General features: G+C 71.9%; 52 protein-coding genes and 1 tRNA gene (2 of these 53 only partly in view). 31 read left to right on the forward strand and 22 right to left on the reverse strand.

Annotated elements, in window-relative coordinates; genetic code table 11:
- Positions 1-1481, forward strand: partial view of an ABC-F family ATP-binding cassette domain-containing protein gene (locus tag IFU40_RS04780; protein WP_055837672.1) — the 3' portion only. It extends 118 nt beyond the left edge of the window; the window shows 1481 of its 1599 coding nt (coding positions 119-1599); its start codon lies beyond the left edge, outside the window; its stop codon occupies positions 1479-1481.
- Between the two features lie 143 nt (positions 1482-1624).
- Here IFU40_RS04780 and IFU40_RS04785 read toward each other — a convergent pair whose 3' ends face one another.
- The 4 genes from IFU40_RS04785 to IFU40_RS16770 form a co-directional block, all read right to left on the reverse strand.
- The gene (locus IFU40_RS04785) at positions 1625-2479 is read right to left on the reverse strand and encodes an SURF1 family cytochrome oxidase biogenesis protein (RefSeq protein WP_191926030.1); all 855 of its coding nucleotides are present in this window, start codon (positions 2477-2479) and stop codon (positions 1625-1627) included.
- 132 nt (positions 2480-2611) lie between these two features.
- Positions 2612-2818, reverse strand: coding sequence for a hypothetical protein (locus IFU40_RS04790; protein WP_070408059.1), 207 nt, complete (start codon positions 2816-2818; stop codon positions 2612-2614).
- Positions 2815-3189 carry a DUF3099 domain-containing protein gene (locus IFU40_RS04795; RefSeq protein WP_083285659.1) on the reverse strand — a complete coding sequence of 125 codons (375 nt, stop codon included), beginning with the start codon at positions 3187-3189 and terminating at the stop codon, positions 2815-2817. The genes IFU40_RS04790 and IFU40_RS04795 overlap by 4 nt, the downstream gene beginning before the upstream one ends.
- A gap of 119 nt (positions 3190-3308) precedes the next feature.
- The gene (locus tag IFU40_RS16770; protein WP_342343482.1) at positions 3309-4025 is read right to left on the reverse strand and encodes a DUF4190 domain-containing protein; all 717 of its coding nucleotides are present in this window, start codon (positions 4023-4025) and stop codon (positions 3309-3311) included.
- A 313-nt stretch (positions 4026-4338) separates the two neighbouring features.
- Here IFU40_RS16770 and fabG point away from each other — a divergent pair, with 313 nt between their 5' ends.
- Positions 4339-5049: a 3-oxoacyl-ACP reductase FabG gene (gene fabG / locus IFU40_RS04805; protein ID WP_070408058.1), complete on the forward strand. Its 711-nt coding sequence runs from the start codon at positions 4339-4341 to the stop codon at positions 5047-5049.
- Positions 5050-5107: 58 nt separating this feature from the next.
- On the opposite strand, the gene IFU40_RS04810 is transcribed toward fabG, so the two are convergent.
- Positions 5108-5800 (reverse strand): alpha/beta fold hydrolase, encoded by a 693-nt coding sequence (locus IFU40_RS04810; protein WP_191925589.1) that lies wholly within the window; start codon positions 5798-5800, stop codon positions 5108-5110.
- A gap of 149 nt (positions 5801-5949) precedes the next feature.
- A complete protein-coding gene (serB, locus tag IFU40_RS04815) occupies positions 5950-6591 on the reverse strand; it encodes a phosphoserine phosphatase SerB (protein ID WP_191925590.1) in 642 nt (213 codons plus the stop codon).
- Positions 6592-6712: 121 nt separating this feature from the next.
- Here serB and IFU40_RS04820 point away from each other — a divergent pair, with 121 nt between their 5' ends.
- On the forward strand, positions 6713-7186 hold the full coding sequence (locus IFU40_RS04820; RefSeq protein WP_070408055.1) for an S-ribosylhomocysteine lyase: 474 nt from the start codon (positions 6713-6715) through the stop codon (positions 7184-7186).
- Between the two features lie 155 nt (positions 7187-7341).
- On the opposite strand, the gene glgC is transcribed toward IFU40_RS04820, so the two are convergent.
- Complete coding sequence (gene glgC, locus IFU40_RS04825) at positions 7342-8586, reverse strand: glucose-1-phosphate adenylyltransferase (protein WP_055837638.1); 1245 nt, start codon at positions 8584-8586, stop codon at positions 7342-7344.
- A 76-nt stretch (positions 8587-8662) separates the two neighbouring features.
- Here glgC and glgA point away from each other — a divergent pair, with 76 nt between their 5' ends.
- From glgA to IFU40_RS04840, 3 genes are all read left to right on the forward strand, one after another.
- Positions 8663-9853 carry a glycogen synthase gene (glgA, locus tag IFU40_RS04830; protein WP_055837635.1) on the forward strand — a complete coding sequence of 397 codons (1191 nt, stop codon included), beginning with the start codon at positions 8663-8665 and terminating at the stop codon, positions 9851-9853.
- Between the two features lie 121 nt (positions 9854-9974).
- A complete protein-coding gene (locus IFU40_RS04835; protein WP_055940109.1) occupies positions 9975-10757 on the forward strand; it encodes an ABC transporter ATP-binding protein in 783 nt (260 codons plus the stop codon).
- A 112-nt stretch (positions 10758-10869) separates the two neighbouring features.
- A complete protein-coding gene (locus IFU40_RS04840; RefSeq protein WP_055837630.1) occupies positions 10870-11121 on the forward strand; it encodes a type B 50S ribosomal protein L31 in 252 nt (83 codons plus the stop codon).
- A 793-nt stretch (positions 11122-11914) separates the two neighbouring features.
- Here IFU40_RS04840 and IFU40_RS04850 read toward each other — a convergent pair.
- The 3 genes from IFU40_RS04850 to IFU40_RS04860 all read right to left on the reverse strand — a co-directional run bounded on the left by IFU40_RS04850 (position 11915) and on the right by IFU40_RS04860 (position 15726).
- Positions 11915-12721 (reverse strand): carbon-nitrogen hydrolase family protein, encoded by an 807-nt coding sequence (locus IFU40_RS04850; protein WP_191925591.1) that lies wholly within the window; start codon positions 12719-12721, stop codon positions 11915-11917.
- 283 nt (positions 12722-13004) lie between these two features.
- Positions 13005-14555, reverse strand: a complete 1551-nt coding sequence (locus IFU40_RS04855; RefSeq protein ID WP_191925592.1) for an HNH endonuclease signature motif containing protein — start codon at positions 14553-14555, stop codon at positions 13005-13007.
- Positions 14556-14991: 436 nt separating this feature from the next.
- A complete protein-coding gene (locus tag IFU40_RS04860) occupies positions 14992-15726 on the reverse strand; it encodes an exonuclease domain-containing protein (RefSeq protein WP_191925593.1) in 735 nt (244 codons plus the stop codon).
- 141 nt (positions 15727-15867) lie between these two features.
- Between IFU40_RS04860 and IFU40_RS04865 the strand changes: the two genes are divergently transcribed.
- Complete coding sequence (locus tag IFU40_RS04865) at positions 15868-16740, forward strand: alpha/beta fold hydrolase (protein ID WP_191925594.1); 873 nt, start codon at positions 15868-15870, stop codon at positions 16738-16740.
- A 114-nt stretch (positions 16741-16854) separates the two neighbouring features.
- Here the strand turns inward: IFU40_RS04865 and IFU40_RS04870 are convergent, their stop codons facing one another.
- Entirely contained in the window at positions 16855-17415 is a 561-nt protein-coding gene (locus tag IFU40_RS04870) for a CGNR zinc finger domain-containing protein (protein WP_070408052.1), read from the reverse strand.
- A gap of 72 nt (positions 17416-17487) precedes the next feature.
- Here IFU40_RS04870 and IFU40_RS04875 point away from each other — a divergent pair, with 72 nt between their 5' ends.
- Positions 17488-18480, forward strand: a complete 993-nt coding sequence (locus IFU40_RS04875) for an EamA family transporter (RefSeq protein WP_070408051.1) — start codon at positions 17488-17490, stop codon at positions 18478-18480.
- Positions 18481-18538: 58 nt separating this feature from the next.
- On the opposite strand, the gene IFU40_RS04880 is transcribed toward IFU40_RS04875, so the two are convergent.
- Complete coding sequence (locus IFU40_RS04880) at positions 18539-19012, reverse strand: Lrp/AsnC family transcriptional regulator (RefSeq protein WP_055837611.1); 474 nt, start codon at positions 19010-19012, stop codon at positions 18539-18541.
- A 176-nt stretch (positions 19013-19188) separates the two neighbouring features.
- Here IFU40_RS04880 and pdhA point away from each other — a divergent pair, with 176 nt between their 5' ends.
- The 3 genes from pdhA to IFU40_RS04895 are packed head-to-tail and all read left to right on the forward strand — an operon-like array spanning position 19189 to position 22759.
- A complete protein-coding gene (gene pdhA / locus IFU40_RS04885) occupies positions 19189-20316 on the forward strand; it encodes a pyruvate dehydrogenase (acetyl-transferring) E1 component subunit alpha (RefSeq protein ID WP_191925595.1) in 1128 nt (375 codons plus the stop codon).
- Positions 20313-21359 carry an alpha-ketoacid dehydrogenase subunit beta gene (locus IFU40_RS04890; protein ID WP_191925596.1) on the forward strand — a complete coding sequence of 349 codons (1047 nt, stop codon included), beginning with the start codon at positions 20313-20315 and terminating at the stop codon, positions 21357-21359. Before pdhA ends, IFU40_RS04890 begins: the two co-directional genes overlap by 4 nt.
- Positions 21356-22759 carry a dihydrolipoamide acetyltransferase family protein gene (locus IFU40_RS04895; protein ID WP_191925597.1) on the forward strand — a complete coding sequence of 468 codons (1404 nt, stop codon included), beginning with the start codon at positions 21356-21358 and terminating at the stop codon, positions 22757-22759. The genes IFU40_RS04890 and IFU40_RS04895 overlap by 4 nt, the downstream gene beginning before the upstream one ends.
- Before the next feature lie 459 nt (positions 22760-23218).
- Here the strand turns inward: IFU40_RS04895 and IFU40_RS16775 are convergent, their stop codons facing one another.
- Positions 23219-24013 (reverse strand): TetR/AcrR family transcriptional regulator, encoded by a 795-nt coding sequence (locus IFU40_RS16775; RefSeq protein WP_274605324.1) that lies wholly within the window; start codon positions 24011-24013, stop codon positions 23219-23221.
- A 125-nt stretch (positions 24014-24138) separates the two neighbouring features.
- On the opposite strand from IFU40_RS16775, the gene IFU40_RS04905 reads away from it, so the two are divergent.
- The 5 genes from IFU40_RS04905 (at position 24139) to IFU40_RS04925 (ending at position 30544) form a co-directional block, all read left to right on the forward strand.
- The gene (locus IFU40_RS04905; protein ID WP_191925598.1) at positions 24139-25746 is read left to right on the forward strand and encodes a carboxyl transferase domain-containing protein; all 1608 of its coding nucleotides are present in this window, start codon (positions 24139-24141) and stop codon (positions 25744-25746) included.
- 5 nt (positions 25747-25751) lie between these two features.
- A complete protein-coding gene (locus tag IFU40_RS04910) occupies positions 25752-27989 on the forward strand; it encodes an acetyl/propionyl/methylcrotonyl-CoA carboxylase subunit alpha (protein ID WP_342343483.1) in 2238 nt (745 codons plus the stop codon).
- On the forward strand, positions 27986-29161 hold the full coding sequence (locus IFU40_RS04915; protein ID WP_191925599.1) for an acyl-CoA dehydrogenase family protein: 1176 nt from the start codon (positions 27986-27988) through the stop codon (positions 29159-29161). Before IFU40_RS04910 ends, IFU40_RS04915 begins: the two co-directional genes overlap by 4 nt.
- The gene (locus IFU40_RS04920) at positions 29158-29625 is read left to right on the forward strand and encodes a MaoC family dehydratase (protein WP_191925600.1); all 468 of its coding nucleotides are present in this window, start codon (positions 29158-29160) and stop codon (positions 29623-29625) included. Before IFU40_RS04915 ends, IFU40_RS04920 begins: the two co-directional genes overlap by 4 nt.
- A gap of 106 nt (positions 29626-29731) precedes the next feature.
- The gene (locus IFU40_RS04925) at positions 29732-30544 is read left to right on the forward strand and encodes an HpcH/HpaI aldolase/citrate lyase family protein (protein ID WP_342343485.1); all 813 of its coding nucleotides are present in this window, start codon (positions 29732-29734) and stop codon (positions 30542-30544) included.
- A gap of 39 nt (positions 30545-30583) precedes the next feature.
- On the opposite strand, the gene IFU40_RS04930 is transcribed toward IFU40_RS04925, so the two are convergent.
- The 3 genes from IFU40_RS04930 to IFU40_RS04940 form a co-directional block, all read right to left on the reverse strand.
- Positions 30584-31171, reverse strand: coding sequence for a histidine phosphatase family protein (locus IFU40_RS04930; protein ID WP_191925602.1), 588 nt, complete (start codon positions 31169-31171; stop codon positions 30584-30586).
- 279 nt (positions 31172-31450) lie between these two features.
- Positions 31451-32299 carry a Sir2 family NAD-dependent protein deacetylase gene (locus IFU40_RS04935; protein WP_055837586.1) on the reverse strand — a complete coding sequence of 283 codons (849 nt, stop codon included), beginning with the start codon at positions 32297-32299 and terminating at the stop codon, positions 31451-31453.
- Positions 32300-32385: 86 nt separating this feature from the next.
- Positions 32386-32556, reverse strand: a complete 171-nt coding sequence (locus IFU40_RS04940; RefSeq protein WP_156458872.1) for a hypothetical protein — start codon at positions 32554-32556, stop codon at positions 32386-32388.
- A 96-nt stretch (positions 32557-32652) separates the two neighbouring features.
- On the opposite strand from IFU40_RS04940, the gene IFU40_RS04945 reads away from it, so the two are divergent.
- Positions 32653-33855 (forward strand): amidohydrolase family protein, encoded by a 1203-nt coding sequence (locus IFU40_RS04945; RefSeq protein WP_249404100.1) that lies wholly within the window; start codon positions 32653-32655, stop codon positions 33853-33855.
- A gap of 687 nt (positions 33856-34542) precedes the next feature.
- Positions 34543-35349: a TrmH family RNA methyltransferase gene (locus tag IFU40_RS04950; RefSeq protein ID WP_191926034.1), complete on the forward strand. Its 807-nt coding sequence runs from the start codon at positions 34543-34545 to the stop codon at positions 35347-35349.
- Here the strand turns inward: IFU40_RS04950 and IFU40_RS04955 are convergent.
- The 3 genes from IFU40_RS04955 to IFU40_RS04965 all read right to left on the reverse strand — a co-directional run bounded on the left by IFU40_RS04955 (position 35346) and on the right by IFU40_RS04965 (position 37265).
- A complete protein-coding gene (locus tag IFU40_RS04955) occupies positions 35346-35648 on the reverse strand; it encodes a putative quinol monooxygenase (RefSeq protein ID WP_070408042.1) in 303 nt (100 codons plus the stop codon). The two genes, IFU40_RS04950 and IFU40_RS04955, sit on opposite strands and share 4 nt — an antisense overlap.
- A gap of 67 nt (positions 35649-35715) precedes the next feature.
- Positions 35716-36408, reverse strand: coding sequence for a hypothetical protein (locus tag IFU40_RS04960; protein WP_206754869.1), 693 nt, complete (start codon positions 36406-36408; stop codon positions 35716-35718).
- A complete protein-coding gene (locus tag IFU40_RS04965; protein WP_055837571.1) occupies positions 36405-37265 on the reverse strand; it encodes an SGNH/GDSL hydrolase family protein in 861 nt (286 codons plus the stop codon). The genes IFU40_RS04960 and IFU40_RS04965 overlap by 4 nt, the downstream gene beginning before the upstream one ends.
- Before the next feature lie 369 nt (positions 37266-37634).
- On the opposite strand from IFU40_RS04965, the gene IFU40_RS04970 reads away from it, so the two are divergent.
- Both IFU40_RS04970 and IFU40_RS04975 read left to right on the forward strand, forming a co-directional pair.
- On the forward strand, positions 37635-39848 hold the full coding sequence (locus IFU40_RS04970; RefSeq protein ID WP_249404101.1) for a DEAD/DEAH box helicase: 2214 nt from the start codon (positions 37635-37637) through the stop codon (positions 39846-39848).
- Positions 39849-40082: 234 nt separating this feature from the next.
- On the forward strand, positions 40083-41204 hold the full coding sequence (locus IFU40_RS04975) for a VIT1/CCC1 transporter family protein (protein ID WP_194716881.1): 1122 nt from the start codon (positions 40083-40085) through the stop codon (positions 41202-41204).
- Between the two features lie 145 nt (positions 41205-41349).
- On the opposite strand, the gene IFU40_RS04980 is transcribed toward IFU40_RS04975, so the two are convergent.
- A complete protein-coding gene (locus tag IFU40_RS04980; RefSeq protein ID WP_191925604.1) occupies positions 41350-42393 on the reverse strand; it encodes an isopenicillin N synthase family dioxygenase in 1044 nt (347 codons plus the stop codon).
- A gap of 157 nt (positions 42394-42550) precedes the next feature.
- Positions 42551-42636: transfer RNA gene (locus IFU40_RS04985), tRNA-Leu, on the reverse strand.
- 140 nt (positions 42637-42776) lie between these two features.
- On the opposite strand from IFU40_RS04985, the gene IFU40_RS04990 reads away from it, so the two are divergent.
- Positions 42777-44078 carry a M20/M25/M40 family metallo-hydrolase gene (locus tag IFU40_RS04990; RefSeq protein ID WP_191925605.1) on the forward strand — a complete coding sequence of 434 codons (1302 nt, stop codon included), beginning with the start codon at positions 42777-42779 and terminating at the stop codon, positions 44076-44078.
- Positions 44079-44086: 8 nt separating this feature from the next.
- A complete protein-coding gene (locus IFU40_RS04995; protein ID WP_191925606.1) occupies positions 44087-44932 on the forward strand; it encodes an undecaprenyl-diphosphate phosphatase in 846 nt (281 codons plus the stop codon).
- 71 nt (positions 44933-45003) lie between these two features.
- Here the strand turns inward: IFU40_RS04995 and IFU40_RS05000 are convergent, their stop codons facing one another.
- Positions 45004-45870: a PAC2 family protein gene (locus IFU40_RS05000; RefSeq protein WP_055837557.1), complete on the reverse strand. Its 867-nt coding sequence runs from the start codon at positions 45868-45870 to the stop codon at positions 45004-45006.
- A gap of 108 nt (positions 45871-45978) precedes the next feature.
- Here IFU40_RS05000 and IFU40_RS05005 point away from each other — a divergent pair, with 108 nt between their 5' ends.
- From IFU40_RS05005 to lnt, 9 genes are all read left to right on the forward strand, one after another.
- Entirely contained in the window at positions 45979-46674 is a 696-nt protein-coding gene (locus IFU40_RS05005) for an HAD family hydrolase (RefSeq protein WP_191925607.1), read from the forward strand.
- The gene (locus tag IFU40_RS05010; protein ID WP_070408036.1) at positions 46671-47687 is read left to right on the forward strand and encodes a tRNA (adenine-N1)-methyltransferase; all 1017 of its coding nucleotides are present in this window, start codon (positions 46671-46673) and stop codon (positions 47685-47687) included. The genes IFU40_RS05005 and IFU40_RS05010 overlap by 4 nt, the downstream gene beginning before the upstream one ends.
- A 9-nt stretch (positions 47688-47696) precedes the next feature.
- A complete protein-coding gene (locus IFU40_RS05015) occupies positions 47697-48644 on the forward strand; it encodes an FKBP-type peptidyl-prolyl cis-trans isomerase (RefSeq protein WP_191925608.1) in 948 nt (315 codons plus the stop codon).
- A gap of 26 nt (positions 48645-48670) precedes the next feature.
- Positions 48671-49663 carry a WYL domain-containing protein gene (locus tag IFU40_RS05020; protein ID WP_191925609.1) on the forward strand — a complete coding sequence of 331 codons (993 nt, stop codon included), beginning with the start codon at positions 48671-48673 and terminating at the stop codon, positions 49661-49663.
- The gene (locus tag IFU40_RS05025; RefSeq protein ID WP_191925610.1) at positions 49660-50634 is read left to right on the forward strand and encodes a WYL domain-containing protein; all 975 of its coding nucleotides are present in this window, start codon (positions 49660-49662) and stop codon (positions 50632-50634) included. The genes IFU40_RS05020 and IFU40_RS05025 overlap by 4 nt, the downstream gene beginning before the upstream one ends.
- Before the next feature lie 164 nt (positions 50635-50798).
- Complete coding sequence (gene tatA / locus IFU40_RS05030; RefSeq protein ID WP_191925611.1) at positions 50799-51053, forward strand: Sec-independent protein translocase subunit TatA; 255 nt, start codon at positions 50799-50801, stop codon at positions 51051-51053.
- Between the two features lie 63 nt (positions 51054-51116).
- The gene (gene tatC / locus IFU40_RS05035) at positions 51117-51878 is read left to right on the forward strand and encodes a twin-arginine translocase subunit TatC (protein WP_055837953.1); all 762 of its coding nucleotides are present in this window, start codon (positions 51117-51119) and stop codon (positions 51876-51878) included.
- Positions 51875-54358, forward strand: a complete 2484-nt coding sequence (locus tag IFU40_RS05040; RefSeq protein ID WP_055940146.1) for a DEAD/DEAH box helicase — start codon at positions 51875-51877, stop codon at positions 54356-54358. The genes tatC and IFU40_RS05040 overlap by 4 nt, the downstream gene beginning before the upstream one ends.
- A protein-coding gene (gene lnt, locus IFU40_RS05045) for an apolipoprotein N-acyltransferase (RefSeq protein WP_342343487.1) crosses the window boundary here: on the forward strand, positions 54355-55738 show its 5' portion. It continues 212 nt past the right edge of the window; 1384 of the gene's 1596 nt are visible here — the first part of the coding sequence; the start codon lies at positions 54355-54357; the stop codon falls past the right edge of the window. Before IFU40_RS05040 ends, lnt begins: the two co-directional genes overlap by 4 nt.

Below are 55738 nucleotides of genomic sequence, written 5' to 3' on the forward strand. Positions count from 1 at the left end.
AGACGACCCTGACCAAGGTGCTCGCGGGCGACCTGCTCCCCGCGAACGGCGGCGTCGACCGCGTGGGCGAACTGGGTTACCTGCCGCAGGACCCCCGCTCGGGCGACCCCGAGATGCTGGCCCGCACGCGCATCCTCGACGCCCGCGGCCTCGGCTCGCTGGCGCTCGGCATGCACGAGGCCTCGATGGCGATGGGCGACGACGACCCCGCCGTGGCCGCGAAGGCCATGAAGAAGTACGGCACCCTCACCGAGCAGTTCGAGGCGCAGGGCGGGTACGCAGCCGAGGCCGAGGCGGCATCCATCGCCCACAACCTCTCTCTTCCCGACCGCATCCTCGAGCAGCCGCTGAAGACCCTCTCGGGAGGACAGCGTCGCCGCATCGAGCTCGCGCGCATCCTGTTCTCGGACGCCCAGACGATGATCCTCGACGAGCCGACCAACCACCTCGACGCCGACAGCGTCGTGTGGCTGCGCGAGTTCCTCAAGGGGTACAAGGGCGGGCTCATCGTGATCTCGCACGACGTGGAGCTGGTCGGCGAGACGGTGAACCGCGTGTTCTACCTCGACGCGAACCGTCAGGTCATCGACGTCTACAACATGAACTGGAAGAACTACCTGCGCCAGCGGGTGGCCGACGAGGAGCGCCGCAAGAAGGAGCGCGTCAACGTCGAGAAGAAGGCCACCGCTCTGCAGCTGCAGGCGGCGCGCTTCGGCGCGAAGGCCTCGAAGGCCGCGGCCGCGCACCAGATGGTCGCGCGCGCCGAGAAGATGCTGTCGGGACTCGACGAGGTGCGCGCCGAAGAGCGCGTGGCGAAGCTCCGCTTCCCCAAGCCCGCGCCCTGCGGAAAGACCCCGCTCATGGCATCAGGACTGTCGAAGTCGTACGGCTCGCTCGAGATCTTCACCGACGTCGACCTCGCGATCGACCGCGGCTCCCGCGTGGTCATCCTGGGCTTGAACGGTGCGGGGAAGACGACGCTGCTGCGTATCCTCGCCGGTGTCGACCAGCCCGACACCGGTCAGCTCGAGCCCGGGCACGGCCTGAAGGTCGGCTATTACGCCCAGGAGCACGAGAACCTCGACGTGAATCGTTCGGTGCTCGAGAACATGATGTCGTCGGCGCCGCACATCACCGCGACCGAGGCCCGCAAGGTGCTGGGCTCGTTCCTGTTCGTCGGCGACGACGTGCTGAAGCCCGCCGGGGTGCTCTCGGGCGGCGAGAAGACCCGTCTGTCGCTCGCGACCCTCGTGGTGTCGTCGGCGAACATGCTGCTGCTCGACGAGCCCACGAACAACCTCGACCCGGCCTCGCGCGAAGAAATTCTCGGGGCGCTCTCGCACTACGAGGGTGCCGTCGTGCTCGTCTCGCACGACGAGGGGGCCGTCGAGGCGCTGAACCCCGAGCGCGTGCTGATCCTGCCCGACGGCGTCGAAGACATCTGGGGTCGCGACTACGCGGACCTGATCACGCTGGCCTGATCACGCTGGTCTGATCGCGCCGGTCTGATCGCGCTGGTCTGATCACGCTGGCCTGAGCGCGGTCGTCACGAACGCGCCCGTTGCTGACGGCGTCCTCGATTGCGGAGCTGACTGCGCGCGGCGGCGGTCGAGGCCCGTCGCGCTCACCTCGCGTCGAGCAGGGCGTCCTCGTCGTCGGCATCGCGGTCGCGGGGGAGCTTGCGCGAGCGGTGCAGGGCGACCGGGTCGACGCGGCGGCGGCCCTCGTCGGCGCGCACGGGCGCGGCGGCGGGAACGACGTCGTCATCGTCGTCTTCGGCGTCCTCGCGGCGCAGGCGCCGTTCGCTCACGATCACGTAGGTGATGAACCCGAAGCCCATGAGGGCGAAGAGGATCCACTGGATCGCGTACGACAGGTAGGGGCCGGGATCGTTGCTCGGGGGGTCGACCGTCAGCGGCGCGGTCGCCGGGGCGGGGGTCTCGGACATCAGCAGTCCGTACGCGCCGGGCTCGAGGGGACCCGTCTGCTCGGCCACGAGACCGAGGTTGATGGTGGGAACCTGGCCGGCTTCCGCGGTGCGGCCCGACGTGGGGGCGGCCTCGCCCGGACGGAGGCGGACCTCGACGGTCACCTCGCCGGACGGCGGGTCGGGGATGTCGTCGGGGAGCGACTGGCTGTTGCCGGGCGGGAGCCATCCGCGGTCGACGAGCAGCGTGCGTCCGTCGTCGAGGCGGAAGGGCACGAGCTGCTCGTAGGCGGCGGAGCCGCCGTGGGCGCGGTTGCGCACGAGGAGCTGTTCGTCGGCGAGGTACCGGCCCTCGAGGCGCACGGGCCGCCACTCGTCGGAGGGGGTGAGCTCCGCGCCGGGCGCGAGCAGATCGCCCAGGGCGACCGGGGTGGCGTCGTAGTTGTTCGCCACGAGCTCCAGCTGTTCGCTGCGCTCGGCATTGCGCGAGAACTGCCAGTTCGACAGGAAGGCGCACGCGATCGCGAACAGGATCGCCACGCCGACGTACATGGCCCAGCGCGCGGCGGCGGGGGTCTCGCGGGCGCTCACGCCGCACCGTCCCTCTGCCGCGTCTCGCGCGCGCTCACCTGCAAGCTTTCGGCCACGCCTTCCAGCGTACGTCGATCGGCGGCGTGCGCGAGTTCATCCCGCGTCTCGCGCGAGGGCGGCGACGTCGACCGGAAAGTCCCGGGCGTGGAGGAACTCGCGGAGATAGGCCACGTGGGCGTCGCAGGCGACCCAGGTCTTCCTGCGGTCAGCGGCGTGGATGCGGGGATTGCGCCAGCCGATGACCCAGACGGCGGTGTCACGGCATCCGGCCCGCGAGCACTCGGCGGCGGCCTCGGTCACGACCGGTCGTCGCGCGGCGGGGCGAGACGCGGGCTCTCGGCGATGCGGATGACGAGCGGCTCGTCGGCGGCGGGAGCCGGCGTCGGCGCGGCCGCCCGCGGTGCGTCGATGGCGCGTTCGGGGTTGATCGCGGTGCTCGGTGCGGCGTCCTGGCCGACGTTCGCCACGATCACGGCGAGGTAGGGCAGGAAGATCGCCCCCGCGGCGAACACGAAGGTGTACCAGCCGTAGGGAGTGATGACCGCCATCGCGATGAAGCAGGCGATACGGATCCCCATCATCACCATGTACTTGGTGAAACGGGAGTCGGCGTCGTCCCGGGGTGCCTTCGGGAGCGACGTCGCGGATTGGGCACGGGACGGTGTCTTCACAGTGAGACCACAGTACGCCCGTCACGAACGCACGGGGTGGGCGGACGCCACGTCTGTTCGACGTCGTGACAAGCGCGTCGCCCCCTCCCCGTGCGGTCGGCGCGGGAGGTGCCGCGGCCTCAGGAGTATCGCGACCCGGGTGCGCTCGCGAGCGCTCCGATGAAGATCGCGAACGCGATGATGGCCAGCACGCCGAGGGCGAGCGTGGCGTAACCGATGATCACGCCGGCAAGGGCGAGGCCGCGGCCCTTCTCTCCCCGGGACTTGATCTGCGAGAGCGAGATGTGCCCCATCACCACCCCGGCGATCTGGCCGATGACCGGCAGCACGAACACCCCGGCCAGCGACGCGATGAACGAGACGATCGCGAGGGTGTTGGTGCGCGCTGCGGCGTAGCCGTAGCCGTAGGCGGGCGCACCGTAGGCCGCGGTCGCCTGGTCGTACGCGGGTGCACCGGAGGGGGAGTCGTATGCCGGGGCGCCGTAGGCGGGGGCCCCGTAGGCCGGTGCGCCGTAGGTGGATGCCGCGTCGCCCGCCACGTCATAAGGCGGGGTGGCGGGGGCACCGTACGCCGGGGCGGCCGGGGCGGAGCCGTACGGCGCGTCGGGAGCGGCACCGGGGGCCGGAGCCGGGGTGGCCGGGGCCTCGGAGGCCAAACCGGATGCCGACGGGGCACCGTCGCTCGGCGCGGCGTTGCCGCCGTCGAACGGGCTCGCACCGGGAGAGGGGTCGCCCGTCGGGGGAGCGTACGGCGATACCGGCAGCCCGGAGGCGTCGGCGCTGGCGTCGGACGAACCGGCGGGCTGGTTCGGGTCGGTCGTGCGGTCGTCGCTCACGGGGTCCCTTTCATCGTGCGTCGCTCCAGAGTTCCAGCGCCGCTCGGGCCGTGTCAAACCTCGGGGCTCGCGGGAGGCGGGCGGTGGTGTGGTGGGGGCGCGCGGAGAGGTGGCGTCGGGTTCCCCCGCGCCCGTCGTCGTGGGGGCCATGCTCCGCGCCCGGCACCCGCGCTCCGCGCCTCATGCCTGCGCCCTGCGCCTCACGCCTGCGCCCTGCGCCTCACGCCCGCACCCACCCCCGCGCTCCGCGGCCCGGACGTCGGCTCGGTAGGCTGAGTCGGTTCCGTCCCTCGCAAACGCAGGAGTCTCACCCATGTCTCAGGACCGCGTCGTCGTCGTCACCGGTGGAAACCGGGGCATCGGTCGTGCCATCGCCGAGCGGTTCGTCGCGGAGGGATGGCGTGTCGCCGTCACCGCGCGTTCGGGCGAGGGCCCCGAGGGCACTCTCACGGTGCGCGCCGACGTCACCGACGCCGCCGCCGTGGACGCCGCCTTCTCGCAGGTGGAGGCCGAGCTCGGACCGATCGCCGTGGTCGTGGCCAACGCCGGCGTCACGAAGGACACTCTGCTGCTGCGCATGACCGAGGACGATTTCGACAGCGTCGTGAACACGAACCTCGGGGGAGCGTTCCGCGTGGTCAAGCGTGCCTCGAAGGGCATGCTGAAGGCACGGTGGGGCCGCGTCATCCTCATCTCCAGCGTCGTGGGACTGTACGGTTCGGCGGGTCAGATCAACTACGCGGCGTCGAAGAGCGCGCTCGTCGGTTTCGCCCGCTCACTCACGCGCGAGCTCGGGGCGCGCGGGATCACCGCGAACGTCGTCGCTCCGGGCTTCATCGAGACCGACATGACGGCCGAGCTTCCGGCCGACACGCAGGCCGACTACAAGAAGAGCATCCCCGCGGGGCGCTTCGCCTCTCCCGACGAGGTCGCCGGTGTCGTCACCTGGCTCGCCGGCGATGACGCCGCCTACATCTCGGGCGCCGTGATCCCGGTCGACGGCGGCCTCGGCATGGGGCACTGACGAGGGCGGACCCTCGTCGCTCTGAGGACACCGTCCCGCGTCGGTACCGGCCGGCTCGTCAGCCGATCGCCGCGTCGATCGCGCTCGCCAGCGCATGCGGCTGAGCGAACTGCGGCCAGTGACCGCCGGGCAGCTCGACGATCTCGAGGTCGTCGATCGCGTTCATCTCGGCTGCCCACGGAGGTGACCCGGCGAGCGTCGCGCGCAGGTCATCGGCCGACAGGGTGCACGTCACGACGGTGACCGGGATGCCGTGACGGCGGTCGTCGTGGAGCGAGATCGGGTCGGTGGGGATACGCGCCGGAACGGAAAGCATCTCGTCGTCGGCTCGCCGGCGCGCGTCGGCGTCGAGGTCGGCGACCTCGACCTCGTCGAACGAGGCCCAGCCGGGGAAGGGCACGACGCCGTCGACGACTGCGAACTCCCAGATCCCTGCGCCGTCGGTGGGAGCGAACGTGTCGACGAGGATGACGCGAGCGACGCGCTCGGGGCGTGCGTCGGCCGCGCCCCAGATGACGTTGCCTCCTCCGGAGTGCCCGACGAGGACGACCGGCTCGTCGCCCTGATCGATCACGCGGGTGACGTCGGCGATCCAGTCGGCGATACCGAGGTGCGCGGAACCGCTCGCGGCGATGCCCACGCCCGGCAGGGTGAGAGCTCGCGGACGGTGACCGAAGTGGGTGAGGTGGTTGGCGACCGTGTCCCAGGACGACGCGGTGAGCCAGAGCCCGGGAACGAGGACGATCTCCATGCCTCGAGGGTAGGACGCCCCACCGACATCGGCCAGGGGCGACCGGACGCGGGGCGCGGTGAGCCGGAGCCCGGTGCCGTCGAGGGGCTCGCTCACCTCGTCGATCGCCCGCAGGCAGGATCACGCGGGCGGGTGTGAGCCCCGTTGCGTCAGCGCGGCAGCAGCGCGATGACCTGGGCCAGGTCGACGTCGCCGATCACGAGGTCGGCGCGCTCGCGCACGGCGGGCTTGGCGTTGAACGCCAGACCCAGGCCCGCGGTCGCCATCATCTCGAGGTCGTTCGCGCCGTCGCCGATCGCGAAGGTGAGCGAGAGGGGCACGCCGTGTTCCGCCGCCCAGGCGCGCAGCGTCTCGGCCTTCGCCGTGGCATCCACGATCGCGCCGTCGACCTCGCCGGTGAGCGCGCCGTCGGCGGTGACGAGCCGGTTGGCGCGCCAGACGTCGACTCCCAGGTCGGGGGCGACGGTGTCGAGCACCTCGTGGAACCCGCCCGACACGACGCCGACGACCCCACCGCGCTCGTGCACGGCGGCGATGAGTTCGCGCACGCCGGGCGTGGGTTCGATGCGGGCGATCGCCCGGGCGAAGGCCTCGGTCGGCACGCCCGTGAGGGCGGTGACCCGCGAGCGCAGGCTCGTGGCGAAGTCGACCTCGCCGCGCATCGCGGCCTCGGTCGCCGCAGCCACCTCGGCGCCTCGGCCGGCTTCGTCGGCGAGGAGTTCGATGACCTCGTTGCGGATCAGGGTGGAGTCGGCATCGAGCACGACGAGGAATCGGGCGGGCGCAGGCACGCGCTCGACCCTAGCGGGTCGGACCGCGGGTCCCGCGTCGCGCGGCGTCACGCGCGGTGCCGTCACCGGCATCGCCGCGTAGGCTTTCGCGGTACCCCGAACCCCTCAGAAGGGACCCTCCATGGCCGATGTCGAGAGCTTCACCCTGGATCACACCGCCGTGCTGGCGCCCTACGTGCGCCTGATCGGCACGGAGTCGGGCCCGCGCGGCGACGTCATCTCCAACTTCGATCTGCGCCTCGTGCAGCCGAACGAGCAGGAGATCCCCACGGCCGGGCTCCACACGATCGAGCACCTGCTCGCGAGCCTCGTGCGCGACCGCATCGAGGGTCTCATCGACATCTCGCCGTTCGGATGCCGCACCGGCTTCCACGTCATCATGTGGGGCGAGCCGGCGGTCGCCGACCTCGTCGACGCCATCACGGGCTCGCTGCGCGCGATCGCCGACGACGTGCAGTGGGATGACGTGCCCGGCACCGACGCGTTCAGCTGCGGCAACTACCGCGATCACAGCCTGCACAGCGCCCGCGAGTGGTCGAAGGTCGTGCTCGAGAAGGGCATCAGCCGCGACGCGTTCGCGCGCGTGGGCGTCTGATCTGACGTCGGTGCGGAGGCGGTGATCAGCCGCGACGCGTTCGCGCGCGTGGGCGTCTGAGCGTCGCCCCATAAGAACGCGGAAGGGGCGGTGACCATCGCGGTCACCGCCCCTTCCGGCATCCAGGATCCCGGCATCCGGGGTCTGGATCGCGCTCACGCGTGGACGTGCACGTCCTTGCCGACGACGGTGATGCCCGTCTCGGTGACGGTGAAGCCGCGGGCCAGGTCGCGTTCGCGGTCGACACCGATGGTGGCGCCCGGTTCGAGCACGACGTTCTTGTCGAGGATCGCGCGGTGGATGCGGGCTCCCGCGCCGACCTGCACGCTGTCGAACAGCACCGAGTCGGTGATGGTCGAGCCGCCACCCGCCAGGGCCCAGGGGCCGACGACGCTGCGCTCGAGGTGGGTGCCCGAGAGCACCGAACCGAGCGAGACGATCGAGTCGATCGCGTTGCCGATGCGTCCGACCGAGTCGCGCACGAACTTCGCCGGCGGGGCGTTGAACGTCTGGGAGTAGATCGGCCAGTCGGTGTTGTACAGGTTGAAGATCGGCAGGGTCGAGATCAGGTCCATGTGGGCGTCGTAGAACGACTCGATCGTGCCCACGTCGCGCCAGTACGAGCGGTCGCGCGGCGTGGAGCCCGGAACGTCGTTGCGCTGGAAGTCGTAGACGGCCGCTTCGCCGCGGTCGACGAACCAGGGCACGATGTCGCCGCCCATGTCGTGCGCCGAGGTCGGCAGCTCACCGTCGTGCGTGACGGCTTCGACGAGCGCATCGGCGTCGAAGATGTAGTTGCCCATCGACGCGAGCACCTCGTGCGGGGCGTCGGCGAGACCGGTGGGGTTCTGCGGCTTCTCGAGGAACGCGCGGATCTTCGTGGGGTCGGTCGGATCGGTGTCGATCACGCCGAACTGGTTCGCGAGCCCGATGGGCTGACGGATGCCGGCCACCGTGGCGCGCGCGTCGGAGGCGATGTGCGCGTCGAGCATCTGCTTGAAGTCCATGCGGTACACGTGGTCGGCACCGATGACGGCCACGATGTCGGGCTTCTCGTCGCGGATGAGGTTCATCGACTGCAGGATCGCGTCGGCCGAACCCGAGAACCATCGCTTGCCGAGACGCTGCTGCGCCGGCACCGACGCCACGTAGGCGTTCAGCATCGGCGACATGCGCCAGGTCTGCGAGATGTGGCGGTCGAGGCTGTGCGACTTGTACTGCGTGAGCACGACCAGCTGACGCAACCCCGAGTTGATGAGGTTGGAGATGGCGAAGTCGATCAGGCGGTACTGACCACCGAACGGCACGGCGGGTTTCGCGCGGTCGGCCGTGAGGGGCATGAGACGCTTTCCCTCGCCGCCGGCGAGGATGATTCCGAAGACCTTCGGCGCTGCAGGCATGGCACCACACTAGGGGTCGAAAACTCCCGCGACTACACGCGGCGCGTCGCTTGACGGGTGTACTACCGTTCGTGTCATGCGCGTCGACATCGTGACCAAGGAATACCCGCCGGAGATCTACGGCGGTGCGGGTGTCCACGCCACCGAACTGGTGCGCGCGCTGCGTGCCGAGGGCACCGAGGTGCAGGTCCGCGCCTTCGGTGCGGCGCGCGACGAGGACGACACGACGTCGTACGGCGTCCCGGCGGAGCTCTCCTCCGCGAACGGCGCGATCCAGACGCTCGGCACCGACCTCGAGATCGTCTCCGACATCGCCGGCGCCGACGTCGTGCACTCCCACACCTGGTACGCGAACTTCGCCGGACACCTCGCGTCGCTTCTGCACGGCATCCCGCACATCGTCACCGCGCACAGCCTCGAGCCGCTGCGCCCGTGGAAGGCCGAGCAGCTCGGCGGCGGCTACGCCGTGTCGAGCTACATCGAGAAGACCGCGTACGAGGGGGCCGCTGCGGTTGTCGCGGTGAGCTCGGGCATGCGCGACGACATCCTTCGCAGCTACCCCGCTCTCGACCCCGCCAAGGTGCGCGTGATCTACAACGGCATCGACACCGAGTCGTGGCATCCGGTGTCGGACGACGCGTTCCTTTCGTCGGTCGGCATCGACCCCGCGCGGCCCTCGGTCGTGTTCGTCGGGCGCATCACCCGTCAGAAGGGGCTGCCCTACTTGCTGCGCGCGGCGGAGCAGCTGCCCCCCGAGGTGCAGCTGGTGCTGTGCGCGGGGGCGCCCGACACCCCGCAGATCATGGCCGAGGTGCAGGAGCTCGTGCGTGGACTGCAGGCCACGCGCGACGGCGTCGTCTGGATCGACCGACTGCTGCCGCGGGGCGAGCTGTGCGCGATCCTCACCTCGGCGACGACGTTCGTGTGCCCCTCGGTCTACGAGCCGCTGGGCATCGTCAACCTCGAGGCCATGGCGTGCGGTGCCGCGGTCGTCGGCACGGCGACAGGGGGAATCCCCGAGGTCGTCGTCGACGGCGTCACCGGCCGTCTCGTGCCGATCGAGCAGGTGCAGGACGGCACGGGCACTCCCGTCGACCCCGAGCGCTTCGTCGACGACCTGGCCCGCGTGCTCACCGAGGTGGTGACGGATGCCGAGACCGCCCGCGCCTACGGACAGGCCGGTCGCCAGCGCGCCATCGACGACTTCAGCTGGGCGGCGATCGCCGAGACCACGGCGGCGCTGTACGCGGAGGTGGCGGGGAAGTAGCGGGCGGCGCCGTCGGGTGCGCGCGGTACGCCGAGGTCTCGGGCCTCGCGGTGCCGCGGCGCCTCACCGCGCGAGCCGCGTCGCACCCGGCCCGGCGGGTCGGGGCCAGTAGGCTAACCCCATGCCGCAGGTGCTCGAATTCTCCGATGTCGTCGTCCGCCGCAACGGTCGGGACATCGTGTCCCACCTCGACTGGACGGTCTCGGATGACGAGCGCTGGGTCGTCCTCGGACCGAACGGCGCCGGCAAGACCACGGTGCTGCAGCTCGCCGACACGCTCCTGCATCCCACCTCGGGCTCCGTCACGATCCTCGGCGAGCAGCTAGGGCGCACCGACGTGTTCGAGCTGCGTCCGCGCATCGGTTTCGCCTCGTCGGCGATGGCCCGCCGCGTTCCGCCCGAGGAGAGCGTGCTCGACGTGGTGCTCACCGCCGCGTTCTCGGTCGTGGGGCGCTGGCGTGAGGACTACGACGACATCGACGAGCGACGCGCGCTGCGGGTGCTCGCCGAGTGGAAGCTCGACCACCTCGCCGACCGCACGTTCGGCACGCTCAGCGACGGCGAGCAGAAGCGCGTGCAGATCGCCCGCGCCGTCATGACCGACCCCGAACTGCTGCTGCTCGACGAGCCCACGGCCAGCCTCGACCTCGGCGCGCGCGAGGAACTGCTCGCGCTGCTGTCGGGATACGCGCAGGCGCCCACGACGCCCGCGATGGTCATGGTGACGCACCACGTCGAGGAGATCCCCGTCGGCTTCACGCACGTGCTGCTGTTGCGCGACGGCGAGGTCGTGGCATCCGGACCCCTCGATGAGGCCCTCACCGCCGAGAACCTCTCGTCGACGTTCGGGCTGAACATCACGCTGACGCACGAAGCCGGCCGCTACGCGGCGCGCGCGGTCTGAGCGCGACCGGCGTTCGCGCGCGGGCCTGGTAGACTCTTCCGTTGGTGCCTACGGCGCCGCCGACTTTGACGTCCTGGCAGAATCCAGGGCACCACTTCTCAAAGGACCTCCCATGCAGACTGACATCCACCCCACGTACAAGGCCGTCGTCTTCCGCGACCTCGGTTCGGGCGACACCTTCCTGACCCGTTCGACGGTCTCGAGCGACAAGACGATCGAGCTCGACGGCGTGGAGTACCCCGTCATCGACGTGGAAATCTCGTCGGCCTCGCACCCCTTCTACACGGGTAAGCAGCGCATCATGGACTCGGCCGGTCGCGTCGAGAAGTTCAACCAGCGCTTCAAGAACTTCGGCGGTCGTTGATCCCCACGGATCCGTCGCGAAAGCCCCTCGTCCTTCGGGACGGGGGGCTTTTTTCGTTCTCGTCAGCGCGGCGCGGCGGGGGAGGTGTGCGGTGGGAGCGAGGGGGCGTGTAGTGCGAGCGTGGATCCGTTGGGTGCGAGCGAGGAGTCCCGCGGTGCGAGCTCGGGCTTGTCCGACAGTGCTCTAGCGTTGAGGTGTGGCTGGTGTAGGAGAGGTGGCGGTGGAAGAGCTGCCCGGGTTCGTGGCCCTCGAGTGGCGCGAGTTTCGCTACGTGCAGGTTGCCGAAGCAGCGGCGTCTTCGCGGGGATGGTTCCATGACCTCCTCGATGTCGCTGAGACTCTGCCACTGCCTGCCGAAGGTGGTTGCGTCGAGGAGCGGGTACTCGTTCGCACTCCGGATGGCTTGGTGTTCGCCGGACTCTCTTATCGGGGCGACATCGAAGGGTGGCGGCGGTACGTTGAGGCGATCGCGCGTCATCGGCACTGTGTGATTGCCTTGATCGAAGGCAACGAGTTGGCCTGTAGTGACGGTCGTCGGTATCGACTCGCGGACTGTATCCGGCGGTTTGCATAGTCGCCAGCGCCGGTCTGCCGGGGCTGTTGCGGCGTTCGCTTCGGTCTACTGGACTCCGGTCAGATGGCTGGTCCAGGCGATGACTGCGTTGAGGACGGCGACGGAGCGCGCGGGCCACGCGAAGCTGCTGCATCAGTGGCAGGAACATTGCCATCCGGTGACGCCAGGTCCACGCCGTCTGCCAGGGTCCAGACGCCCCGAACCTTCGTCAGACATGCCCTAGCCGCGCGGCACGAGCGAGCCTGACCGTTCGTACCCTCCCAGGTCGGCGCGCCGGTCGGTCCACATCCGCTGGTCGCCGCGGACGGCATCCACGAGGGCGGGATCGATGTCGGCGATGGCCACCCCCTCGCGTTCGGTGACGTCGGCGATGCGGCGGCCGAGGGGGTCGAAGATCGCCGAGCCGCCGATGAAGTCGCTCGGGGCGCCGACGAGACCGCTGTAGACGACGTAGATGCCGTTGTCGAGAGCGCGTGCGGCCAGGTGCAGGTCGCGACGGCGTTCGCCACCGGGGAAGTACGCTCCGCTGTTGAGGTAGACGGTGGCCCCTGCGGCGGCCGCGGCGGCAGCGTGCTCGGGGAAGTTCGCGTCGTAGCAGACCGACAGGGCGAGCTCGACGCCGCCGACGTCGAAGGAGTATCCACGTGTTCCCGGGGTGAAGATCGCCCTCTCGGGTGCGTGCAGGTGCTGCTTGGCGTAGGCGGGGTGAGGGGCCCAACCGGGGGCGATCAGCAGGTCGGTGAGAGTGCGGTGCTCGCCGACCTGGAGCGCGGTGTTCACGACGGCGATGACACCGGTCTCCTCGACGGCGCTCTGCAGCGGGTGCAGCCAGGCGAGGTCGTCGAGGTGCGGCAGGACGCCCGCGAAGACGGTCTCGTCGTACCCGGTGAGGAACGCCTCGGGGAAGACGACGACGTCGGCTCCCTGGGCGGAGCCCTCGGCGACGAAGCGGGCGGCACGAGCGACGTTGCGCTCGAGCGCGCCGGGAACGGCCTCAGCCTGGACGGTGGCGATGCGGCAGGTCACGGGGACAGTCTGGCAGGGAGGTGCGGGGGACTCGCGGCTATACAGGCGGGGCGGGGGTGGTGTGCGTGACTGGCGGCCTTGCGGGCGGGGCTGGGGTGGTGTGGGGGACTGGCGGCCGTGCGGGCGGGGCGGGGGTGGTGTGTGCGACTGGCGGCCTCGCGGGCGGGTCGGGCGTGATGCGCGTGACTTACGGTTTCGCGGGAGGGCGGGGGTGGTGTGCGCGACTCGCAGCCTCGGGGGCGGGGTCGGCGGGGTCGGGGGTGATGCGCGATAGGCGCCGTTCCTAGAACGGCGGGGGATCGGTGCCGTAGGTGCCGCCGAGGGGAGACGTCCAGGCCGTGGGGCCGCCGGTCGTGTGCGCGATGTCCCATCGCGACTCGTGGCGTAGGCGATGGTGATGTCGGCACTTCGGGTCGAGGTTGTCGTCGTCGGTGGTTCCGCCGTCGGCCCAGGCAGTGAGATGGTCGATGTCGCAGTCTCGGGCCGCTCGGCCGCAGCCGGGGAAGACGCAGGTGGGCGAGGTGACGCCGAGCCACCGCCGCAGCGCGGCGGGAACGCGATAGGTCTTGCGGTCGAGAACCAGCGGCGCCCCGGTGACGGGGTGGGTGAGGAGCCGGATCCACGAGGTGGCGGTGCCGGCCAGCCGCCGGGCCGTGTCGAGGTCGATGGGGCCGTAGCCCTCCAGCGTCGCGGGCTCGGTGTCGGCGCCGAGAAGGGTGAGAGCGGGAATGGTGACGACGACGGTCGCCGGGGGAGCCGCGCGGAAAGTGCGCGGTGCTGTCCCTGACGTCGGCGCGCCGGCCGGGCGCGCCTCGGCGGCCGTCGTCGCACCCTCAGCGGGAACGGGCGCCTCATCGCTCGTCATCGTGACGAGGTCGGCGAACGCATCCGCTCGCAACTGCGCCAGCGTGCGGTCTTCGTCGTCGCGCGAGCGGAGGTGACGGGCCGCCTGATCGAGCGTGGACATCACGGCTCTCGCCCGATCGGCGGGCAGGAGCGCGTGCAGCGTGGCCATGCCGTCGAGCTCGGGCGTCATCCATACGGCACGGTCGTCTGCGGCGCGACGGTGCCGGGTTTCGAGGGACTCGGCGTGGACGCGCTCGCGCACCGCCCTCGCCGCGACGAAGAACTTCGCGGGCGGGAGGATCAGCGCCCGGGCGCACGCCTCATCGTCGAAGCGATGGAAGGCCGCCGTATCGCCCGCGGGGAGGGTCGACGCCAGGCGAGCCGCGTCGACGGCGTGCTTCTCGGATATGCGACCGTCGCCGAACGCCGCCCAGAGCTGCGGACAACCGCCGACAAGCGTGCGTGCGTGGGCGGCGCGCGTTCGCACGGTCTGCTCCGAGAGGTGCAGCCGCACCGCGATCTCGGCGACGGCGGCGCGTTCCGCGAGGTCGACGCGGTCGCGCCGCACGGCTCGGGGCGTCCGCCCGCGGGCGTCGATCCAGGCGCGGTCGAGCGTGGGGTCGGGCCCGACCCAGGGCGCCGGGTCGAACGCCGCGTCGTCGAGGACCGTGAGAATCAGCCGGTACTCCTCGGCGGTCGCCCGCTGGCGCTCGCTCACGACGGTCTCGAGATGCCCCAGCCGCGCGTCGAGGTCGGAGGCCGCATCGGCCGCGCCGTGACCCCGATCGTGCGGGCTGTGGATCTCGAGGGGCGCGTCTTCATCGGTGGGTTCTGGCGCGGCATCCGTCCACCACTCGACGTCGCCGCACTCGCGCAGCGCTGCCCACTCGGCATCCAGGTCGAGGTCGTCGTCGGTCGGCCACGGCACCCCGTCGCACGCCCGGAACACCGGCGTCGGCCGGTGAGCGGGACGTGCGGTTCGGGTCATGGGAGAACGGTATCGGGGACCTCCGACATTGGCCCGGGGACGGGCGCCGGGGAGGGGGATGGATGCGGGAGCACCGCTCGCCCGGTCCGGCGGCCACCCGGGCGATGCCGGGGAGCGGGCAGAAGTCGGCTCAGGCGGAGCGGCGAGCGGGATGGATGCCGGAAGGCCCCGGAGCATCCAGGCTCGAGGTCACAGGATCGGCCAGGCCCATCGAGCGGAGCAGCCGTAGATCAGCGGACCGGCCGTGCCCCGCCGCTCGGCGCAGCTGCAGATCTACGGATCGGCCATGCCCCGTCGCGAAGAGAGCCGCACACCAACGGATCGGCCCGGCCCCACCGAGCGGAGCAGCCGCAGATCAGCTGACCGGCTGTGCAGCGTCGCGAAGAAAGCCACACCTCAGGGATCGGCCGCGCCCCGCCGCGAAGAGAACCTCACCTCAGCGGATCGGCCAGGCCCCATCGAGCGGCGCAGCCGTGGCATCCAGCCGACCGATCTTCACGAAGTACTCGCTGAGGCTCGCCGCTTGCGCGCGGGCCCAGGCGATCTGGCGGGTGTGCAGTTCGTCGAGGGTGGGTGGCATCCAGGGGCCGAACTTCTCGGCGAGGGCCAGGGCGAGACGGCCCGCGGCGACCGCGTCGGCGCAGGCCTCGTGGGCGGATTCGAGCGGTACGGCGTAGTGCTCGGCGACGACCGACAGCGTGCGCTTGCCGCGCCGGTACCGGTCGTACGTCTTGTCGACGACGAGCGGGTCGATCACGGGCGCGGGGGAGTGGATGGGCTCGACACCGTGACGCAGGGCCTCGTACTTGAGCATCGAGAAATCGAACGGGGCGTTGTAGGCGACGACGGGGACGCCGGCGGCGAACAGCGCGCCGAGCGCTTCGACGACCTCGGCCACCACGCGCGGGGCGGGCTCTCCCTCGGCGCGCGCGTGCGCGGTGGTCACGCCGTGGATCGCGGCCGCACCCGCGGGGATCTCGATGCCGGGATCGGCCAGCCAATCGCGGGCGTCGACCACCTGTCCGTCGGCGTCGAGCACGCCGACGTGCGCGGTGACGATGCGGTCGTTCACGACGTCGACACCGGTGGTCTCGAGGTCGAAGACGCCGACGACACGCGTCCACTCGGGAGTCTGGAAGAGCGGGAGCGGCTCGGCCTGCCACAGGGTCATGCGCCCACGGTAGAGCGGGGCTCCGACATGGCCGCCGAGGCGCGCAGGCCCGAAAGCGAAGAGGCCGGGGTCACGGGGTCCGGCGCCCGCGCCCGCTCCGCCCGGCACGGCGATGTCGGACCCTGCTCGTAGACTTCACGGATGCCGAACCCCTATGCCGCGCAGCTCGCCGAGATCCCCGTCGTGCGGCGCGAGGTCGCCCTGCTCGGCGGAACCACGGCGTACTGGGTCTACGGCGACGACACCGCGACGACGACGATCGTGGCGGTGCACGGGTTCCGCGGCGAGCATCACGGGCTCGATCCGGTCGTGGCGCATCTTCGCGGCATCCGGGTCATCTCGCCCGATCTCCCCGGCTTCGGTGAGACCGCCCCTCTCGTCGGGCACGCGCACGACCTCGACACGTACGCCGAGTGGCTGCGGCAGTTCGTCGAATCCGTCGCTCCGGATGCCGTCGTGCTCGGCCACTCGTTCGGATCCATCGTGGCGTCGGCCGCGGTCGCCGGTGGGCTCTCCACCCCGAAATTGATCCTGGTGAACCCGATCGGGGCGCCCGCGCTCGAGGGGCCGCGGGGGGTCCTCACGCGTCTCGCCGTCTTCTACTACCTCGCCGGGGCGAAGCTGCCGCGCCCGGTGGGCGAGGGGCTGCTGCGCAACGGGATCATCGTGCGCGTGATGAGCAACGCCATGGCGAAGACGCGCGACCCCGCGCTGCGTCGCTTCGTGCACGAGCAGCACGACGAGTACTTCTCGCGATTCGCCGATCGCGACGTGCTGCACGAGGCCTTCGTGACGAGCGTGTCGCACGACGTGCGGGCCTTCGCGCCGCGCATCGCCCAGCCGACGCTGCTCATCGCCGCCGAGAAAGACGACATCACGCCGATCGAGGCCGAGCGGCACCTCGCGACGCTCTTTCCGAACGCCGAGCTGGTCGAGATCCCCGAGGTCGGGCACCTCATCCATTACGAGACGCCCCGGGCGGCGGCATCCGCGATTCGGGAGTTCCTCGCCTAGGGCGGAGATTCTGCGGTCCGGCGGGCTCTTTGTGGAGGGGGCCGCGGGTTGTCAGGCCGGCGGGTCGGCCCTGCGCTTCGGTGAGCACCTCGTCGACGAGGTACCCGCGGGGCGTCAGACCGGCGCGTCGGCCTTGCGCTTGCGGTACGCGTTGACGTTCATGCGGTTGCCGCAGTTGCCCGCGTCGCAATAGCGCTTCGATCCGTTCTTCGAGAAGTCGACGTACACGCCGTTGCAGTCGTCGGCGTCGCACACCCGCACGCGCCCGTACTCATCCGCGCGGATCACATCGACGAACGCGAGCGCCGTCTCGACGAGGATGCGCGTGGCCAGCGGATCGGCCGGGTCGCTCGCGTGGATGTGCCAATCGAGCCCGTCGTGCCGAACGAGCTGAGGAAGGGCGCGGCCGTCGGCGAGCATCGCGTTCACAAGGGGCACCGCCCCGTCGCGGTCGACGCTCCAGAGGGGCAGCAGGCGTCCACGGATGCCGCGGACGGCGGCGAGCTCGCCCGCGTCGCGGGTGCGGGATCCGGTGTACCCGTGCCGCTCGATGAAGGCCTCGAGGTCGGACACGTCGGTGAGCGTGTCGGCACCGCTGGTGTCGGTCTGCGGCAGGGTGTTGACGAGTTCCACGGCGGCGCGCAGCACGAGCTCCGTGTCACGAATGAAGATCATGTTGACTCCTGACATGTCGAGGTCGTACTGTCACGAGTGTAAACGTTCTTCACTCCTGACAGCAGGCATCGCATGACCACGTCGTCCGTCACCCTCCCGCGCCCCACCCATCGCGGATCCAGCGCCGTCACCGGCCTCGCGATCGCGGTCGCCTCGGCCCTCGCCTTCTCCTCCAGCGGCCCGTTCGTCAAACCGCTGCTCGACGGCGGGTGGTCGCTCGGCGCGGTGCTGCTCGTGCGCATGGGCGTCGCCGCCCTGCTGCTCTCGCCGGCGCTCCTGCTCGCGATCCGACGGCAACGCGGGTTCCTGCGCCGTCACGGCCTGCTGATCGTCTCGTTCGGTCTCACCGCCGTCGCCGGGTGTCAGCTGTTCTACTTCGCCGCCATGCAGCGCATGCCCGTCGCCGTGGCACTGCTCATCCAGTACATCGCCCCCGTGCTGATCGTCATCGCCGTCTGGGTGCGCACGCGCCGTGCGCCGTCGAGAGCGGTGCTGATCGGCTCGGTCGTCGCGATGGCCGGCCTCGTGCTCGTCGTCGACATCAGCGGAGCCCGATTCGACCTGCTCGGCACGATCTTCGCGCTATGCGCGGCCGTCTGCGCGGCGGCGTACTTCGTCATCGCCGGACGCGCGGGCGACGACCTCCCCCCGCTCGCCCTCGCCGCGGGCGGCCTGCTCACGGGCACGCTGCTCATGGGCGTGCTCGTCGGCACCGGGGTGCTGCCGTTCGCCGCGCCCTCGATCACGGTGACGCTGGCGGGGCTGGAGCTCCCCGGCATCCTGCCCCTGCTGTGGGTCGGCGCGGTCGCCACGACCGTGGGGTACGCGCTCGGGGTGATCGCGGTGCCGCTCATCGGGTCGAGGCTGGCGTCGTTCGTCGGGCTCAGCGAGGTGCTCTTCGCCCTGGGCTTCGCGTGGCTGCTGCTCGGTGAGACGCCCGCCCCGATCCAGTTCGTCGGCGGAGCGTTGATCCTGGTCGGGGTCGTGCTCGTGCGATTGGATGCCGCGAGTCCGGCCGAGCGGAGCGCCGAGACGGCGAGCATCCCGGTGGTGCCGTCGCCGTAGGGCGGTGCGGCGGTGTGAGGCCGGTGCGTGAGCGCAGTCTGAGCCGCCCGCCCCTGACCTAGATGTCCTCGCGCGCCAGCTGCATGAGCGGACCCACGCGGTAGCCGATGACCTCGCCCATCACGAGCGAGGTCTCGGTGCGCTCGACGCCCTCGATCGCGAGGATCCGCGCGTCGGTGTCGAAGAGGTGCTGCGTGTCGCGGCAGGCGACGCGCACGAGAAGGTCGACCTGGCCGCTGAGGCCGTGGGCCTGCAGCACCTCGGGCACCTTCGCGAGCTCCGCGCGGATCGCCGGTAACTCGGCCTGGCGCACCGTCACCTGCAGGAACGCCTCGATCGGGAAGCCCAGGGCCTCGGCCGACAGCGTGCGCTCGTACGACAGGAACACCCCGCCGCGTTCGAGGCGGCTCATGCGCGCCTGCACGGTGTTGCGCGAGAGGCCGAGCTTCTCGGCGAGTGCCACGACGGTGGCCCGCGGATCGGCGGCGAGGGCGCGGAGGAGGTCGAGGTCGACCGCGTCGAGCTTGCTCATGCTGCGAAACATTAGCAGCGGCGCGACCGTTCGCAATGGGCAGTGTGCTCAATATGACGGCGAGGTCTTGAGCGGGGTGCATTCCGCGCGTACGGTCGGCCTCGTCGGCGACGCTGCCGGCACCCGGACCGCCGACGCTCCCACGAGGGGCCCCGGCCGCACCTGGAGGGATGACGATGACGTACACCCAGACGCAGGATTCTTCGATCGGAAGAGCGCGCCACCACGACGATGAGGACGCCCTGCGGCTCCTGGAATCGGATGGGACCCGCGTCGCCGAGCCGACGCTCGATCCCTGGGTGAGCGACCTGTCTCCGCACGAGCTGCGCGCCCTCCACCGCGACATGGTCCTCACCCGCCGCCTCGATGCCGAGGGCGTCGCCCTGCAACGCCAGGGGCAGCTGGCGCTCTGGGCCCCGTGTCGCGGACAGGAGGCCACGCAGGTCGGAACCGCGCACGCCCTCGCCCCGGGCGACTTCGTCTTCCCGAGCTACCGCGAGCACGGTGTGCTGCTCGGCCGCGGCGCCCAGCCCGCCGACTACGTGCTCGCCTGGCGCGGCGAGGAGCACTCGGCCTACGACCACACGACCATCAACGCCGCCCCGCCCCAGATCATCATCGGAGCCCAGTCGCTGCACGCGACCGGGTGGGCGATGGGTGCGCAGCGCGACGGCTCCACCGACGTCGCCGTCGCGTATTACGGCGACGGGGCCACGAGCCAGGGCGACGTGAACGAGGCCATGGTGTTCGCCTCGTCGTTCCGCGCCCCCGTGGTGTTCGTCTGCTCGAACAACCAATGGGCGATCTCCGAGCCCGTCACCGTGCAGTCCGAGTTCCCCCTCGCGGGCCGGGCGCCGGGGTTCGGCATCCCGAGCCTGCGCATCGACGGAAACGACGCGCTCGCCTGCGTCGCGGCGATGCGGTGGGCGCTCGACCGCGCGCGCCGCGGGGAGGGACCCTCGTTCATCGAAGCCGTGACCTACCGCATGGGCCCGCACACCACCAGCGACGACCCCACCCGGTACCGCGAGCCAGGCGAGGTGGAGGCCTGGGCGGAGCGCGACCCCATCGCCCGGCTCGAGGCGTACCTGCGCGCCGAGGGGATGCTCGACGACGGCGGCCTCGCCGAGGTCGCCCGTGCCGCCGACGCCCTCGCCGCCGAGGTGCGCGCCGCGTGCATCGGAGCCAGCACCCGGGCACCCGAGACGATCTTCGACCACGTCTACGCCGAGCCGCACGCGGGGCTCGCGCAACAGAAGGCCGACTACGCGCAGTACCTCGCCGGATTCGAGGTGTCGCGATGACCGCCCTCACCCTCGGTGCCGCCATCAACGCCGGCCTGTCCGAAGCTCTCGAGAGCGATGACAAGGTGCTGCTCATGGGCGAGGACATCGGCAAGCTCGGCGGGGTCTTCCGCGTGACCGACGGCCTGCAGAAGCGTTTCGGCGCGCAGCGCGTCGTCGACACCCCGCTGGCCGAAGCGGGCATCGTCGGTACCGCCGTCGGACTCGCCCTACGCGGCTACCGGCCCGTCGTCGAGATCCAGTTCGACGGTTTCGTCTACCCCGCGTTCGACCAGATCGTCTGCCAGGTCGCCAAGCTGCACTACCGCAGCAACGGGCGGATCCGGATGCCGCTCGTCATCCGCATCCCGTGGGCAGGCGGCGTGGGCGCCGCCGAGCACCACTCCGAGTCTCCCGAGGCGTACTTCGTGCACACCGCGGGGCTTCGCGTCGTGGCCGCCAGCAACCCGCAGGACGCCTACGTGATGCTGCAGCAGGCCGTGGCATCCGATGATCCGGTCATCTTCTTCGAACCCAAGCGTCTCTACCACTCCAAGGGCGAGGTCGACCTGGACGCCGACCTCTCGGACGCCCCGCCCATGCACCTCGCCCGCATCGCCCGCGAGGGCACCGACGCGACGATCGTCACCTACGGCGCGCAGGTGCGGACGGCACTCGATGCCGCGCTCGCCGCGGAAGACGAGGGGATCTCGCTCGAGGTCGTCGACCTGCGTTCCCTGTCGCCCCTCGATCTGAACACGATCGCGGCGTCGGTGCGCAAGACCGGCCGGGTCGTCGTCACCCACGAAGCCGCCCGCGAGGCAGGTCTCGGTGCGGAGCTGGTGGCGAGCATCACCGAGCAGTGCTTCGAGTACCTCGAGGCGCCGCCGATGCGGGTCACGGGCCACGACATCCCCTACCCGCCGTCGAAGCTCGAGAAGCACCACGTACCCGACCTCGACCGCATCCTGCACGCGGTGGACCGGGTGCTCGATCGCGGGACGGGTGCGGTCGCAGCTGCCGCGACCCCCGCCGGAGTCCGCGTCGACGGGGGTGTCCGATGATCGCCGAGTTCCTGCTGCCCGACCTCGGTGAGGGACTGCCCGAGGCCGAGATCGTGCAATGGCACGTGGCGGAGGGCGACGACGTCACCCTCAACCAGACCATCGCCGAGGTCGAGACGGCCAAGGCCATCGTCGAGATCCCCTCGCCGTACGCGGGCACCGTGCAGGGACTGCACGCCGCCGCCGGCGACGTCGTGGCCGTGGGGGCGCCGCTGGTGTCCTTCGCCGTGGCGGGGGCCGACGATGAGCCCGACGCCCCCGCCGCCGCCGAGGGCCGGGCCGTCGAGACCGTCGTTGAGGCGCCCGTCGAGGCTCCCGCCGACGACATCGCCGCCCGCGCGACCCCGAACCTGGTGGGCTACGGCGCGGCTCCGTCGTCGGGCGGTCGCCCCCGGCGGCGAGCGCGCGGCGTCACCGCGACCCTCGACGCCGACGCCGCCGTCGACACCGCGGTGCGCGAAGCCGCCCCGCACGACGTGCTGCGCACGGGCCCCATCGATCTGCCGATGGAGCGTCCGCGCTCGACACCGCCGGTGCGCAAGCTCGCGAAAGACCTGGGCGTCGATCTGGTGCTCGTCGCCGCCGCTCACCCCGGTGAAGCGGTCACGCGCACGCACGTCGAGGAGTACGCCGCACGAGCGGACTCCTCCCTCGCCTCCACTCCCACGTCGACGGTCCCCCCGGCCTCGTCTCCCGGCGCGCGCGAGACCCGCACGCCGATCCGCGGAGTGCGCAAGCACACCGCCGCGGCGATGGTGCGCAGCGCCTTCACCGCTCCGCACGCGACGACCTTCCTCACGGTCGACGTCACCGCGACGACCGAGTTGCTGGCATCCCTGAAACACGATCGCGCCCTCGACGGTCACCGCATCGGAGTGCTCGCGATCGTCGCGAAGGCCGTATGCCTCGCCCTCGGGCGCACGCCCGCGCTGAACGCGCGATGGGACGAGGCGGCGGGTGAGATCGTCGAGCACCACTACGTCGGCCTCGGCATCGCCGCCGCGACCGAGCGCGGGCTGGTGGTGCCGGTGATCCCGGATGCCGACGGCCTCGACCTCGTCGACCTCGCCGACGCGATTGCGGAACTCGCCGCCACCGCGCGGGCCGGGCGCACCTCGCCGACGGCGATGACGGGAGGCACGTTCTCGATCACCAACGTGGGCGTGTTCGGCGTGGATGCCGGCACCCCGATCCTCAACCCGGGCGAGGCCGGGATCCTCGCCGTCGGGGCCGTCCGCCGCACGCCGTGGGAGCACCGCGGCGAGATCGCGCTGCGCGACGTGCTGACGCTCAGCCTGTCCTTCGACCACCGTCTCGTCGACGGCGCCGAGGCGGCGCGCTTCCTCACCGACGTCGCCGGCGTGCTGCGCGAACCCGGAAGGGCGATGCTGCTGCGGTGAGCCCGGGCTGAGGGCTGGGGTGGCGGGCGCGTCGAGTGTCCAGGACACGCCGGGGAGGGGCTCCGGCCTGCGGCGTGTCCTGGACACTCGTGCGCGGGTGTGGTTCGGATTCGCGGCCGTGCGGCGTCGTGAGGCGGGTCGAGTGACCCGGGCAGGCGGCGCAGGGTTCGACGCCGAGTGGCGTCGTGACACAGGTTGAGTGTCCAGGACATGCCGCGTGAGGGCTCCGGCGTGCGGCGTGTCTTGGACACTCGACAGGGGGCGAGGCGACGAGGCGGGTTCGACGCCGGGCGGCGTCGTGACACGCGTTGAGTGTCCAGGACATGCCGCGTGAGGGCTCCGGCGTGCGGCGTGTCTTGGACACTCGACAGGGTGGAGGCGGCGGGCGGGTGACGAGGCGCGGGGCGACGCGCGGCACCGCGCGAGGGCGCGCTAGGTCGCCAACGCCGCGAGCGGGCGTCAGGCCGTCAACGCCGCGATGGCCATGCGCGTCAGCGTGGGGCGCACGCGAGCGGCCGCCACCCCGCGCACACTGTGCGGGGTCGAGTTGATCAGACCGAAGCAGGCCAGGGCGCGGACGCGGCGTTCGGCGGGGGTCTCGGCATCCGGGTCCGCGGCGGCGAGAGCCGCGGTCCACACCGAGACGTACGCGTTCTGCAGGTCGCGGACCGTACGGCGGTCGGCGGGCGAGAGGCGGTCGAGGTCGCGGTCCTGCACGCGGATCACCTCGGCCTCGGCGAGCGCGAACGCGACGTGGAAGTCGACGAGGGCGCGCAGCAGCGGTGCGCCCGGATTCCGCTCTGACGGGGAGTTCCCGGATGCCGAGCGTGCACGGCTGCGGGGATCCTCGGCGACACGCCGGTCGAGGGGGCCGTCGCCCGGTGTGTCGTGAGGGGTCTCCGCCGTTGTGCTCGGGGTCACGGGGTCCGACACCGCCGCGGTGACCACACGCCCGCCGTGGAGGAGCCGCTCGCTGACGTCGACGAGGATCGCGCCGAGCAGCGCCTGCTTGCCGGAGACGTGGCGGTACACCGCGGGGCCGCTGACCCCGACGGCGGCGCCGATGTCTTCGAGGGTCACGCCGTCGAAGCCGCGCTCGGCGAAGAGACGGGCGGCGGCCGCGAGCAGCGCCGCTCGGCGATCGGCCTTGGCGCGGTCGCGCGCGGTGCCCGGGCGCGCTTCGCCGGCGTCGGCCGAGGGCTCGTCGCGCGCCTCGCCGGCGTCGGCCGGCGGCTTACCGTTCGCTCTTGTCATCGGCATCCCGTCGGGCTAGCCTGAAATCTCAGTTAGCCAACATTAACTGAAACCCCTCCCCGGGGAACGACCCCCCGCCGGGAACGACGATGCCGTCGATGATGCGGCATCGAGACGGAGCCGCCATGAGCACAGCACCGGTTATCGATTCACCCTCGCCCGAGGCGACGAGCGACGCCGCGCCCACGCAGCGCTCCTTGGCCGCCGAGCTCCGCGACACCCTCGCCCGGGCCGCGCGCGGGGGATCGGATGCCGCTCGCGAACGCCACACCGCGCGGGGCAAGCTCCTCGCCCGGGACCGCATCGACCGCCTTCTCGACGAGGGCAGCCCCTTCCTCGAGGTCGCGCCTCTGGCCGCCCACGGGCTCTACGACGGCGGCGCTCCCGGGGCGGGCATGGTGGCGGGCATCGGTCTCGTGCACGGTCGCCACGTGATGGTGCTGGCCAACGACGCCACCGTGAAGGGCGGCGCTTACTTCCCCCTCACGGTCAAGAAGCACCTGCGCGCCCAGGAGATCGCGCGTGAGAACCGTCTGCCCTGCATCGCCCTCGTGGACTCGGGCGGGGCGTTCCTGCCGATGCAGGACGAGGTCTTCCCCGATCGCGAGCACTTCGGTCGCATCTTCCGCAATCAGGCGCAGCTCTCGGCCCTCGGCATCCCGCAGATCGCCGCGGTCCTGGGCTCGTGCACCGCGGGAGGCGCGTACGTGCCCGCGATGAGCGAAGAGAGCGTGATCGTGCGCAACCAGGGCACGGTGTTCCTCGGCGGACCGCCCCTGGTGAAGGCCGCGATCGGCGAAGACGTCACCGCCGAGCAGCTCGGCGGGGGAGACCTGCACGCGCGCCGCTCCGGAGTGGTCGACCACCTCGCCGACGACGACGCGCACGCGCTCGAGATCGTGCGCGACATCATCGCCACCCTGCCGCCGACTCCCGCGCCGGTGTGGGAGGTGCTGCCCGCGGTCGCCCCCCGACGCCCGGCGGAAGATCTGTACGACCTCGTCCCCGTCGACGTGTCGCACCCCGTCGACATGCGCGCGATCATCGACACCCTCGTCGACGCGGACTCCCTGCACGAGTTCAAGGCGCTTTACGGCGAGACCGTCATCACCGCCTTCGCGCGCCTGCACGGCCACCCGGTCGGCATCATCGCGAACGACGGGGTGCTGTTCAGCGAATCCGCGCTCAAGGCGGCGCACTTCATCGAGCTCGCCGACCAGCGCGGCATCCCCCTGCTGTTCCTGCAGAACATCACCGGGTTCATGGTGGGCCGCGACGCCGAGGCCGGTGGCATCGCCAAAGACGGCGCCAAGATGGTCACCGCCGTCGCCACTACGCGGGTGCCCAAGCTCACCGTGCTCGTGGGCGGCTCGTACGGCGCGGGCAACTACGCGATGTGCGGGCGCGCGTACGATCCGCGGTTCCTGTGGACCTGGCCCGCGAGCCGCATCTCGGTCATGGGCGGCGCGCAAGCGGCATCCGTGCTCTCGACCGTCACGCGCGATCAGCGCGCCGCCCGCGGCGAGGAGTGGACGGATGCCGACGACCAGGCGTTCCAGAAGCCGATCCGCGAGCGCTACGACGAACAGGGCAGCCCGTATTACGCCACCGCCCGCCTCTGGGACGACGGTGTGATCGACCCCGCCGACACCCGCACGATGCTCGGGCTCGCGCTCGACGTCGTCAGCCGGGTGCCGCTGGCCGACCGGGGCTTCGGCCTCTTCCGGATGTGATCCCCGTGCCCACGATCCCCGTCGCCGACCCGCGCCCGTTCTCCTCTGTGCTCGTCGCCAACCGGGGAGAGATCGCACGCCGGGTGTTCCGCACGCTCCGGCGTCTCGGCATCCGCTCCGTGGCCGTGTACACCGACGCGGATGCCGACGCCCCCCACGCCCGCGAGGCGGACAACGCGGTGCGCGTGCCCTCGTATCTCGACGTCGACGCGGTCGTCGCGGCGGCCGTCGCCGGCGGCGCCGAGGCCGTGCACCCGGGCTACGGCTTCCTCAGCGAGAACGCCGGTTTCGCTCGCGCGTGCGCCGCGGCCGGGGTGGTCTTCGTCGGCCCGGGCGTCGAGGCGCTCGAGGTCATGGGCGACAAGATCCGCGCGAAGGAATACGTCGCCGCCCACGGAGTGCCGACCGTGCCGGGTTTCCCGGCGACCGGGCTCACCGACGCCGAGATCGCCGTCGAAGCCGATCGTGCCGGGTACCCCCTGCTGGTGAAGCCCTCCGCCGGCGGGGGAGGCAAGGGGATGACGGTGGCCACCCGACCCGACGACCTCGTCGACGCCCTCGCCACGGCCCGCCGGGTGGCGGCATCGGCCTTCGGCGACGACACCCTGCTCCTCGAACGCCTCCTCGAACGCCCCCGGCACATCGAGGTGCAGGTGCTCGCCGACCGGCACGGCACGACGTTGTCGCTCGGCGAGCGCGAGTGCACCCTGCAGCGCCGGCACCAGAAGGTCATCGAGGAGGCACCCTCGCCGGTCGTCGACGCCGAGACCCGCCGGCGTCTGGGCGAGGCAGCCGTGGCCGCTGCCCGCAGCGTCGGATACCTCGGCGCCGGCACCGTGGAGTTCCTCGTCTCGGGTGACCGGCTCGACGAGCCCTTCTTCATCGAGATGAACACGCGCCTGCAGGTCGAGCACCCCGTCACCGAGCTCGTCACCGGCATCGACCTCGTCGAGCAGCAGCTGCGGGTCGCGGCGGGGTTCGCGCTCGATCTGCCCGAGGTGCGCCTCGACGGGCACGCGATCGAAGCCCGGGTCTATGCCGAGACGCCTTCTCGCGGGTACCTTCCCGCCACCGGCACCGTGACCCACTGGCACGCCGGAGACGCGCGCGTCGACAGTGCCGTCGAGACGGGATCGGTGGTCAGCGCGCTCTACGACCCCATGATCGCGAAGGTCATCGCGCACGGCCCCGACCGCGCCACCGCGCTCGCCCGCCTCGACGCCGCCCTCGCCGACACCGTCGTGCTGGGCGTCGACACGAACATCGCCGACCTGCGGGCGCTTCTGGCCGATCCCGCGGTGCGGGCCGGTGAGCTCGATACCGGGCTGCTGGATCGGCGCGGAACGCCCGAGGCTCCCCACCCCTCGACCGCCGCGCTCGCCGCGGTCGCCGACCGCGTCGCGAATGAACAGGGCCCGGATGCCGGCACCCCGACCCTCGGCTCCGTCTGGCGCCGCGTCGGACCGTGGCGTGCCGGGGGAGCGGCCGCCCCGCGGATCATTCACTTCGAGGACGACGCCGGTCGCGTGCACGACGTCGCGCCCGGGGTCATCCACCTCGGCGACGACCTGGGGCGCGCGCACGATGTGGCTCCCGGCCCGGTTCAGGCCGCCGTCGTGACCGGTGGGCCCACCGAGTACTGGGTGCACGCCGACGGTGGGGCGCACCGGCTGCGTGTCGTCTCGCGGCGGGCGGCCGCCGAACGGCGCCGGGCGGCCGCGGGTCGGGCGCCGGGAACGATCGACCCCGACCTCGTCGCCCCGCTTCCGGGCACCGTCGTCGCCGTGCACACCGCCGATGGCGACGCGGTCGCGGCGGGGGACCGGCTCGTCACCATCGAGGCGATGAAGATGGAGCACACAGTGACCGCTTCCCACGCCGGCACCGTGCGGCTGCGCACGTCCGCGGGCGCGCAGGTCGCCCGCGATGCGGTGGTCGCGACCGTGACGCCGGCTGCCCCCGCGGGAGAGGCGTCGACCGGCTCACCGACCGGAGTTGATCAGGTCGCTGAGCCCATCGACGCCCCCGCGGGGCGCGAATCCTCGCGCACAACCTCGGCGATGCGCACAACCTCCGTCGCCGATGCGGCGAGTGCGGCGGAGGAGGCGCGCATCGCGGAGGATGCGCACGCCGGCGCCGACGCCGCGTCCGCGCCGGCGGAACTCCGCGATTCCGCCGCCACCGTGGCATCCTCCGTCCCCGCTTCCCCCATCCCCACTTCCCACAAGGAGACCCTCCCGTGAGCATCGACAGCCAGCAGGCCTTCACCGACGACGAGCGCGACCTCAGCGCCATGGTGCGCGAGTTCGCCGACGAGGTGATCGCGCCCCGCTCGTACGAGGCCGACCGTGCGCACGAACTGCCCCTCGACCTGGTCGCGCAAATGGGCGAGCTCGGCCTGTTCGGACTGCCGTTCCCCGAGGAGGTCGGCGGGCAGGGCGGCGACTACGCGAGCCTGTGCGTCGCGATCGAGGCGATCGCGCGCGTCGACCAGTCCATGGCGATCACCCTCGAAGCGGGAGTGGGGCTCGGCGCCATGCCGATCTACCGCTACGGCACCGAGGCGCAGAAGGCCGAGTACCTCCCCGACCTCGTCGCCGGTCGCGCGCTCGCCGGCTTCGGGTTGACCGAAGCCGAAGCGGGAAGCGACGCCGGCGCCACCCGCACCACCGCCCGGCTCGAGGGCGACGAGTGGGTGATCGACGGGTCGAAGCAGTTCATCACCAACTCGGGCACCGACATCACCCGGTTCGTGACCGTCACCGCGGTGACCGGTCGCACGGGCGATCGCCCCGAGATCTCGACGATCATCGTGCCGAACGGCACCCCCGGCTTCACCGTGGGCCCGGCCTACGACAAGGTCGGCTGGAACGCCTCCGACACCCACCCGCTGAACTTCGACGGCGTGCGCGTGCCCGCGGCCAACCTGCTGGGCGAGCGCGGACAGGGGTTCAAGAACTTCCTCCGCACGCTCGACGAGGGTCGCGTGGCGATCGCCGCCCTCGCGACCGGAGCCGCCGAGGGCTGCCTCGAAGCGGCGGTCGACTACGCCCGTACCCGCACCGTTTTCGGCGAGACGCTCTCGACGCGTCAGAGCATGCAGTTCCTGCTCGCGCGCATGCACGCCCGCGTGCACACCGCCCGGCTGGCCTGGGTGCACGCGGCGCGGCTGTGCGACGCCGGAAAGCCGTTCTCGGTCGACGCCGCGGTCGCGAAGATGACCGCGAGCGATGCGGCGATGGCGAACGCGCGCGATGCGACGCAGGTGTTCGGCGGCAACGGGTTCATCAACGAGTACGCCGTCGCCCGGCACTACCGCGACTCGAAGATCCTCGAGATCGGCGAGGGCACGACCGAGGTGCAGCTCATGGTGATCTCGCGCGCGCTGGGACTCACCGGTACCGTGGCGGCATGATCGAGCAGCGCGGCCTGTATCTGGAGGAGTTCGTCGTCGGCGAGAGGTACGCGCACCGCCCCGGTCGCACCGTCACCGACGCTGACAACGTGCTGTTCACCACCCTCACGATGAACACGCAGGCCCTGCATCTGGATGCCGCCTACGCGGCGACCCAGCCCTTCGGGCGGCCGCTCGTGAACTCGATGTGGACGCTGTCGACACTCGTGGGACTGTCGGTCGCGCAGCTGACGCAGGGCACCCTCGTCGCCCAACTGGGGCTGACCGACGTGAGCTTTCCCGCCCCGCTGTTCGTCGGCGACACCCTCGGCGCCGAGACCGAGGTCGTGTCGGTGCGCGCCTCGAGCTCACGCCCCGGTCAGGGGATCGTGGTGATGGCGCACACCGGTCGATCGCAGAACGACGAGGTGGTCGTCACGGCGACGCGGATCGTGCTGGTGTGGGCGCAGGAGGGGCGGGCGTGAGCGGGCCGGCGCTGCGCTGTGTCTCATGTCGGGGGGGCTGTTGCGTGAGCGGGTCGTTCGAGCTCGGCCCCTCGCTGCTCGCTGCGTCACGGCAGGGGAGCGTTGCGTGAGCGGGTCGTTCGAGCTGGGCCCGTCGCTGCTCTTCGTTCCCGGAGACCGGCCCGAGCGGCTCGCCAAAGCCCTCGAGCGGGCGGATGCCGCGATCCTCGACCTCGAAGACGCCGTGGCCCCGGATGCCAAGGCCGCCGCCCGTGAAGCGCTGATCGCCGCCGATCCCGATCCCGACCGGGTCGTGGTGCGGGTGAACGCCCCCGTGACCGCCGACTTCGTGCTCGACCTCGCCGCGCTGGCGCAGACCCGCGTGCGCACGGTGATGGTCGCCAAGGCCGAGGACTCGGCATCCCTCGATCCTCTGGTGTCGTACGAGGTCATCGCCCTCTGCGAGACGGCGCGCGGCGTCGTCGCGGCCGAACAGCTCGCCGCGTGCACGCAGGTGGTGGCGTTGATGTGGGGCGCGGAAGACCTCGTCGCGAGCCTCGGCGGCACCTCCAGCCGCGGGGACGACGGCGGGTATCGCGACGTCGCCCGTCTCGCGCGCGCCCGGGTGCTTCTCGCCGCGGGAGCGTTCGGCAAGCGGGCGATCGACGCCGTGCACGTCGACATCGCCGACCTCGAGGGTCTCTCGGTCGAGGCGCGGGATGCCGCGGCATCCGGGTTCGCGGCCACCGCGTGCATCCACCCGGGACAGGTCGCGGCGATCCGCGAGGCCTACGCCCCCCGCCCGGAGCAGGTGGAGTGGGCGCACACCGTGCTCGCGGCCGCCGAGGGCGAGCGCGGGGTGTTCCGGTTCGAGGGGCGCATGATCGACGAGCCGATCCTGCGGCACGCGCGGTCGCTCGTTGAGCGCGCGAGGCGCTGAGGCGGGGAACCCGGTCTCAGCGACCCCGGCCCGGGCGTCTCAACTCGCGACGCCGGCGTACGCCAGCATCTCCCACGAGTCTCCGTCGAGGCGGAACGTCGTCGCCGAGCAGTTCGGCAGTCGCTCGCCCTCGCGGGGGAACGCGCCGTCGGTGGCGTAGAGGATGACCTCGCGGATGAGCGCACCGTGCGCGACCGCGATGACGTCGGCACCCTCGGGAGCGGAGGCCAGCGCCTCGGCGAGCGCGGCGAGCGCGCGCTCGCGCACCACCGGCCAGGTCTCGGCGCCGGGGACGTCGGCCGCGTGCCACGCGCCATAGGCCCGGGCGAACGACGGGGCATCCATCCCCTCGGCCTCTCCGTACGACCGCTCCTGCAGCCCGGGGAGTCGCAGCGCCACGGTGGTGCCGAGTGCTGCGGCGATGACGTCGGCGGTCTCGGCCGCGCGGGACAGGTCGCTCGAGACCACCACCGCGTCGCGCCCGGCGTACTCGGCGGCGAGACGCTCGGCGAGCTCGCGCGCCTGGGCGCGACCGGTGTCGTTCAGGGCGATGTCGGTCGAGCCCTGGATGCGGCCCCCGGAGTTCCAGTCGGTCTCACCGTGTCGCACGAGGGTCAGGATCGTCACCGTTCGAGCCTAACCGAGCGCGGCATCCGCCGGTCCGGCCCTCCGGGCGGCAGGTTGCGCAGCTCGCGCGGCTCGCGCGGGTGGTGCGGGTGGGTCGCGCGAGGTGGTGCGGAGCGGAGGACGTGGGGGGAGGGGAGGATGCCGGGGCGGATTGCGGTCCTCCGCTCGTCCCAGATCCTCCACCCGTCACGCTCCACCGCGCGACGGACCGGGCATCGCCACTCACAGCGCCCGCCGCGGGTGATCTCGACCCGCGAACGTCGGTTCCGCGGACAGGCGTTAGAGAAGCGCGGGCAGCCGCTCGGCGAGTGCGCGCAGCACGTGGGTGGTGCTCCCGTCGATCTTCACCGCGGCGCGCTGGTCGGCGCGGGTCTCGCCGCGGTTGACGATCACGACCGGCAGGCGCTTGCGTCGCGCCCGCTCGACCAGACGGATGCCGGAGTTGACCACCAGCGACGAGCCGGCGATCACCAGGGCCCCGCTGGTGTGCACGAGCTGCTCCGCCTCGCGGAACCTCTCGACCGGGATGTACTCGCCGAAGAACACCACGTCGGGCTTGAGCGTGCCACCGCACACCGAGCACACCGGCACCACGAACCCGTCGGCCGAAGCGGGGGTGACGTCGCCGTCGGGGCCGAGCTCGACGTTCTCGGGCAGGCTGATCCACGGGTTGTCGGCTTCGACGCGCTCGGCGAGGTCGCGACGGTCGAACACCTGACCGCAGTGCAGGCAGCCGACCCGGCGCATCGTGCCGTGCAGTTCGACGACGCGTCCACTGCCCGCGCGCACGTGCAGCCCGTCGACGTTCTGCGTCACGACGCCGTTCGCCACTCCCGCACGTTCGAGGTCGGCGAGCGCGCGGTGCCCGTCATTGGGTTCGGCGGCGGCGAAGACCTTCCAGCCCAGGTGACTGCCCACCCAGTACCGGCGTCGCGCCTCGGCGTTCGAGAGGAACTGTTGCGCCGTCATGGGCGTCCGCGTCGGAGCCCCCTTGCCGCGGTAGTCGGGAATCCCCGAGTCCGTCGACACGCCGGCACCGGTCAACACCGCGATGCGGCGGCCCGCGAGCACCTCGACGGCTCGATCGATGGATGCCAGGAACTCGGCATCCTCCGTCGTGTCGGTCATGCGCACCTCCGTCGTACCGAGTCTAGGACGGGCACCGACACCGGTCGCGCGCGGGCGGCGGCGCAGGCGGCCGGCGCGGGAGGCCCCTACTTGCGCCGCTGCCAGGGGTAGGGCTTCTTCGGCTCCGTGCGCGCGATCCGCGCCTGCAGCAGGGCCGGCCCGAAGATGACGGCGAGCACGACGGCGAGAACGATCAGGCCGATGAGGCCGAGGACACCGTACGACCACACGTCGGCGAGGAAGCTCTGCAGATCCATACGGTGATCGTCGCACAGCCCCGGCCAGCGGGGCGCGCGAGCGGTCGCCGCGCGCGGCGCCGCCGACGGGGCCGAGGCGCTGGGGATACTGGGACCATGACCCCCCTTCCCCCTCCGGCCATGCTCGACATCACCTCGCTCCGGCGCGTCCGGCCCTGGGGCGGTGACCTCGTCGACATCGCGATGGCCGACGGGAAGATCACCGGGATCATCCCGGCGGGCACGGCCCCCATCGGCGTGCGGGAGTTCGACGGACGCGGTCTCCTCGCCCTCCCCGGCATCGTGAACGCGCACGCGCACGTCGACAAGTCGTGGTGGGGGCTTCCCTGGCAGTCCTACGGCGGCGAGGCGTCCACCGAGGGGCGCATCCGCCACGAACGCTCCGAGCGCGACCGCCTCGGCATCCCGTCGCTCGAGCGCTCCGCCCACGTGCTGCGCGAATTCGTGCGCCACGGCACCACCGCGATCCGCACCCACGTCGACGTCGACGGCGGAGTCGGCCTGCGCGGAATCGAGGCCGTGGAAGAAGCGGCCGCGGCGTACGAAGGCGCGCTCGACGTGCGGATCGTCGCCTTCCCCCAAGACGGGGTCCTGCGCCGCCCCGGGGTCCTCGACCTGCTGCGCGAGGCCGCCGCCCGACCCGGCGTGGAGGGGATCGGCGGACTCGACCCGGCGACCATCGACCGCGACCCCGTCGGGCAGATCGACGCGATCACCGCGCTCGCCGCCGACACCGGCGTCGGCATCGACATCCACCTGCACGACCCCACCGACCTCGGCGCCTTCCAGATCGAGCTGCTCGTGGACCGTGCCGCCCGGCTCGGGCTGCAGGGGCGGGTGAACATCGCCCACGGGTTCGCCGTCGCGCAGATCGAGCCCGCGCGCCGCCGCGACCTGCTCGCCGCGATGGCCGAGGTCGGTGTCACCATGACCACGGTCGCCCCGCTCCGCCTGCCGCAGCTGCCGCTCGCCGAGCTCGACGAGGCCGGGGTGCGCTTCGCGTTCGGCACCGACGGCATCCGTGATCTGTGGAGCCCCTACGGCACCGGCGACACCCTCGGGATCGCCTGGCAGTACGCCCGCGCGGCGGGCCTCGTACGCGACGACGATCTGCTGCGCGTCGTGCAGCTCGCCACGACCGACGCGGCCTGGTCGGTCGGCCGGGAGACCCACGACCTCATCGAGGGTGCCCGCGCCGACATCGTGCTGCTCGATGCCGAGAACCCCCTCGACGCGCTGGTGCGCCTGCCCGAGCGGATGCTGGTCGTCGGCGGCGGGCGGGTGCTGCACGTGGCGTGAGGGTGCGCGGCGCCTGGTGCTGGTCCCGGTTCGCGCCGCCCGGCGCCCGGCCCCGGCTCGCGCCTCGCGCCTCGTCCCGGCTCGCGCCAGGCCCGGCCCCGGCTCGGTCCCGGCCCTCACGCTCACGCTGAAGCCGTTGAGTGTCCAAGACGCGCCGTGCCAGCGGGCAGGGACGCGGCGTGTGTTGGACACTCGACGCGCGCCGGCCCCCACGGGGCGCCGGCGAGGCGCGAGCCCGGGCATGGGCGCGGCCTAGTCCCGGGCATGGGCGCGGCCTAGTCCCGGGCCCGGGCCCGGGCCTGGGCGTGGGCGTGGGCGTGGGCGTGGGCGCAGGCGCAGGCGTGGACCCGGGCGCGAACGCCGGTGCGAACTGCGGGAGTGACGCGCGGGGCCGAAGCTGCTGAGTGTCCAAGACGCGCCGTGCCAGCGGGCCCGGACGCGGCGTGTTCCGGACACTCGACGTGCTCCGAGGGCGCACGGGGCGCGGCCTGGGCGTAAGCGTGGGTGCGGAGCGTGGGCTTGGGCGCAAGCGTGGGTGCGGAGCGTGGGCTTGGGCGCGGCGTGGGCGTGGGCGCAGACGTGGGGGCGGGTGCGGCCTGGATGTGGGCGGCCTGGGCGTGGACGTGGGACCGAGCGTGGGCGTGGGCGTGGGCGCAGCTTGCGGCACGCGGCTGGCACGATGGGACGATGCCCGTCATCCCGCTCGACTCCGCCGACGACCCCCGACTCGCCGACTACCGCGATCTCACCGACGTGTCGCTGCGCCGGGTGTCGGAACCCGCGGGAGGGCTCTACATCGCCGAGTCGTCGAAGGTGCTCGACCGGGCCCTCCGCGCCGGGCACCGCCCCCGCTCGGTCCTGGTACAGCAGAAGTTCCTCGCCGACGCCCTCGCCCTCGTCGGTGAGGATGCCGAGGTGTACGTCGTCACGTCCGAGACCGCCGAGCAGATCACCGGGTATGCCGTGCACCGGGGGTTGCTGGCATCCATGCACCGCCCGGTGCCGGCATCCGTCGCTGACGTCGTCCGCGACGCGCGGCTTGTCGTCGTGCTCGAAGACATCGTCGACCACACCAACATCGGTGCCGCGTTCCGCTCGGCGGCGGCCCTGGGCGCGGATGCCGTGCTGGTGACGCCGCGGTGCGCCGACCCGCTGTACCGACGCAGCGTGCGCGTAAGCATGGGCACGGTGTTCCAGGTGCCGTGGACCCGCCTGCCCGAGTGGTCGGAGGCGACACCGCTGCTGCACGACGCGGGGCTCCACCTCGCCGCCCTCGCGCTGTCGGACGACGCCGTCAGCCTCGACACCTTCTCGGCCGCGGGACACGAACGCGTCGCGCTGCTGCTCGGCGCCGAGGGCGACGGTCTGAGTCGTACCGCGCTCGCCGCGGCCGACACGGTCGTGACGATCCCGATGGCCGGGGGAGTGGACTCCCTCAACGTCGCCGCGGCGAGCGCCGTCGCGCTGTGGGAACTGGGGCGCGGGCGGCGCTAGTCGCGCAGAGGCGACCCCGACACCTCGAACCGGAAGCCGCCGAACTCCCCGTTCAACAGCGGCCTGGCCTCGGCGATCGCGGCAACGACGTCGGGGTGCCGCAGCGAGGCCTTATGCGCCTCGGTGTCGCGCCACACCTCGACGACGAACACGGTGTCGGGCTCGTCGTCGGTCGTGCCCACCTCGTACAGCTCGCAGCCCAGCTCGCGCAGCGCGTCGTTGCGACGAGTCAGGATGCCGACGAGCTCATCGCGTCGGCCGGGTTCGGTGCCGAGCGTGCCGGCGTTCACGAAGGTCATGCCTGAAGGCTAGCGAGGGGCTCGGACATCGCCGCGAGCCGCCGCGGCGCCGGGGCGCGCAGAAGGGTCAGAGCCCCGGCGGCTGCTCGCCGAGCGACCCCTCACGGATCCACCGCTCCGACTCGGCCGCGGCGCGCACGCGCGGGTCGGGGTCGGCTTCGAGGGCCGTGAGCACGTCGTCGGGGAGGTCATCCTCGCCCGTGAGGTACCAGCGATCGATGACGGAGCCCTCGCGCAGCACGCGCCGCGCGCGGTCGTCATCGCGCGGCAGGCCGTCCGACGGAGTGTCGGCGCGTTCGATCGCGAGGTGCAGGTGGGTGGGGAGCGTGTCCCGACCCGCCGGCGTCTCACCCGCGGTGAAGAGGGTGACGACGACGTCGGCTCCCGTCCACTCCAGCGCGTCGACGGACTCGGCGTCCCATCGCTCGTCGTCTACCGACCACGTCGACCAGTCCGGCCCCTCGGAGTCGAACACCCAGCGGTGCGGCACGGCCTTCATCGCCGACGCGACCGCGAGCGCGGCGCCCCTCACCCGGCTCACCTCGCCGTCGAGGAACACCGACACGTGGGGCGCCCGGGCCGAAGACAGCACGTCCCAGCCGTCGGCGCCGAAGCGCCCGCTCTCGACCTCGGGTGTCCAGCCGGCCTCGACGAGTCCCGCGGCCAGCGACTCGGCATCGCGCAGGAGCACGTCGGCGTCGGCGGCGTCCAGCAGCGCGGTGACGGCGTCGGGCAGGTCGTCGTGGTCCACGCCGCTCACACCTGCGTCCCGCGTGGGCCCGCGGCATCCGGACCCGGCGCGAGGGTCACGACGGGCAGCGGCTCCGGACGCTTGGCGTGCACGTCGTCGCCCGACGACTGGTGCCGCAGGCGCCGCAGGACCCACGGCATGAGGTACGACCGCGCCCAGACCAGGTCGCGCTCGCGCGCGGCGCGCCACGTGCGCACCGGAAGCGTCTCGGGCTGCATCGGCTGCAGATCGTTGGGAACGTTGAGCGCCCGCAGCACCATGCGCGCCACCTCGTGATGGCCGAGCGCGTTGTAGTGCAGGCGGTCGTCGTCGAAGAAGCGCATGTCCTGCACCCCCTTGAGCCCCCACTGGTCGGCGACGACGCAGTCGTGGGCGTCGGCGATCGCGCGGATGTTCTCGTTGTAGATCGCGACCTTGCCCCGGATGCCGCGGAACACGGGCGTGAACTCGGTGTCGATCGCCGTGAACACCACGACGGTGGCGCCGTCGCGGCGCAGGCGCCTGACGGCGTCTTCGAACTGGCGCGAGACGGCGTCGGGATCGGTTCCGGGGCGGATGACGTCGTTGCCGCCGGCCGAGAAGGTGATGAGATCGGGCTTGAGGGCGAGGGCCGGCTCGATCTGGTCGGCGACGATCTGCGCGATGAGCTTTCCGCGCACGGCGAGGTTGGCGTAGGCGAAGTCGTCGACCTGCGAGGCCAGCACGGCCGCGACGCGGTCGGCCCAGCCGCGGTGATCGCCGTCGGGGAGCGGGTCGCCGATCCCCTCGGTGAACGAGTCGCCCAGGGCGACGTAGCGGCGCCACGGGTGGGGGCCGGGGTTGTCGGATGCGGACGGGATGCGGGGCGAGTGCGGATCTGTCGTCATCGGTACCTCCTCGGTCCAGGCTAACCCCGACCCCCGACACGGCGGGAGGTGCCGGACGGCCGGGGCGGCGCACGCGGCAGCGGGTCGGCCGCCGCTCGCCGCGCCGCCCGCTGCGCCGCCCGCTGCGCCGCCCTCCGCGCCGCCCGCCCCGCCGCGCCGCGCCCTCCGCGCTGCCCGCCGCGCCGCGACGCCCCGCCGCGCAGACGGCCGTGTGGACGCGCGCGGCCGCACGACACGCTCCGGCCCGACGTCCGCTCGGATGGGGCGCGGTGAGAGCCCGGCGAAGGCGGGATCTGTCCACAGTCCGGTGCGACACCGCGCGGAGGTGACCTATCGTTGATGTTCGCGCTCGCGAGGGATGGAGGTTCGATGCTGGAAGAAGAAGCCCGCCCTCCGCACCCCCCTCACGCAGACTCCTCTCCGGCGGGCGCCGGCGCGATCCGCATCGCGAGCCCCGGCCCTGTCGCGAGCACGGCGCGCATCGCCAGCCCGGGCGCGATCGCCAGTCCCGGACGCTTCCCGCTCGACGATCCCCCCGCGCCGCCTCGCGAGGCGGCGGCGACGCCGCTCGCCCCCGCCGACGCCCCGCGCACCACCGAGCCCCACCCGGCATCCGCCCCCGCCGGCCCGGCATCCGCCCCCGCCGATCCGGCCCACGCCCCCACCCCCGTCGACCCCGCCCAGGCCACCGCTCCCGTCGTCGACCACCCCGTGCCCGGCGACGTCCCCCTCTCCGTCGACGAGGCCCCCGACGGCACCGAGCCGCACTTCGGCTCCTTCGCGGCCGAGCACCTCTCGCCGGCGTTCCCGCAGCGCGCGCCGTGGGGAACCGCCCAGCGCCTCCGCGCGTGGCAGGCCGAGGCGCTCGACCTCTACTTCGGCCTCGACGGACCCGACGGCGAGGGCAAGGGGCCCCGCGACTTCCTCGCCGCCGCCACCCCCGGCGCCGGAAAGACCACGTTCGCCCTGCGCCTGGCCAGTGAGCTCATGCGCCGCCGCGTCATCGACCGCATCGTCGTGGTGGCCCCCACCGAGCACCTCAAGACCCAGTGGGCCGAGGCGGCCGCGCGGGTCGGCATCCGTCTCGATCCGTTCTTCTCGAACCGTCACGCCACGCCCTCGCGGCAGTACCACGGCGTCGCCGTGACCTACGCGCAGGTGGCGGTCAAGGCCGAGGTGCATCACCGCCTGACGATGGACGCCCGCACCCTCGTCGTGCTCGACGAGGTGCACCACGGTGGCGACGCCCTCAGCTGGGGCGACGCGCTGCGCGAGGCCTACAGTCGCGCCACCCGTCGTCTGCTGCTGTCGGGGACGCCGTTCCGCAGCGACACCGCGCCCATCCCGTTCGTGGAGTACCACCCGAACGCCAAGGGCATCCGCCTCTCGCGCACCGACTACGCCTACGGCTACCGACGTGCGCTCGACGACGGGGTCGTCCGCCCCGTCTTCTTCCTCGTATACGCCGGTCAGATGCGCTGGCGCACCAAGGCCGGCGAAGAGATGGAAGCCCAGCTCGGGCAGGACAACACCAAAGACATCACCTCGCAGGCCTGGCGCACCGCTCTCGATCCGAACGGCGACTGGATCCCCGCGGTCCTCCGCTCCGCCGACCGCCGCCTCACCGAGGTGCGCGAGACGGTCCCGGATGCCGGAGGCCTGGTCATCGCGACCGATCAGACCGCGGCGCGCGCCTACGCCGCCATCCTCGAGGACATCAGCGGCGAGAAGGTCACCGTCGTGCTGTCCGACGAGGCCGAGGCCTCGGGTCGCATCGAGACGTTCTCGAAGGGCACGAGCCGGTGGATGGTCGCCGTGCGCATGGTGTCGGAGGGCGTCGACGTGCCGCGTCTCGCGGTCGGCGTGTACGCCACGAGCGCCTCGACCCCGCTGTTCTTCGCCCAGGCCATCGGCCGTTTCGTGCGCGCCCGCCGGCGGGGCGAGACCGCGAGCGTCTTCCTGCCGAACGTTCCGCAGTTGCTCGCCCTCGCCGGTGAGATGGAGGCGCAGCGCGACCACGCCCTCGACCGCGACAGCGACGCGGAAGACCAGTGGAACGCCGAAGAAGACATGATGGACGCCGCCGAGCGCGAGGACAAAGCGTCCGACGCGCTCGAGCAGGAGTTCGAATACCAGGCACTCGGCTCCCTCGCCCACTTCGACCGGGTGCTGTTCGACGGGCAGGAGTTCGGTCAGCTCGCGGTTCCCGGGACCGTCGAAGAAGAGGAGTTCCTCGGCATCCCGGGTCTGCTGGAGCCCGAGCAGGTGCACGAGGTGCTGATGTCGCGCGCGACCCGGCAGTCGCGCCACCGCTCCACTCGCGAGGCGAGCGAGAAGGAGAACGGCGTCGAGCCGCCGTCGGTCGACGAGGGCGGCCTGCCCGCCCCGCTGCACCGCACGCTGAAAGAGCAGCGCCAGCTGCTGAACACCATGGTGGGTCTGTACGCCCGCCAGAGCGGCGAGGCCCACGGCCTCGTGCACGCCGAGCTCCGGCGCATCTGCGGCGGTCCCGCCGTCTCGCACGCGACCGTCGCGCAGCTGCAGGCGCGCATCGACGTGCTGCGCAGGCGCGTGCATTCCTGAACCCCGCTGGGTGACCTGGCCCCCGCGGACGTGGTCCATCTGCATGACAGGTGGGGCAGGAGTTCATGGTCGGTGCCACCTCGGGCTCTCACCGCGCGGTCGGTCATGCAGATGTGCCGTCACCTCGCGTTTCGCGACCCCGAAATGCTGGCACCGTCGCCGTGGCATCCGCGTGTTCCCGGGCTTCGGAGGCCCGAAATGCTGTCAGTGTCGGCCGACGCGCCCGGGGGAGCGATGGGCGCTCATTACGGTGGTGGGCGACCCGAAGGAGCCCGAGTGACGACCCTCGCCACCCCGACCGCCCGTGATCGCCGCCGCTGGGCGCGCTATCTCGTCGACGAACGCGCCGAGGCGCGCGTCTACCGCGAGCTCGCCTCGCGGCGCACCGGCGAGGAGCGCGACATCCTGCTCGCCCTCGCCGAGGCCGAGGGGCGCCACGAGCAGCACTGGCTCGACCTGCTGGGCGAGACTCCGCCGCGCCTGCCGCGGCCCGGGATCGGTACCCGGTCCCTCTCGTGGATGGCCCGCCGCTTCGGCTCGATCTTCGTGCTCGCCCTCGCCCAGAACGCCGAGGCCCGCTCGCCGTACTCCGACGAGCCGTACGCGACTCCCGCGATGGCCGCCGACGAGCGCGTGCACCACGAGGTCGTGCGCGGTCTCGCCGCCCGCGGCCGCCGTCGCCTGTCGGGAACCTTCCGCGCTGCCGTGTTCGGGGCCAACGACGGCCTCGTCTCGAACCTGGCCCTCGTGATGGGCGTGGGGGCCACCGGCGTCGCCCCGAGCTTCGTGCTGTTCAGCGGCATCGCGGGTCTGCTCGCCGGAGCGCTGTCGATGGGCGCGGGGGAGTTCGTCTCGGTGCGTTCGCAGCGCGAGCTGCTGGAAGCCACCGAAGAGAGCGACTTCGCCGACTCCGCGCTTCCCCACCTCGACCTGGATGCCAACGAGCTCGCCCTCGTGTACCGCACGCGCGGCATGGACCCCGAGGCCGCCCTCGACAAGGCCCGCGAGGCCGTGACCGCCGCGCGAGCGGGAACGGCGCCCGCCGCCGCGGCTCCGGGGGAGTCCGCGCACGACGTCGTCGGCAGCGCCTGGGGTGCCTCGATCTCGAGCTTCCTGTTCTTCGCCTCGGGCGCGATCATCCCGGTGCTGCCGTGGATCCTCGGCATGACGGGTCTCGGTGCCGTCCTCCTCGCCCTCGCCCTCGTCGGCATTGCGCTCATGGCGACCGGGGCAATGGTGGGGCTTCTGTCGGGGGCGTCGCCGCTGAAGCGGGGCCTGCGCCAGCTGGCGATCGGCTTCGGCGCCGCCGCCGTGACCTACGTGCTGGGTCTGGTGTTCGGCGTCTCCGCGGCGTGACTCCGAGGCCTCTGGAGACGCCGCGCGAGACACACCGATTCGCGCGAGACACGGCGCGACACCGCGCGTCTCGCGAGAGCGAGCGTCTCTCGGCTGCGATGCCCGGGCGGCTGGGGGCGGCGCCGCATGCCGAGGCGATGCCGCGTCAGCCGCGGCTCGCCGCCACGCGCGCGGCCTCGCGGATCGCCGTCACGTTGCGCCGGCCCGCCCGCGAGCCGGCGAGCTTGGCGGCGATGTGCTCGCGCACCGTCACGGGGTCGTAGAGCGCGGGCGCGTCGGGCGAGACGAAGTGCGGCAGGGGAGCGATCACCGCGTCGGCGTTGCCGTCGTGGAAGAACGCCGCCGATCGCCGGCGTTCGATCGTCCCGTCGATGACGGGCGGTTTCACCCGGTGCAGCGTCGACATCCACCGGTCGTTGGTGAGCCGTGCCGCCACGTCGCCCAGGTTGACCAGCAACGCGCCGTCGGCGGGCGAGACGTCGTTCCACGACCCGTCCGACCCCAGCACCTGCAGCCCCTTCACCTGATCGGCCCAGAGCACGGTCACGAGCCCGAAGTCGGTGTGCTCGCCCATGCCCGTGAGCTCGCCGTCGAGCTCGATCGTGCCGGGCGGCAGGGCGTAGTTGTTCATGCGGAGCACGTCGATCGAGTGGCCGGTGAGGTCGTCGAAGAAGTCCTCCGGCACCCGCAGCGCCGCGGCGAACACGCGCGTGAGCGTGTGGGCGACCCGGCGTGCCTCGTCGTAATAGGTGCGGACCGCGGGCTCGAAGACGGTCGTGTCGGTGGGCCACGTGTTCGCGGCATAGTCCTCGGGGGTCGCCGTCGACCCCGGATACTCGGCGGCCGACGTTCCCACGTTGAACGCCTCGAAGAAGTCGTTCATGCGCGTGACCGGGTCGACGCCGAGGCTGTAGCTCAGCGACTCGCTCTTCGGCGGGCTGTACCCCCGGTTCTCGCTCGCCGGTCGCACGTACGTCTTCTTCGTCTCGAGAGGCAGGGCGAAGAATTCGTCGAGTCCGTCGGCGAGGTCTGCGACCGCGACATCCGGGATGCCGTGCCCCACGATCTGCATGAACCCGACGGTGCGGCACGCGTGATCGACGGCGGCGACCACCGCCGCCCGGGCATCGGGCGAGCCGCGGCCCACCCAGGCGGAGATGTCGATCGTCGGCACGCGGAACGGGGGCATGCCTCGACGCTAAGCGGGCCGTGTCACGCCGGTGTTTCTGGGGCGTCACGTTCGCGCGGAACAGGCGCGGCGGGGGAGGGTTCCGAGGACACCGACGCCGGGCCGCGAGGGGAACAGAAAAGGCCCCGGGGATGAACCCGGGGCCTTCGTCGTTCTGTGCGCGAGGGGGGACTTGAACCCCCACGCCCGTTAAAGGGCACTAGCACCTCAAGCTAGCGCGTCTACCTATTCCGCCACCCGCGCATTGGGTGTTTCGTCGCTTTCGCAACGAGGAACGACATTACCATGCTCCCGACCCCGCCTCGAACCGGGGCGACGCCCCGGGCGCGTCTCACGATGACACGCGACGGGAGGGGTCGCGCTCCCCGGGTACCGTAGAGCGCATGTCCGAGCTCGAAACCGACGTGCCCGAGGTCGCCCGCATCGCGTCCGACCTGATCCGGTTCGACACCTCGAACTACGGCGGGGGTCGTGCCGAGGGGGAGCGCGAGGCCGCCGAGTACGTCGGTGCCTACCTCGAAGCGCTGGGTCTCGACGTCGAGTACTACGAGCCGGTCGAGCGCCGCACCAACGTCTGCGCGCGCATCCCGGGCCGCAACCGCGACAAGCCCGCCCTGATCCTGCACGGCCACCTCGACGTCGTGCCGGCCGTCGCCGCCGACTGGAGCGTCGACCCGTTCGCGGGCGAGATCCGCGACGGGGTGCTCTGGGGCCGCGGCGCCGTCGACATGAAGGACATGGATGCCATGATCCTCACCGCCGTCGCCGACGTGCTGCGCGCGGGGGACCAGCCCGAGCGCGACATCATCGTGACGTTCTTCGCCGACGAGGAGAACGGGGGCGTCGAGGGCTCGGCGCGCGTGGTGAAGGACCGCCCCGAGTGGTTCGCCGGCGCGACCGAGGCCATCAGCGAGGTCGGCGGCTACTCGATCGCCGTCGGCGACCGCCGGGCGTACCTGTTGCAGGTGGGCGAGAAGGGCCTCATCTGGATCAAGCTCGTCGCCCGCGGCCGCGCCGGCCACGGCAGCGGTCTGCATTCCGACAACGCCGTGACGGCCCTCGCCGAGGCCGTGGCGGCCCTCGGGCGCACGCAATGGCCCATCCGGCTCACCGACACCACCACGCAGCTGCTCGCGGGACTCGCCGAGATCACGGGTGACGACGCGGGCGATCCCGATGCTCTCGCCCTGCGCACCGGCGCCGCATCCAGCTTCATCCGCTCCACGCTTCGCACCACCACGAACCCCACGGGTCTCACCGCCGGGTACAAGCACAACGTGATCCCCGACCGCGCCGAGGCCCTCATCGACGTCCGCGTGCTGCCGGGCACCGAAGAGGCCGCCCTCGCCGACATCCGCCGCATCGTCGGCCCGCACGTCGACATCGAGATCGTGCACCAGGACATCGGCCTCGAGGTGCCGTTCTCGGGCGACCTCGTCGACGCCATGATCGAACAGCTCGGTCGTCACGACCCGGGCGTGCCGGTCGTTCCCTACCTGATGGGCGGAGGCACCGACAACAAGGCGCTGTCGACCCTCGGCATCGCCGGCTACGGATTCGCACCGCTGCGACTCCCCGCCGATCTCGACTTCACCGGGATGTTCCACGGTGTCGACGAGCGCGTCCCCGTCGACGCGCTCGAGTTCGGTCGACGAGTTCTCGCCGACCTCCTCCGGACGTACTGAAGGACCGCATGCATATTCTCGAGGTCATCATCCTCGGGCTCGTTCAGGGCCTGACCGAGTTCCTCCCCATCTCCTCCAGCGCGCACCTGCGCATCGTGGGCGAGTTCCTGCCGTCGCGCGTCGACCCGGGCGCGACCTTCACCGCGATCACGCAGATCGGCACCGAGCTCGCCGTCCTGATCTACTTCCGCAAGAAGATCGGTCGGGTGCTCTCACGCTGGTTCGGCTCGCTGACCGGCCGGGTTCCGCGCAGCGACCCCGACGCCCGCATGGGCTGGCTCGTGATCATCGGCACCATCCCGATCGCGGCGGCGGGCTTCCTGCTGCAGAGCCTCATCCGCGACAACTTCCGGAGCCTGTGGATCACCGCGATCGTGCTGATCGTGTTCGGCGTCCTGCTCGGTCTCGCCGACCACTACGGCAAGCGCCGCCGCGAGCTCGACGACCTGACCTATCCGCACGGCATCGCGTACGGCTTCGCGCAGGCGCTCGCGCTCGTCCCCGGCGTCTCGCGCTCGGGCGCGACCACGACGCTCGGTCGCGCCCTCGGCTACAAGCGCACCGCCGTGGCCGAGTACTCGTTCCTGCTCGCCGTGCCCGCCGTCTTCGCCAGTGGCTTCTACGAGCTGTACAAGAGCTTCGACGAGGGCACCGGTCCCTACAGCCTCGGTGAGACGGCCCTGGCCACGGTCATCGCGTTCGTCGTCGGCTACGTCGTCATCGCGTTCCTCATGCGCTACCTGCAGCGCGGCAGCTTCCTGCCGTTCGTGATCTACCGGGTCGCCCTCGGCGTCCTGGTCATGGTGCTGCTGGCGCTCGGCGTGCTGCCGGCGTACTCGGCGATCACCGGCTGACGGGCCGCGCCCCGACGGGCCGGAATGACGAAAGGCGCCGTCCCCTCGGGGGCGGCGCCTTCGTTCTGTGTTCAGCGACGCGGCGGGTCGTCTCGACCGGGCTTCGTGGGGCCGTCGCCGCCATGGCGGAGGTAGCGCTCGAACTCCTGCGCGATCGCGTCGCCCGATGCCTCGGGGGAGTCCCACGTGTCGCGGGTCTGCTCGAGCTGGCGGATGTAGTCGCTCATCTCATCGTCGTCGGCGGCGGCCGCGTCGATCGAGGCGACCCAGGCGCGCGCCTCGGTCTCGAGGTCGCCGCGGGGCACCGCGATGCCGCTGATGGTCTCGAGGCGTTCGAGCAGCGCCAGCGTGGCCTTGGGCGAGGGGGTGTGCCCGGCGACGTAGTGGGGGACGCTCGCCCAGAGGCTCGCGGTGGGGATGCCGACGGCCTCGGCGGCGTGGCCGATCGCGCTCAGGATGCCGACCGGCCCCTCGTACAGGCTCTTCTCGAGGCCGAGCGACTGGCGGACGTTGTCGTTGTCGCTGCCGGCGAACACCGAGATGGGCCGCGTGTGGGGCACGTCCGACATCATCGAGCCGAGGGCCACGAAGCCGGTGACGTCCTCGCGCAGGGCGACGTCGATGAACTCGGCCGCGAAGGCCTGCCACGCGCGGGCGGGCTCGACGCCGACGAGCAGCCAGATCTCGGCCTCGTCGGAGCGCTCGACGGGCCGCAGCAGCGTCGCCTCGGGCCAGGTGAGCGTGCGCCGCCCCTCGGCATCCAATCCGATCTGCGGTCGCGTGTACTGGTAGTCGAAGTACAGCTCCGGGTCGACCGTGTGCACGACCTCGTACTCGACGTCGGCGCGCAGCATGGCGGCCGCCGCCGACGCGGCTTCTCCGGCGTCGTTCCAGCCGTCGAATGCGGCGACGATGATCCGGCGACCCAGTGCGTCCACACAACCTCCTCTGCCCCGTCGGGGCTGGGTTCCAGGATAGGCGCACGCGCGCGGCGACGGCCGGACGTGCGGCGCGGGGCCGCGCGGGGCGCTGGATACGATGGAACGATGACTTCCCCCGCGCGTCCCGCGCCGTCCGCGGTCCTCTGGGACATGGACGGCACCCTCGTCGACACCGAGCCGTACTGGATGGCCGCCGAGACCCCGCTCGTGGAGCGCTTCGGCGGCACGTGGTCGCACGAGCAGGCGCTGGGCATGGTCGGCCTCGCGCTCGAGGACTCCGCCCGTCTTCTTCAGAACGCCGGCGTGCCGTGGGGCGTCGACGAGATCATCTCGTACCTCACCGACGAGGTGCTGCGGCAGCTCGCCGTCACGGGGGTGCCGTTCCGCCCGGGCGCGCGCGAGCTGCTCGCCGATCTTCGCGCCGAGGGCGTCCAGACGGCGCTCGTGACGATGTCGATGCGGCGCATGGCGCTCTCGGTCGTCGATCTGATCGACTTCCCCGCCTTCGACATCGTCGTCGCCGGCGACGACGTCGAGCGCCCCAAGCCCCACCCCGACCCGTACCTGCAGGCCGCCGCAGCGCTCGGCGTCGACATCGTCGACACCGTCGCCATCGAAGACTCCCCGAACGGCCTGCGCTCGGCCATCGCCAGCGGCGCCGTGTCGCTCGGCGTCCCTCTCATGGTGCCGCTCGAGGGCGTCGGAGCGCACGCGCTCTGGCCGAGCCTCGAGGGCCGCACCACCGCCCACCTGCGCGCGCTCCACGCCGCGCACGCCCCGACCCGCCAGGAGAACCGATGAGCGAGACCCCCCACCTGAGCGGTCCGTTCCGCATCGGCGATCGTGTGCAGTTGACCGGCCCGAAGGGCCGCATGCACACGATCACGCTGCGCGAGGCGGGCGAGCTGCACACCCACAACGGCGTGCTCAAGCACGAGCTGCTCGTCGGTCAGCCCGACGGCAGCGTGGTCACCAACAGCTCCGACCACGACTACCTGGCCGTGCGCCCGCTGCTGCGCGACTTCGTGATGTCGATGCCGCGTGGCGCGGCGATCGTCTACCCGAAGGACGCGGCGCAGATCCTCGCGCAGGCCGATATCTTCCCCGGCGCCACCGTCGTCGAGGCCGGCGTCGGCTCCGGCGCCCTGTCGCTGTGGCTGCTGCGCGCGATCGGGCCCGCGGGTCGGCTGCTGTCGTTCGAGCGTCGTGAGGAGTTCGCCGACGTCGCCCGCGCGAACGTGGCGACCTTCCACGGCGAGCTCCCCCCGACGTGGGACGTCATCGTCGGGGACCTCGTCGAGAGCCTTCCGGATGCCGTGGCCCCGGCATCCGTCGACCGCATCGTGCTCGACATGCTCGCGCCCTGGGAGTGCATCGACGCCGCCGCCGACGCCCTCACCCCCGGCGGTGTGGTGCTGTGCTACATCGCCACCGCGACGCAGCTGAGCCGTGTTGCCGAGTACATCCGTGCCACGGGTCTGTTCACCGAACCGGATGCCAGCGAGACGATGGTGCGCGGGTGGCACGTCGAGGGCCTCGCCGTGCGCCCCGACCACCGCATGATCGCGCACACGGGGTTCCTCATCACGGCCCGCCGTCTCGCGCCGGGCGCCGTCCCGCCCGAGGTCAAGCGCCGCGCGTCGAAGTCGAGCTACGGCGATGAAGACGTGGAGCTGTGGACCCCGGGAGCCGTCGGCGACCGCGAGATCACTGACAAGAATCTGCGCAAGCGCGTGCGCGAAGCGCAGAAGTCCGCCGAGGGTGTGCGGCAGTCCGTCGCGGGCGCGGCGGAGGAGTCGGGCCCGAGCGCCTAAACTGATCCGGTGCGCAGACTTCCCGCTCTCGTGGCCGTGACCGCTCTGGCCGGATTCGGCCTCGTCGGATGCTCGGCGACCGCCGCGTCCTCCTGCCCGACCCCCACCGACAGCTCGATCGCCTCGGTGGTCGAGGCGACCGGTGACTTCGGTACGACACCCACGGTGACCGTGCGATCGCCGTTCATCCCGTCGCAGGCGGGCACGCAGACGCTCATCGAGGGGAACGGCACGCGCATCACGACCGACGATCAGCTCTCGCTGATCGACGTCACGGTGCTCGACGCCGCCACCGGCGAGCAGGTGGGGGCGACGAAGTACAGCTCCGACCTCACCACCGCCACCCCGATCACGCGCCTCACGCAGGCGGTGCCCGCCGTCGCCCCGCTGCTGAAGTGCGTGACCGAGGGCTCGCGCGTCGCGGTCGCCCTCCCGGGCGATGAGGTCGGTGCGCAGGGCGCCCAGGGCTTCGGTCTGGGCGAGGGCGACGGCGCGATCTTCGTGTTCGACGTGCGCAAGGTGTTCCTGCCCGCCGCCGACGGCGCCGACCAGTACAACGCCGAGTCCGGCATGCCCTCGGTCGTGCGCGCGCCCGACGGGCAGCCCGGCATCGTGACCCCCGCGGGCGACGCCCCGACCGAGGTTCGTTCGCAGACCATCATGAAGGGCGACGGCGACGCGCTGACCGCCGACTCCTCGGTGGTCATCCACGTGCAGGGCGTGGCGTGGGGCGCCAAGACGACGTTCGCCTCCACCTGGAAGAACGGCGCGCCCGGCCAGGCCAAGGTGTCGGCTCTGCCGCCGGCTCTCGCCTCGGCCCTCGAGGGGCAGACCGTCGGTTCGCAGGTTCTCGTCGTCGTCCCCGCCGACCAGACCGAGCAGGACCAGCAGATCCTCCAGGCTCCGGCCGACACCGCCCTGGTGTACGTCGTGGACATCCTCGGCACCGTCGGCTGACCCGCCCCGACGCCTAGGATGGGCGGGTGCCCGCCACCCCGTCCAGAAGTGCTCCCGAGGAGCGCCTGGTGAACCTCGTCGTCGCCCTCATGGCGACCGAGCAGGGGCTGACCAAAGACACCATCCTCTCCTCGGTTGCGGGCTACCGCGAGCAGCTCGAGGCGGGCGCGTCGAAGGATGCGCTCGAGAAGATGTTCGAACGCGACAAAGAGAACCTCCGCGGGCTCGGTGTGCCGATCGAGACGATCGGCAACCGCTCCGACCCCGACGATCTGCGTGAGGCGCGCTATCGCGTGCCGACCGCCGAGTACGAGCTGCCCGACGACATCTCGTTCAGCCCGGCCGAGGTGGCGCTGTTGAACATCGCCGGAGGCGTGTGGGGGAGCGAGTCGCTCTCGGTCGACGCCCGCAGCGGTCTGCGCAAGATCCGCGCGCTCGGCATCGCCGTCGACGAGCCGATCATCGGGTACGCGCCCCGCATCCGGGTGCGCGACGCCTCGTTCGCGACCCTGCAGCGGGCGATCGAGCAGTCGCGGGTGGTGACGTTCACCTACCTGCGTCCGGGCGAGGCACGTCCGCACGAGCGGCGCATCCGGCCGTTCGCCCTCGTCGAGTACGAGGCGCGGTGGCACGTCTACGGGTTCGACCAGAACGTGCAGGCCGACCGCACGTTCCTCTTGGCCCGCATCGTCGGCGACGTCACCGTCGCGCGCGAGAAGTTCCCGGCCGACCTGCGAGACGGCGCCGGAGAGCGTGCGCTGGCGGGCCTGCGGGCCGTCGCCGCGCGTCAGCGGGCCCTGCTCGAGGTGCACCCGGGAACCGAAGCCGCCCTGCGGCTGGCGCGCCGCGCCGATGCGGCGCCGCAGGGCATCCTCGTGCCGTACGTCGACCTGCACGTGTTCGCCGACGAGCTCGCCTCGTACGGTCCCGAAGTGCGCGTCGTCGCCCCCGACGACCTGCGCGTCGAGGTCATCCGTCGCCTCGAGGCGACGCTGGCCCTGCACGGAGGTGCCGCGTGAGCACCGATCGGCCCATCGCCGCCCTCGACCGCGCGGCCCTGCTGCTGCAGCTGGTGCCCTACCTGCTCGGCAAGGGCGAAGTCTCGGTGGCCGAGGCCGCAGCCGACTTCGACGTCGCCCCCGGGCAGATGCGCGCGATGGTGGAACGCCTCACTGTCATCGGCCTTCCCGGCGAGCAGGGGTACTGGCAGTTGCCGCACGACCTCTTCGACATCGACTGGGACCTGCTCGACCGCGAAGACGTGATCGCGATCACCAACACCGTGGGATTGGAACGCTCGCCCCGGCTGACCGCACGCGAGGCCGCGGCTCTGCTGGCGGGTCTGCAACTCGCGCGGAGTCTGCCGGGCATCGGCGACAACGACCTCGTCTCGGGGCTGCTCTCCAAGCTCGCTCGCGGTGCCGCGGCGGCGCCGCCCGCCGTCATCGTCGCGCCCGGGCCCGTCGACGGGGTGCGCGATGTCGTCGACGAGGCGCTCCGCGCCCGCGTGGCGGTCACGTTCACGTACCGCGCGCCCGGCGCCGGTCCCACCACGCGCACCGTCGACCCCATCAAGGTGCACATCGCCAACGACCAGTGGTACCTGCAGGGCTGGTGCCACCTGCGCCAAGCCGTGCGCACGTTCCACCTCGACCGCGTGAGCGACCCCACCCTCACCGACATCCCGGCCGTGCACGGCGGCGATCCGGTTCCCGACCTGTTCGCCCCGGCCGACGACGAGGTGGTGGCCCGGTTCCGCTTTCCTCGCGCGGTGGCGCCGTTGCTGGCCGACTACCTCGAGCGCGCCGACATCGACGACTCCGACGGGGTCACCTCGGTGGCCTCGCTCCATCTCGCGGACGAGCAGAGCCTGAAGCGCCTCGCAGCCCGGCGCGGCGGCGAGGTCGAGCTGCTCGAACCGGCCGGCGCCCGCCACGCGGCGGCGGCGTGGGCGGCGGCGGGGTTGGCGCAGTATCGCGCGGAGCCCTGAGCGCCTGCCCGCACGGCCCTCTGCGATGACGACGAGCCGACGGCCGACCCGATCACCGCGCCTGAGCATCCGCACCCAGTAGTCGCGCCCGTGGGCCTGTCCGGTCCGCGGCGGAAACCGCGGGTTAGACTGATGTCCACGCCCGAACAAGACGAGGAGTCCTCATGTTTCAGGGATTGACCGGATGGCACCTGCTGATCGTCTTGGCCGTCATCCTTCTGCTGTTCGGCGCCGCCAAGCTCCCCGCCCTCGCGAAGAGCGTCGGCCAGTCAGCTCGCGTGTTCAAGAGCGAGATGAAAGAGATGAAGCGCGACGACGAGGTCGTGGCTCCCACTCCCGAGGCGCCGCGCGCCACCGAGACCGGCACCGCTTCGACCGCCGCCCCCGAGCCGCGCAGGTCGAACGACCCCACGATCTAAGTCGTGGTGACGGCAGGCCCGCCGCGCATCGACCTCCCCGAGGGGCCGCGGCGCGATAAGCGCATGTCCATCGGCGCGCATCTCGTGGAGCTGCGCAAGCGTCTGATGATCGCGGCTGCCGCCCTCGTGGTGGGCATGGTGGTCGCGTTCATCATCACCGACCCGATCATCCACCTGATCACCGAGCCGATCCGTGCGATCGCGGAGCGCCGCGGCGACGACTTCTCGGCGCTGAACTTCACCTCGGTGACCTCGGCGTTCGACCTGCGCATGCGCATCGCGTTCTCGATCGGCATCTTTCTGTCGGCACCGGTGTGGCTGTGGCAGATCTGGGCGTTCATCATGCCCGGACTCACGCGCAAAGAGGTGCGCTACACGGTCGGGTTCGTGGCATCCGCGGTCCCGCTGTTCTTCGTGGGCTGCTGGGTGGGGCTCCTGATCGTGCCGCACGTGATCGAGCTCATGTGGGGCTTCACGCCCGAGGGTGGCGTCAACTTCTACAACGCCACCGATTACTACGACTTCGTGTTCAAGCTCATGATCGTGGTGGGCGTAGCGTTCGTGCTGCCGGTGTTCCTGGTCGCGTTGAACGTCGCCGGCATCATGAGCGGCAAGGCGATCCTGAAGGGCTGGCGGGTCGCGATCCTCATCGCCACCCTGTTCTCGGCCCTCGCCACCCCCGCGGCCGACATCATCAGCATGCTCATGCTGGCCGCCATCCTCACCGTGCTGTTCTTCGCCGCCGCCGGGGTGTCGATGCTGTTCGACCGCCGCAAGGCGCGTCGCGCCGCCGCGGCCGCAACGCCGTCGGGGCCCATCGCGTGAGCGCGCCGAGTCCGGCCGAGCGTTTCGCGCGCGCCAGCGCCCGGTCGACGCACCCCCACACGGCCGACTTCGCCGAGATGCAGCGATTCGAGCTCGACGACTTCCAGATCGCCGGATGCCACGCCCTCGAAGACGGGCGGAGCGTGCTCGTGGCCGCCCCCACCGGCGCCGGAAAGACCATCGTCGGCGAGTTCGCCATCCACCTCGCGATGTCGGAGCCCGGCGACAAGGCGTTCTACACCACGCCGATCAAGGCGTTGTCGAACCAGAAGTTCCACGAGCTGCAAGAGATCTACGGCGACGACGAGGTGGGCCTGCTCACCGGCGACACGAACATCAACTCCTCGGCGCGCATCGTCGTCATGACGACCGAGGTGCTGCGCAACATGCTGTACGCCGATTCGCCGGCCCTGCGTGGCCTGCGCTTCGTCGTCATGGACGAGGTGCACTACCTCGCCGACCGCTTCCGCGGCGCGGTGTGGGAAGAAGTCATCATCCACCTGCCGTCGTCGGTCAAACTCGTGTCGCTGTCGGCGACCGTGTCGAATGCCGAGGAGTTCGGCGACTGGCTCGACACCGTGCGCGGCGACACCGAGGTGATCGTGTCGGAGACCCGGCCCGTGCCCCTCGAGCAGCACGTGCTCGTGCGCGGCGATCTGCTGCCGCTGTTCGACGACCGCGCGGGAGTCGCCACCGCGCAGGTGAACCAGGAGCTGCTGCGCATTCGCGGGGGCAACTCCGGGGGATACGAGAACAACCGGCGCGCGCAGGAGTACCGCTCGGCCCGCCACGCCGGAGGTCCGCGCCACGCGGGCCAGCGCCGCGCCGGGCACAAGCCGACCCGTGCGGCGCAGGGGCCGCGCATCGAGCGCATCGACCGTCCCGAGGTCGTGGAGCTGCTGCAGCGCAACCACCTGCTGCCCGCGATCTTCTTCATCTTCAGCCGCGCCGGCTGCGACGCCGCCGTGCAGCAGCTGCGGCGCGCGAACGTGCGGCTGACCTCGGCCGAGGAGCGCGTCGAGATCCGCCAGATCGTCGACGAGCTGACTTTCACGCTGAAGGACGAGGACCTCGCCGTCCTGCACTTCTGGGAGTGGCGCGACAACCTCGAGCGCGGCATGGCCTCGCACCACGCGGGCCTGCTGCCGGCGTTCAAAGAGGTCGTCGAGGAGCTGTTCCGTCGCAAGCTCGTCAAGGTCGTCTTCGCGACCGAGACGCTGGCGCTCGGCATCAACATGCCGGCGCGCACGGTCGTGCTCGAGAAGCTCGAGAAGTTCAACGGCGAAGCTCGCGTGGCCATCACCTCGGGGGAGTACACGCAGCTGACCGGTCGCGCCGGCCGCCGCGGCATCGACGTCGAGGGCCACGCGGTGGTGCAGTTCACCGAGGGCCTCGACCCGCAGTCGGTCGCGGCGCTGGCCTCGCGCCGCACCTATCCGCTGAACTCGAGCTTTCGGCCCACGTACAACATGGCCGTCAACCTCATCGACCAGTTCGGTCGGGCCCGGGCCCGTGAGGTGCTCGAGTCGTCGTTCGCGCAGTTCCAGGCCGACCGCTCGGTCGTCGGTCTCGCGCGTCAGGTGAAGGATGCCGAGGAGTCGCTCTCGGGCTACGAGCAGGCGATGACGTGCGATCGCGGGGACTTCCGCGAGTACTCCACGATCCGCCGCGAACTCAGCGATCTCGAGAAGATCAACCGGCGCGACGCCACGGCGCCCCGTCGCCTGCGCGACGAGCGGCAGGAGCAGATCCAGTCGCTGCGCCGGCGCATGCAGCGGCACCCCTGCCAGTCGTGCCCCGATCGCGAGGCCCACGCCCGGTGGGCGGAGCGGTATTGGAAGCTCAAGCGCACCACCGACAAGACCCGGCAGCAGATCGATCAGCGCACCGGCAACGTCGCGCGCGTCTTCGACCGGGTCGTCGAGGTGCTCGCCGCCCTGGAGTACGTCGCGATCGAAGACGACGGTGCCACGGTGCTGACCCCCGCGGGTCGCACGATGCGCCGCATCTACGGTGAGCGCGACCTGCTCGTGGCCGAGTCGCTGCGCCAGCGCCTGTGGGACGGACTCGATGCTCCGTCCCTCGCCGCCCTCGCCTGCTGCCTCGTGTACGAACCGCGCCGCGACGAGGCCGGGCCGGGCGAGCGGGGTCTGCCGCGCGGCGCGTTCCGCGGGGCGCTCGATGCCACGCAGACCCTCTGGCAAGAGCTCGACGACCTCGAGCGCGACCACCGCCTGCCGGGCTCGGCGGAACCCGCCTCCGGCCTGGCCCCCGCCATGCACGCGTGGGCGAAGGGTCTGCCGCTCGACAGCGTGCTCACCCTCGCCGACATGGCCGCGGGCGACTTCGTCCGCTGGGTCAAGCAGACGATCGACCTGCTCGACCAGATCTCGCTCGTCGCCGAACCGAAGCTCGCGTCGACCGCGCGCACGGCGTTGGATTCCGTGCGGCGCGGCATCGTCGCGTACACGTCCGCGTGAGCGCCGTGTCGACGCGCCGTCCGCGCGCGCGCCTCGCCGAGCCCACCCCGCCGGTGCTGCGTCTGGCATTCGCGGCGCCGCTGTCGGTCGTGGCGGGGTTGCTGCTGGTCACCGCGTTCCCCGCGTTGGCGTGGTGGCCGATGGCACTGCCCGCCGTGGTGCTCGCGCTCGTCGTCCTCGCCGGTCGGGGCATCTGGTCGTCGCTGCTCGTGGGGTTCCTGTTCGGGGCGGCGTTCTTCTCGGTCAACCTGCTCTTCACGGCGCGCTACCTGGGACCCATCCCATGGATCGCGCTGTCGGTGCTCGAAGCGCTGCTCACCGCGGTGTTCGCCATCCCCATCGCGCTGGCCTACCGATGGATGCCGCGGCTGGCGCCGGGAACGCTCGGACGGCTCGTGCTGCTGCCGGCCCTCGTCGCGGGGCTGTGGACGTTGCGCGAGCAGATCGTCGGCTCGTGGCCGTACGGCGGCTTCCCCTGGGGACGTATCGGCGTCTCGCAGGTGAACGGGCCCTTCGCCGAGGTGGCGTCGTGGGTCGGCATGTCGGGGCTGACGTTCCTCGTCGTGCTGCTGTGCGCCATGGCGATCGAGTTCGTGCGCACCGGGCGGTTCCGCCGTCTCGCGCGTGCCGTGCCGGCCGCGCTCGTGCTGGCCGTGCTCGTGGCGCTGCCGCAGTTCCCGACCACCGACGCGGGCTCGCTGCGCGTGGGCGCGGCGCAGGGCAACGGTCCCGCCGGCTACTTCGACCAGCGCTCCCGCAACGCCGTGCTGAACGCGCAGCTGGCGGCATCCGCTCCGCTTCTCGGGCAGGACATGGACGTGCTGCTCTGGCCCGAGGGTGGCGTCGACTCCGACCCGACCGCCTCGCGACCGACCGCCGCCGCGCTCGACGAGCTGTCGCGCCGGGTCGACGCGCCGCTGCTCGTGTCGGCGGTGACCGAGCGCGGGCCCGACCTGTTCAATTCCGCGCTGCTGTGGACCCCCGACGGCGGGGCGATCGCCACGTACGACAAACGGCATCCGGTGCCGTTCGGCGAGTACGTGCCCGACCGGGCGTTCTGGGAGCCGTTCGCTCCCGACCTGATCGGTCTGATCGGGCGCGAGTACACCCCGGGAACGGCGAGCCCGCTCTTCGACCTGAACGGTGTCGGCATGGGCCTTGCCATCTGCTTCGACGTGATCTACGACGACGTGGTGTGGGACGGCGCGGCCGCGGGGGCGCAGATCTACATGTTCCAGACCAACAACGCCGACTTCCGCGGCACCGACGAGAACCTGCAGCAGCTCGCCTTCGCGCGCATGCGGGCGATCGAGACCGGTCGCTCGGTGGTGAACCTCTCGACCGTGGGCACGAGCCAGGTGATCGCACCCGACGGGGCCA

It is taken from the genome of Microbacterium sp. CFBP 13617, assembly GCF_014839445.1.
GTDB lineage: Bacteria > Actinomycetota > Actinomycetes > Actinomycetales > Microbacteriaceae > Microbacterium.

Coding starts and splice junctions, on each gene's coding strand:
- IFU40_RS04955 (WP_070408042.1), bottom strand. CDS start 35,648: ATGACCTTCGTGAACGCCGGCACGCTCGGCACCGAACCCGGCCGACGC.
- IFU40_RS04975 (WP_194716881.1), top strand. CDS start 40,083: ATGGGCGCTCATTACGGTGGTGGGCGACCCGAAGGAGCCCGAGTGACG.
- IFU40_RS04990 (WP_191925605.1), top strand. CDS start 42,777: ATGTCCGAGCTCGAAACCGACGTGCCCGAGGTCGCCCGCATCGCGTCC.
- IFU40_RS04890 (WP_191925596.1), top strand. CDS start 20,313: ATGACCGCCCTCACCCTCGGTGCCGCCATCAACGCCGGCCTGTCCGAA.
- IFU40_RS04865 (WP_191925594.1), top strand. CDS start 15,868: ATGCCGAACCCCTATGCCGCGCAGCTCGCCGAGATCCCCGTCGTGCGG.
- tatC (WP_055837953.1), top strand. CDS start 51,117: ATGTCCATCGGCGCGCATCTCGTGGAGCTGCGCAAGCGTCTGATGATC.
- IFU40_RS04895 (WP_191925597.1), top strand. CDS start 21,356: ATGATCGCCGAGTTCCTGCTGCCCGACCTCGGTGAGGGACTGCCCGAG.
- IFU40_RS04840 (WP_055837630.1), top strand. CDS start 10,870: ATGCAGACTGACATCCACCCCACGTACAAGGCCGTCGTCTTCCGCGAC.
- IFU40_RS04940 (WP_156458872.1), bottom strand. CDS start 32,556: ATGGATCTGCAGAGCTTCCTCGCCGACGTGTGGTCGTACGGTGTCCTC.
- IFU40_RS04935 (WP_055837586.1), bottom strand. CDS start 32,299: ATGACCGACACGACGGAGGATGCCGAGTTCCTGGCATCCATCGATCGA.
- IFU40_RS04855 (WP_191925592.1), bottom strand. CDS start 14,555: ATGACCCGAACCGCACGTCCCGCTCACCGGCCGACGCCGGTGTTCCGG.
- IFU40_RS04965 (WP_055837571.1), bottom strand. CDS start 37,265: ATGACGACAGATCCGCACTCGCCCCGCATCCCGTCCGCATCCGACAAC.
- IFU40_RS04820 (WP_070408055.1), top strand. CDS start 6,713: ATGGCCGATGTCGAGAGCTTCACCCTGGATCACACCGCCGTGCTGGCG.
- IFU40_RS04905 (WP_191925598.1), top strand. CDS start 24,139: ATGAGCACAGCACCGGTTATCGATTCACCCTCGCCCGAGGCGACGAGC.
- IFU40_RS04980 (WP_191925604.1), bottom strand. CDS start 42,393: ATGCCCCCGTTCCGCGTGCCGACGATCGACATCTCCGCCTGGGTGGGC.
- IFU40_RS04860 (WP_191925593.1), bottom strand. CDS start 15,726: ATGACCCTGTGGCAGGCCGAGCCGCTCCCGCTCTTCCAGACTCCCGAG.
- IFU40_RS04920 (WP_191925600.1), top strand. CDS start 29,158: ATGATCGAGCAGCGCGGCCTGTATCTGGAGGAGTTCGTCGTCGGCGAG.
- IFU40_RS04945 (WP_249404100.1), top strand. CDS start 32,653: ATGACCCCCCTTCCCCCTCCGGCCATGCTCGACATCACCTCGCTCCGG.
- glgC (WP_055837638.1), bottom strand. CDS start 8,586: ATGCCTGCAGCGCCGAAGGTCTTCGGAATCATCCTCGCCGGCGGCGAG.
- IFU40_RS05005 (WP_191925607.1), top strand. CDS start 45,979: ATGACTTCCCCCGCGCGTCCCGCGCCGTCCGCGGTCCTCTGGGACATG.
- IFU40_RS04880 (WP_055837611.1), bottom strand. CDS start 19,012: ATGAGCAAGCTCGACGCGGTCGACCTCGACCTCCTCCGCGCCCTCGCC.
- tatA (WP_191925611.1), top strand. CDS start 50,799: ATGTTTCAGGGATTGACCGGATGGCACCTGCTGATCGTCTTGGCCGTC.
- glgA (WP_055837635.1), top strand. CDS start 8,663: ATGCGCGTCGACATCGTGACCAAGGAATACCCGCCGGAGATCTACGGC.
- IFU40_RS04970 (WP_249404101.1), top strand. CDS start 37,635: ATGCTGGAAGAAGAAGCCCGCCCTCCGCACCCCCCTCACGCAGACTCC.
- IFU40_RS05010 (WP_070408036.1), top strand. CDS start 46,671: ATGAGCGAGACCCCCCACCTGAGCGGTCCGTTCCGCATCGGCGATCGT.
- IFU40_RS04810 (WP_191925589.1), bottom strand. CDS start 5,800: ATGGAGATCGTCCTCGTTCCCGGGCTCTGGCTCACCGCGTCGTCCTGG.
- IFU40_RS04870 (WP_070408052.1), bottom strand. CDS start 17,415: ATGATCTTCATTCGTGACACGGAGCTCGTGCTGCGCGCCGCCGTGGAA.
- fabG (WP_070408058.1), top strand. CDS start 4,339: ATGTCTCAGGACCGCGTCGTCGTCGTCACCGGTGGAAACCGGGGCATC.
- IFU40_RS16775 (WP_274605324.1), bottom strand. CDS start 24,013: ATGACAAGAGCGAACGGTAAGCCGCCGGCCGACGCCGGCGAGGCGCGC.
- IFU40_RS04950 (WP_191926034.1), top strand. CDS start 34,543: ATGCCCGTCATCCCGCTCGACTCCGCCGACGACCCCCGACTCGCCGAC.
- IFU40_RS04995 (WP_191925606.1), top strand. CDS start 44,087: ATGCATATTCTCGAGGTCATCATCCTCGGGCTCGTTCAGGGCCTGACC.
- pdhA (WP_191925595.1), top strand. CDS start 19,189: ATGACGTACACCCAGACGCAGGATTCTTCGATCGGAAGAGCGCGCCAC.
- IFU40_RS04785 (WP_191926030.1), bottom strand. CDS start 2,479: ATGTACGTCGGCGTGGCGATCCTGTTCGCGATCGCGTGCGCCTTCCTG.
- IFU40_RS04875 (WP_070408051.1), top strand. CDS start 17,488: ATGACCACGTCGTCCGTCACCCTCCCGCGCCCCACCCATCGCGGATCC.
- IFU40_RS04835 (WP_055940109.1), top strand. CDS start 9,975: ATGCCGCAGGTGCTCGAATTCTCCGATGTCGTCGTCCGCCGCAACGGT.